Origin of the sequence: Paenibacillus silviterrae, assembly GCF_030167925.1 — a bacterium.
GTDB classification, from domain to species: Bacteria; Bacillota; Bacilli; order Paenibacillales; family NBRC-103111; genus Paenibacillus_G; species Paenibacillus_G silviterrae.
The window spans coordinates 3,344,948-3,402,618 of record NZ_JASKUT010000001.1 but is presented as its reverse complement, the minus strand read 5'-3'; the positions used below and the strand labels follow the sequence as shown (position 1 = coordinate 3,402,618).

Below are 57,671 nucleotides of genomic sequence, written 5' to 3'. Positions count from 1 at the left end.
CTCATACACAGATTAGCAAGAGTTGAGAGGATGCAGGTGCTGATTCTGGACGTGTTCAGACGATAGCAGAACTCATCCAAATAGACCTGCAAATGCTTGCGGCCTAAACCCATGAAAGTGCGATTGATCCAACGGCATGCTTGGGCTGCCAGCTGAAGCAGGGGAATAAAACGGGCAGAGCTATAGCGCTGCGCGACGAAAGTAACATCGGTAGTGGAACCGTCGATTTCACTTTTCGTGAAGGCTTGGATCGCTTTGCCGTTCACAACACGATCACGGATATACTGCTTGGGAATCAGCTTCATTTTTACATAATCGGGCTCCGCGGGAGTCTCCATCGAAGCTCCGGAACCGACGAAGAAGGGCTGTTCCGTAGGCGAGGCTTGAAAAGATGAGTTCTGTGGGCGGTTATAGACAGCGGTGTTCACCCGAACGGTACCGAGGAGAAGTGTTTCCGTGTCCGCACAGCCGATAGCATAACGAATTTTCTGCAGCATCAGCCATGCGGTTTTGTAAGTAACACGAATGATTTGATGCAGCCGGTTGGCAGAAGTTCCCCCCTCGGTGGAGACTAGGGCAAGGGCGGTAAACCACTTGGTCAGATCCGTCTTGCTTCCTTCAAAGATCGAGCCTGTAAGAAGCGAAGCCTGATAATGACATAAACGACATTCGTATAGGGGGAGTCGGCGTGTAGAAATGACGTAGAAATCCGAATATGCGCAGCGCGGACATACAAATCCGTCGGGCCATTTTATTTGAAATAAAAGGGTGACACAAGCATCCTCCGATCCCGATGGGTACATATGAGCTTCATTGAACAAAAAATCGGTTTCCATAACGCGAACGCCCCCTCCTTTTATTAGCATAATATCAAACATATGTTCTTATTACAAGTAAAAATTTCCAAAAATCTCAACTGAGTGATCGGGATAAGGTCCAAAAGCGATGGAAAAAGAGTACTCTCGCCCACTCCTGCAACTTTTTTCCAGATTCCCCGTTAACAAAAATAAACATACACGACAGGAGGAGAACCTATGAAAGTTATCTTTTGGCTGGCGGTGATCGGGCTTGGCATTGCTTTTACTGTTAGCAGCTTGAGCTCGGCTAAAGATCCGATGCCTGTCCAAGCAGTCACACCGAAGCTGGAAGCCCCCCCGAACCCGCCGACACGGTCCCGCACAACAGACGGACTTCATGAAATTAAAAATAAAATTACAGAGCATTCGGAAGAACTGAAGGAGCGGCATTCTGTTCAAATTCAGATGGCTGGGGTAGGCGAGGATCATATTATGGTGCATATTCGACGAATCGGTGATATCGAAGGGAACGTCTCCGAAGAGGAGCTCGCGCTGATCAACAAAACCTTGTTCGACATCGCCGGGAAGGAGTTTCCGTTGAAGCTCTCGGTTATGAAATGCTGTAAGGGCGAGCCGCAGGTTACGGGAACAATCAAGATGTTCGATCAGGAGCATCGGCGGATACTCGTCGTCAACGAGCAGAAGAAAAACGGAAATACCGATGATCCGGAGGCGTCTTGGGTAGCTCTTCAGCCTGACGGGAAGCTGATCGTAGCGGGGATTCCGATACAAACGGGGTTTAGCAAGGAACTTATAGGCAAGGAAGCAAAGGTATGGACTACAGGGCTGAAGCTCTCATCCTATCCCGGCCAAACATCGGCGTTGAAGGTGGTGGTAGAATAGGCCTCAAATAAGCTGTCACCGCTAGGAATCCTGCAATCGGATCGGCCTTTGAATTTCTGCATAATTTTCCTCAATGTCTCGCTTAATGGATTCCAGCAGATGCACGGCCTCACTTTGGATGTGGCGGTCCTCGATGCTCCGCAGCAGCGTTTGCAGGTGGTCTAATCTCCATTGGGTCACATATCTCACGGGAGTCGCCTCGCTTTGAATGTATTTGCTGTAGATACTAAAAAGATTCGGACGAACTCCCCAATTTGCTACCCTACGGCGACCCCCGCAAACCAGCATGAAGCGTCGAATGCTATAACAGCAATCTACGGCTTGTCCATATTTCAAGAAAGTGACGGTGGCTTCTATGAATCTGATGAACTGCAGCGGCTGCGGCAAGCTTCAGCTCGCATCCTTCACCTCCTTGTGCTCGGACTGTTTAAAACACCACATCGACGATTCCCATCGAATCCGTGCCTACCTGCAGCAGCATCCGTTAGCCACCGTGATGGAGTTGTCCCGAGATACCGGATTGCCGTTGAAAAAAATAAACGAGCTGGTAAAAAGATAAACACGCAGAGGCCCTCTCAAGAGAAGAAGGGCCTCTTTTTAATAAGTTGTTACGGCACAGCTGCGGCCATACAGCAGCCAAGCCGACGCAACGAGCGCCATAAACGCTGCGCAAGTGAAACTGACGGCACCGAGACCGAAGGTGCCGGCCAGGGCATAGGCGGCGAGCGGACCGGCCGCCGCCCCGATATCGACGACGGTCGTATACGTCGTCATATACGCTGCCGCGCTGCGGCCCGAGGCGGCGTCTGCGGCGAGCGCGTCGGTCAGCGTGGTGATGGCGGTGTTCGCCAGCATCACGCTGAGCAGGACCGCGAGCCACGCCGCAAGGGGCATGCCGAGCGGCAGCAGGGCGAAGCCGCCAGCGGCCAGCGCAAGCGCGGCGAGGTAGAGCGGCAGGCGGCCGCGCGGGCCGTCCGACAGTCTCCCGAACCAGGGAGACAGGAAGGGCGACCAGCCCCAGCGCAGCGCCTGCACGGCGCCCGCCACCGTGGCGGCGCCGACGGCGAGGCCGAGGAGCTCGGTGCCCTCCGGCAGATGGGAGGCAATGAGCGGGCTAAGCGTGGCAAGCAGCATGCCCATGAAGACAGCAGCCGTCAGGAAGCCGGACAGCAGCGGGAGCCATCCGGCGGGCGGGAGCTTCCACAACGGGGCGGAACGTGCGCTGCCGGGGACGGCTGCAGTAGTAGCCGGCACATGGCGCCATGCCAGAGGCAATCCGGCCGCAGTGATGATGCCGAGCATCAGTGCGACTTCCCGCGGCCCCAGCACCTCGGCGAGCATGCCGCCGGCCAGCATGCCGATAAGGCTGCCGACGCCGATGATGCCGTTATAGCTGCCAAGCAGCTTGCCGCGGGGGCCGTCTTGGCCTGCCGCTTCCAACACGGTAAGATAGCCGCCGATGCGGAGCATGGACCAGGCTGCGCCCCAGACCATGCGAGCAATCAGGAAAGGGACGAAGCCGCTGACCAACCCGTACCCAACGGTGGTCACAACGGCAGCCGCTGCGGCAATGACCACACCTGTCCGCTTAGGCACCCGGATATACAGCCATCCGACCAATGGATTCAGCGGCAACCGAATGAAGCGATTGATGGACAGCAGGACCCCTACCTGCCACAGCGCATCCAGTCCGAATTGATCCCAGTAAAGCGGCAGCACAATATATAACATAGCGTCGCCTAGCAGGCAAAGGGCTGTAACCCAAGAAAGACCTCGAACGGAAGGAAATCCGGAAGCTTGTTGCATAGGCGATAACTCCTTTTACTGCGATGTTATGCTTCATTGTATATAGAAAAAGGAAAATGAAAAGGGTAAAATAAAAACATTAAATTTCCCCTTTTATCAAGGACAGCGCCCGCAAGGAGGAGCCATGCAGCTTTGGGAGCATTATGTTGTACTGTACAAGAGCCTGTCCCCTACGATGGAAGCGCATATTTCGCTGCCCGAGCTTTCCGTCATTTTGAGCTGTACCGAGCGTAACGTAAAGCTGCTCTTGCGGGGGATGCGGGAGCAGGGCTGGATTGTTTGGTCGCCGGGGCGCGGACGGGGGCGAAGGTCGGTGCTGAAGCTTCTCGCCGACCCTGACAAGCTGCTTGCCGATCAGGCGGCAGCCCGTCTGGAGGCCGGGCAATGGTCGAGCCTATCATCATTGCTGCGGCAAGGAAAATTCGCTGCGCTGGGGCAGGCACCATTGCTCCGCCTGCTGGAGCGGTCGCTGCAGACATATACTTACAGTACAGGAGAAGCTGACGTTTTACGCTTTCCTACTTATCGAATCGTCGGCGGGTTGGACCCGGCCTACGTTACCCGCAGAACCGAGCTGCATATGGTACGGCAGCTGTTCGATACGTTGGTGAAATACCGCCGGGAGACGGGGGAATTCGAAGCGCAGCTTGCCCATCATTGGATTCCGGGCGAACGGCGCTGGAGCTTTTATCTGCAAAAGCGGGTGCGATTTCACGACGGAACCATCATGACCTCGAAGGATGTAGCGGGTACGCTGCTTCGATTAGGGGAAACCGGACCTTACAAGGACCTGTTTCGCTTCATTCGCGGCGTCGATATGCACGATGACTACTGTCTCAGCATCGATCTTCACGAACCGGTGCCCGGATTGCTGAGCTTGCTTGCTTCCACTGCAGCCTCCATCGTGCCGGCTAACCGAAGGCAGGATTATGCGGATATGCCGATCGGGACCGGGCCTTTTCGACTATCGGACCGAAATGAGAGACTCTTGGCTTTGGAGGCGCATCCCGATTATTTTCTGCGTCCGGCTCACCTGGATCAGGTAGAGATGTGGTGTTTTCCGGAGCTATACGACCTTCGGCAAAGCCGTTCAGAGTCGCTGGAAGAAATGAATTTTCAGCATTACCGGCATACGGAGCGCCAAGAGCCCTGGCAGGAGGTGGAGCGCACGGATCGGGGTTGCAAGTACATCGTCCTTAACCAAAGAAAAGCGGGTCCCCTTCAGCGGAGCTTGGAAAGGAAGAAGCTGGTTCTCTGTCTTACGGAGGAAGATATTGCTTTCGAAGCAGGAGGCAATCGGGGACCGCGGGCACGGCGGCTCATCTCCGAGTTCGATCATGACGCGGAAGCGGAATGTCCGCTAAGCCCCGATGAGGCGCCGTTGCCAAATGAGGCCATTCATCTTACTGCCGCTATATACTTCGGAGGAAGCCATGAAGCCGATGCGGAATGGCTGCAAGACAAGCTTAAGTCCAGAGGAATCCGGCTTAGCATTCGTCTTGTGCCCTTTGAGGAGCTTACTTCCGATGCTACGCTTGCTTGGGCTGACCTGCTGCTGCTTGAGCTGCCGGTCGACGAGGATGCGGAATGGACGCTTCAGGTGCATCTGATGTCGCCTGCCGCCTTGCTTCAGCGGGTGCTGAGTGACGCCATGAAAGTGGAGTTGCAGCAGCTGCTTGCACCGGTGCGTTCAGAATCCTCCAGAGAGAAGCGATTGGACGCATTGCTTGCCGGAGAAGGGCTCTTGCTGCGTACGAACATTTTGCTTCCCTGGTACCGCTGGCGACAATCGGCTTCTTTTCCGAAGGAGCTGCAGGGTGTCCGTATCAGCTCTTTCGGTTGGGTGGATTACAAGGAGCTATGGTTTCGTTCATAAGACTCGGGTTTTCCTTTTTGGGGAGAACCGGGTCTTTTTTTGTGTGGATAACTACGGTTGTGGATATGTTGATGAAATGGGCTAAAGATATACACAGACGGGCGCTTAGGGGGTGTGAATATTGTGTATAACACTGTGCATAACTATTCGTTCCGAGTGCTTATATTGTTTTCCGATCCCTTGGGCTTACGATCATCCGACGGCAGAGACGGCTTATCCCCACTTCCGTTAAACAGCGTTTCGGTCAGGAGCTTCAATTTGTCCATCAGCTTTCCGTAGCCAAACCCGACAAGGAAGGCAATGCCTACCTTGGCCGATAAGGAGCTGCCGGTTTGCAGCAGCATGATCCCGCTTTGAAACAGTATGATTGTCATCACCGCAGCAGCTGCGCATTTCATCGGACGAACCAGATACCAAACGACCCACCGCTCGGACATCGTTTCGTAAAATTCATGAAACAGCCGCATAGAGTACAAGGTTCCGCCGATGGCCCCGGAGAGTGCGTAATAGGAGTATGGCTCCACAGCCGCGAGCTCTACACCGAGCAGGGTAGTTAATTTTCCGCTGCGAACGAGACCGGCCAGCCAGAAGCAGCCGATGAGCCACAGGAGCTGATACAGCAGCAGTCCAAGCTTGAAGCCGTTTTGCTTGAGAAATAGCATCCCTTCTCACCTGCCTTCATTTAGGTAGTACATGTTATGTGGCAAGGAGGGCAAGAGTGAATGATTTGCTAGGCCGGTCGTTTGCGCTGTTGCTTCCGATGCCGTATGCTGTTCTTACAGAACATCGGGAGGCGGAATTTACATGATCGGTGAAAGGCTCGGGCAAGGGAATACGGCGGAAGTGTATGCGTGGGGAAAGGATCGGGTCATTAAGCTGTTTCGTCATTCCTCTTTCGATCCGTGGATGGAGAAGGAGCATCAGCTCAGCTTATATGTATCGCAGCTGGGGCTGCCGGTTCCAAGGGTGTTTGGAATCGAGGAAGTGAAGGGCAAGCGGGGCATTGTGTTCGAGCGCTTGGAGGGTCATACCCAGATCCGTCAGCTTGTCTCGCGGCCTTGGTCTGCACGGGCTGAGGGAAGAAGATTGGCCGAGTGGCATGCGGTCATTCATCAGGAGCAGGGGGAATCGTCCATGCCCAAAAGAAAGCTCTCGCTGCAGGAGGCGATTGAACATACATCCCTGCTAACCGCCGCAGAAAAGTCGGCGATCCTGGAGCGGCTTGCACAGCTTCCGGAGCAAGACGCTCTTTGCCACGGAGACTTTCACCCCGACAACCTGATGATGACCTCCCGCGGCCCTGTCATTCTGGATTGGATGACGGCCACGAGCGGACATCCATATTCGGATGCGGCAAGGACGGTGCTGTTGCTTACACACGCTGTGCTGCCGAGCTCTATGCCTAAGCTGGTCAAGCTGATGATCACCCGGCTTCGGGCAGCGCTATGCCAAGCTTATAAGGAGCGCTATATGGAAATGACCGGGGCCACGGAAGCGGAGCTGCAGGCATGGGAGCTCCCGCTTGCTGCGGCCCGGCTGGTAGAGAGTGTACCTGAGGAGGAGAAGCAGGTGCTTCTCGATGTAATCCGGCGGTCCTTGCAAAAGTAATCCTACTGGAAGAGGGGCGTGGACAAATAACGTTCCCCTGTGTCGGGGAGCAGGACGACGATGGTTTTTCCTTTATTCTCCGGCCGCCGCGCGATTTGAGCAGCTGCGTAAGCGGCGGCACCGGAGGAAATGCCGACGAGCAGTCCTTCGGTGCGGGTAAGCATGCGAGCGGTCTCGAAGGCGTCCTCGTTTTTCACCGTGTAAATTTCATCGACTACGCCGCGGTTGAAAATATCAGGCACGAAGCCGGCACCAATCCCTTGGATTTTATGCGGCGCCGGTTGCCCTCCGGAAAGCACTGGAGAGTCGAACGGTTCTACCGCGATTATCTGCACTGTAGGCTTGCGCTCCTTAAGCACCTCTCCGACTCCGGTAATGGTACCACCCGTGCCGACCCCACCGACAAAAATATCTACCGCTCCGTCGGTATCCTGCCAGATCTCCTCCGCAGTTGTCGCCCGGTGAATGCTTGGGTTGGCGGGGTTATGGAATTGCTGCGGAATGAAGGCATTCGGAATTTGTGAAGCCAGCTCCTGGGCCTTCTGAATCGCTCCGCGCATTCCTTCGGAGCCGGGAGTCAGTACCAGCTCCGCGCCGTAAGCCGTGAGAAGCTTTCTCCGCTCGACGCTGAAGGATTCCGGCAGCGTGATGATGAGACGGTAACCGAGGGCCGCTGCCGCAAAGGCTAGTGCAATACCGGTATTGCCGCTGGTCGGTTCAATGATCACCGAGTCCTTATGGATCAGTCCTCGTTCCTCCGCGTCCTTCAGCATAGCGAATCCAATGCGATCCTTTACGCTGCCCGCCGGGTTAAAGTATTCTAGCTTCGCCACCAGCTTCGCTCCAAGCTGCTGTATGCTTCCGTATTTTGCGAGCTCCAGCAGCGGTGTTCGGCCTATGAGCTCTGTTATATTCTTCGCAATGTTCCCCATCTTGTTCCTCCTTTAATAAAGTGCCCTTATTCGATCGGTATAGTATGTATTATACCCGCGTCGTTCCCGGTTGGAAATACAAAAGGACGAAGCAAGTCTCGGTGAGACGCTGGCTCCGCCCTTTTTTCAGATGAGGACAACCTCAATTACATCGTATGCGACTGCTTCTTCTTTAATGAATAGCACTTGCGGCAGACCGGCAAATAGCTTTCGTTGCCTCCGATCTGAATCTGAGCCCCTTCGAACACAGGAACGCCATCCTTACAGCGCATATTCATGATCGCTTTCTTATCGCAGTACCAGCAGATCGTCTTGATCTCCTCGATTTTGTCGGCCAGCGCCAGCAGGTGATAGCTGCCCTCGAAGAGCTCTCCCATGAAATCCGCACGCAGCCCGTAAGCAATGACCGGGATATTCAGCGTATCTACAATTTCCGCGAGCTGAAGAATCTGCTCCTTTTTTAGAAACTGCGCCTCATCGATTAGAATGCAGTTCGGCCGTTCCTTCAAAGCCATTTGAACCATATCCAGCCCGTCATCGATAATGATGCCTTCCTTCTGCATGCCGATCCGGGAGGCCACCGTTCCCGCGCCGTACCGGTCGTCGACTAGCGGAGTGAACAGCAGCACCTTCTTGCCTTGTTCCTCATAATTATGCGCCGTCCGAAGTACCTCAATGGATTTCCCGCTGTTCATCGTGCCATATCGGAAATAGAGCTTCGCCACCTGTCAAACGTCCTCTCGCCGTAAAATACGTGTTTTATCATAGCACAAGAAGTTCAGCAGGTACAGGCAATCTCGAGCCCACTATTTGGGAGCAGCCTCAGGCGCTTTTAGGATGGAATGGCGGGAAGTAAAATGGTGACCGTCGTTCCAAGGGAAGGCCGGCTTGCAAAATGCATACGACCCTCATGCTCGTTAATGATTTTTTGGCTGACCATCAGTCCGAGGCCGGAGCCCTTCTCTTTGGTCGTGTAGAACGGCTCGCCCAGTCGCCCCAGCAGCTCCTGCGGTATGCCGATCCCCTCATCCCGGAAGGTGAGCTCCAGCATACCCGGCTCCCTCTCGGAGGCCGCCGCACGTATCTGAATGCTTCCGCCAAGGGGCATCGCCTCGATCGCATTTTTCAAGATGTTGATGAACACTTGCTTGAGTTGATTCTCTTCGCAGCGGACCGGGGGCATATCTCCGGACGGTACCCAATCCAGCATCACATTGCTGATGTTGGCATGCGATTCGAGCAGGGAAACGACGTCCGTAAGGATCGGCTCCAGCGGCTTCACCTGAAAATGAACCGTCTGCGGCTTGGCCAGCATCAACAGCTCGCTGATGATCTGCTCGATCCGGTTCAGCTCCGAGATCATGATTTGCAGATATTGCTCCCGGTATACGGAGTCCGACTGCATGAACTGGATGAAGCCCTTGAGGGCGGTCAGCGGATTGCGAATTTCATGCGCGATGCCGGCGGCAAGCTGCCCTGCAATGGAAAGCTTCTCCGAATGCCTCAGCAGCTCCTCCGTTTTCTTTCGCTCACTGATGTCGCGGGAGACGATAAGCACCGCCTCTGCCTGTCCGTCCTGCCCGAGGATCGGCACCCCCTTTGATTCGACGACCATGCTTTCATGCTCCTTGCTGGGCAGGGTAAGCTCAATCTGTCTCGCTTCTCGGCTTTGCACAATGTCTTGAAACCATTGAAGGGCCTTGGTCTTCCACGGTTCCTTCAGCAGCTCGAAAGCATTGACGCCGCCGGACGACGGATTACGAGCAATGGCCCGATGCGAAGGCGAAGCAAACAACACTTTTCCCCGGACGTCCATAAGAGAAACGAAGTCCTTCGTATTTTCCGCAATCAAGCGATATCTTTCCTGACTTTCCCTAAGCTTTCGCTCCAAATGCTTCGCCATGGTGATATCGCGGCCAATGATACAGATCGAAACGACCTTCCGGTCGGCATTAATGATCGGGGAGAGCGTAAGACTGACGTCGATGAGCGTTCCGTCCTTGCGAAGGCGCCGGGTTTCCAGCGGAGGAATCTGCTCTCCGGAAAACACCTTGCGAAACAGATGCTCGGTCTCATCAACAAGCTCTGTGGGAATCGTCTTCGGGATGTTCCCGGCGAGCTCCTCCTCCCTATATCCGTACATGTCCCAAAAGGCCTGATTCGCACGGATGATCCGTAGTGTATCATCCAGGATGACGATCGAATCGGCAGCATTGTCGATCATGGAGTCCAGATGCAGCTTGGTGCTCAGCAGTTCCTGTTCCTGCTGCTTCTGTGTTGTAATGTCACGGAAAAATACAGTGAGCCCGTGCTTCGAGGGATAACAGCTAATATCGTACCAGCGTTCGTGCGGAGGGTAGTAATTTTGCAAATGGCGGGGCTCCTGCTCCTCCATAGACTGGTAGTACGCGCTATGCAGGTTGGTATCCACCGCTTCGGGAAAAAGGTCCCAGATCTCCCTGCCGAGCAACTGCTCCCGTTTGCGCCCAATCATTTGCTCCGCACCTTTATTCAAGTAGGTAAATTGCCACTGGCGATTCAGCATAATGAAGGCGTCCGGTATGGTTTCGAGAAGCGAGGAGATTTTAAGCGCCGATTCCTGCAGGGCCAGCTCGGCTTGCTTTTTCTCCGTCATGTCCATGGCTTGCACCAAAATGTAGCGCCCATTTCCTGTCTGTGAGCCCAGCATCGAAACGGTGATATGGGTCCAAACGGTATGGCCCGCCGCATGAGTAAGGCGGATGATAGCTTGATAGGGTTCGATCTGTCCCGCGAGAAATTGGCTCAGCTGATGCATGCACAGCAGCAGGTCGCCGGAGTGGATCAGTGACGGGAGCGATTGACCGCTCAAGTGGTCCGCCGTGAGCCCAAGCTGCCGGCAGATGGATTCGTTGGACAGCAGGATCTGAAGCTCCGTATTCAGCAGCAGCATTCCGGCAGGAGAGTAAACGAAGCTTTGGTATGCCAGCTCTGCCAACGGAGATGGCCGATGATCGACTGCGCCGAATAAGGCAAGCAGTTCAGCGGTTCCGATCGTTTGATTTCTATTTAACACGGCGGCATACCCCCAAGTTAGGTTGAGTAGATTTACAATTCGCTGTATTGGAAAAATTTCCTTTTTTCAAAACGTGACAATTGGATAAATTTTCTTTAAGGCTTATACTTAAACGGATGGGCAATCACCGGAATGGAGCTGAGGGAATGGGAACGATCAAATGGGCGTTGATAGGCGCGGGAGATGTAGCGGAACGACGTGTAGCGGGAGCTTTGCAGCAAGCGCAGGGAAGTACCTTGCTGGGGGCATACCGCCGAAGCCAAGAAAAGCTGAAGGAGTTTACGGACCGCTTCTCGGTGCCGAAGGCATATGGCAGCTATGATGAGGCGTTGGAGGACACGGAGGTGGATGCCGTTTATATCGCCACCCCTGTGGCCGGCCATGCGGAGCAGACGATCCAGGCGGCCCGGAGCGGGAAGCATGTGCTGTGCGAGAAGCCGATGGCGCTTACGGGCGTCCAGGCCCGCGAAATGGTGAACGCCTGCCGGGAACATGGCGTTCAATTAGGGATCGCTTATTATAGACGATACTATCCGAAAATGCAGCAAATTCGCCGCATTATCGCCGAGGGCGGTATTGGCGTCCCGGTGTACGCTAGGGCCCAGTTCAGTGGAAAAACCGACTACGCGGGGACGGATCGGGCGTGGCTCCTTCGGCCGGAGATCTCGGGCGGAGGACCGCTGATGGATGTAGGCAGCCATGTAATCGATCAGTTGATTTACTGCTTGGGCCAGCCTGTACAGGTAGCCGGTATGACCGGCAATGTGTGGCAGTCTCTCCCGGTCGAGGATCTTGCTTCGCTCCTGATCCGGTTCGAGTCCGGCTGTCAGGCTTCGGTGCATGCCAGTTTCAGCGCAGCGGTCGGCAATCAGTTGGAGGTGTTCGGAAGCGACGGGAAAATCACCATGCGCAGTATCGAGGATTCTTTCTTCGAATGGACGGACGGCAGCGGTCAGCTGCATACATTCGACCTGCCGAAGCATATGAATATGAACGTACCGATGATAGAGCAGTTTATCCGGTCCATTCAGGGGGAAGAGACGTATCTTTGCCCGGGAGAAGAAGGCATTCTGACCTCGCTCGTCATGGAGGCGGGCTACCGGTCGGCATTCGAAGGACGGCATATTTTCGTGGAGAAATGACATTCTTTTTCGTTGTCATAACCCAGAGCAGATGGTAATATAAAACATATTATCGAAAATGTTCATACAATTGTCACAACCAAGACATGCAGAGACTGGAATGTAAGATTCGAGGCGCTGGATGGGTGCGGCGTTTATCGATGCCATGCCGATTCCGCGCCTATTTGTGTTTTACAGCTGTTTACAGCTTTAAAGCGTCACAACCAAAACCACAAGAAAGAAAGGTAGCGCTTTCATGATGAAAAAAGGATTGCCTGTCAAGCAGGGCTTGTACGACCCGCAATTTGAGCACGACGCCTGCGGGATCGGTTTTGTCGCGAATATCAAGGGCCGCCCCTCCCATGAGATTGTATCCCAGGCGCTGAATGTGCTTTGTAACCTGGATCATCGCGGCGGTCAGGGCTGTGAGACGAATACGGGCGACGGTGCCGGCATTCTCATGCAGCTTCCTCATACTTTCTTGCGCACGGCCTGCCAGGAGGAGGGCATCCAGCTCCCTGAGCCCGGCAGCTACGGAGTGGGCATGGTATTTCTTCCTCAGGATCACGAGGCGCGCATCGCATGCGAGCGGGTGCTGGAGGAGAAGATTCGCGAATCCGGCCAGAGCTTCCTCGGGTGGAGAACGGTTCCCACCGATAACGCCTCCCTCGGGAATACGGCCAAGTCCGCCGAGCCTTATGTTCGCCAAGTGTTTATCGGCGCCTCCGAAGACGTCCAGGATGAGCTTGGCTTCGAACGTAAATTATACGTCATCCGCAAACGGACGGAGAATGCAATCCTCTCGGTGCAGGGCGGAGAATCGTTCTATTTCTCCAGCTTGTCCAGCCGGACCATCGTGTATAAGGGAATGCTGACCCCGGAGCAGGTCGACAGCTATTATGTCGAGCTCAGGAATCCGAAGCTTGAGTCGGCTATGGCGCTTGTTCATTCGCGCTTCTCTACCAATACGTTCCCGAGCTGGGAGCGCGCGCATCCGTACCGTTACATCATTCATAATGGGGAGATCAATACGCTCCGCGGCAATGTGAACTGGATGCATGCCCGGCAGGCGGTATGTGAAACGGATTTGTTCGGAGAGGACTTTCGGAGCATCCTCCCGGTGATTGACACGGATGGCTCGGACTCCCAGATGTTCGATAACTGCCTGGAGTTTCTCATGCTGGCGGGACGGTCACTGCCGCATGCGGCAATGATGATGATTCCGGAGCCATGGTCCAAGCATGAGTCCATGAGCGATGAGAAGAAGGCTTTCTACGAGTACCACAGCTGTTTAATGGAGCCTTGGGACGGTCCGGCGGCGATTTCCTTTACGGACGGTAAGGTCATCGGCGCGGTGCTGGATCGCAATGGACTACGTCCTGCAAGGTATTATGTTACCAGTGACGATCTCATTGTGCTTGCTTCCGAGGCCGGCGTGCTGAATATCGAGCCGGAGCGCATCGTGGCGAAGCAGCGGCTGCAGCCTGGGCGTATGCTCCTGGTCGATACGGTGGAAGGGCGCATCGTCTCCGACGAGGAAATCAAGGAGCGCATCGTGAAGGAGCACCCCTACCGGGACTGGCTCAACGAGCATTTGGTATCGCTGGAGGAGCTTCCGGAGGCGGCGGCCGCCGACGTGCCGCAGACCGATCACGAAACGGTGCTGCAGCGGCAGCAGGCGTTCGGCTACACGTTCGAAAATTTACGCAAAATTTTGGAGCCGATGGCCCGTACAGGGGTCGATCCGATCGGCTCGATGGGCTTCGACGCTCCGCTGGCCGTTCTGTCGGAGCGTCCGCAGCTGCTGTACAGCTACTTCAAGCAGCTGTTTGCGCAGGTGACGAATCCGCCGATCGACGCGAACTTTGAGGAGATCATCACGGCGCAGGGCACGACCGTCGGACCGGAGCGCAACCTGATCCAGCCGGAGCCGGAGAGCTGCCGGCAGATCCGTCTGGCTACGCCGGTGCTGACGAATGCGGAGCTGGCGAAGCTGCGCCATATTCAGCGCGAGGGCTTCAAAACGGTGACGCTGCCGATTGTGTTCCCGGCCGTAAAGGGGCCGGAGGGTCTGGAGCGGGCGATGGAAGGGCTGTACGCCGCTGCGGATGATGCCATTGCGGACGGCGCTACGCTGCTCATCTTAAGCGACCGCGCAGTAGACGAGGACCATGCCGCCATCCCGGCGCTGCTGGCCGTTTCGGGCTTGCATCATCATCTGATCCGCGAGGGGACGCGTACCCGGGTCGGGCTGCTGCTCGAATCGGGCGAGCCGCGCGAGGTGCATCATTTTGCGTTGCTGCTCGGGTATGGCGTCAGCGCGGTGAATCCGTATCTGGCACTGGAGACGCTGGAGGATCAGGTACGCAGCAACAAGCTGAAGGGGCTGACGGCGGAGAAGGCGGTTTACAATTATGTTAAGGCTGTAACCAAGGGCGTCGTGAAGGTGCTCGCGAAGATGGGGATCTCGACGATCCAGTCGTACCGCGGGGCGCAAATTTTTGAAGCGATCGGGCTGGATTCGTCCGTGATCGATAAATACTTCACGTGGACGTACACGCCCGTCGCCGGTATTAAGATTGATGCGATTGCGCAGGAGGCGCTGCTGCGCCATAAGCGGGCCTTCTCTCCGCAGGAGGGTCGCGACCGCGTGTTGGATACGGGAGGCGAGCTGCAGTGGCGGAAGGACGGCGAGGAGCATCTCTACCATCCCGAGACGATCCATGCGCTGCAGTCTGCCGTTCGGACGAACAACTATTCGCAGTATAAGAACTTCGTCAAGCTGATTCATCGGGAGAACGAGCGGTTCATGTCCCTTCGTTCGCTGTTATCCTTCAAGCCGGGCAGGGAGCCTGTGCCGATCGAGGAAGTGGAGCCGGTGGAATCGATTTTCAAGCGATTTAAAACCGGGGCGATGTCTTACGGCTCTATCAGCAAGGAAGCCCATGAAAGCCTCGCGATCGCGATGAACCGGATCGGGGGAAAGTCGAATACGGGCGAGGGCGGTGAGCATCCGGATCGTTTCGCGCCGGACGCTAACGGTGACTCCAGGCGCAGTGCGATCAAGCAGGTGGCCTCGGGGCGCTTCGGCGTGACGAGCAACTACTTGGTCAATGCCGATGAGATTCAGATCAAGATGGCGCAGGGCGCCAAGCCGGGAGAAGGCGGACAGCTGCCGGGCTCGAAGGTGTATCCGTGGGTTGCCGAGGTGCGCGGGGTTACGCCGGGGGTTGGCTTGATCTCGCCGCCGCCGCACCATGACATCTACTCGATCGAGGACTTGGCGGAGCTGATTCACGATCTGAAGAACGCGAACCCGAGGGCACGCATCAGTGTGAAGCTGGTGTCCGAGGTCGGCGTAGGCACGATTGCAGCTGGCGTGGCCAAGGGCAAGGCGGACGTCGTGCTTATCTCCGGCTATGACGGTGGTACCGGTGCCTCACCGCAGACGTCCATTCGCCACGCGGGCTTGCCGTGGGAGTTGGGGCTTGCCGAGACGCATCAGACGCTCGTGCTGAACAACCTCCGCAGCCGGATCACCGTGGAGACGGACGGCAAGCTGATGACCGGGCGGGATGTGGTTGTGGCCGCCCTGCTCGGCGCAGAAGAGTTCGGCTTCGCGACTACGCCGCTGATCGCCCTCGGCTGTATCATGATGAGGGTATGTCATCTGGATACGTGTCCTGTCGGCGTAGCGACGCAAAATCCGGAGCTTCGCAAGAAATTCGCTGGAGATCCTCAGCATGTGGTGAATTTCATGCACTTCGTGGCGCAGGATGCGCGCGAGCTGATGGCGGAGCTTGGCTTCCGCACCGTCGAGGAGATGATAGGCCGCACGGAGATTCTAGAGACGAACGCGGCCGTACAGCATTGGAAGGCGAAGGGCATCGATCTGGCGCCGCTGCTGCATCAGCCGGAGGTAGGTGAAGAGGTGGGCCGCTTCTGCTCAGAGCTTCAGGATCATGGACTCGATCGCTCGATCGACCGGAGGGAGCTGCTCACCATCTGCGAGCCTGCGCTTGAGCGCAAGGAGAGGGTCCATGCGATACTGCCGATTCGCAACGTGAACCGCGTCGTCGGCACCATCCTCGGCAGCGAGGTAACGCGCCGCTACGGTATGGAGGGCCTGCCGCATGACACGATCCGCCTGCACTTTGGCGGCTCGGCCGGCCAGAGCTTCGGAGCCTTTGTGCCCAAGGGCATAACGCTTTCGCTGGAGGGAGACGCGAACGACTATTTCGGCAAGGGGCTGTCCGGCGGCAAGCTGGCCGTGTTCCCGCCGGAGAAGGCGAGCTTCGTGCCGGAGGAGAACATCATCATCGGCAACGTGGCCTTCTATGGCGCGACCGATGGGGAAGCCTACATCCGCGGTATCGCGGGTGAGAGGTTCTGCGTGCGTAATTCCGGTGCGCGTGCCGTCGTGGAAGGCGTCGGCGACCATGGCTGCGAGTACATGACCGGCGGGCGCGTTGTTGTTCTGGGTCCCACGGGCCGCAATTTTGCGGCGGGGATGTCGGGAGGCATCGCGTATGTGCTTGACGAGCAGGGGACCTTCGCAGAGAAGTGCAATAAGGAGATGGTGCTGCTCGAGCCGGTCGAAGAGGTGTATGAAGCCGAGGAGCTGCGTATTATGATCCAGTATCATGCTACGTTTACCGGAAGCAGCGAGGCCCAGCGTGTCCTGCACGATTGGGAGCACTTGCTGTGGAAGTTCGTCAAGGTCATTCCGAAGGACTACAAGCGGATGTTCGAGGCGATCGAGCGAGTGAAGCGTTCCGGCTTAAGCCAGCAGGAAGCGATGCTCGTTGCATTTGAAGAGAACATGAAGGACATCTCCCGCGTCAGCGGCAACTAAAATAATAGGGTGTGTGGGAAAAAGGATAAGGCCATGCATTGAATTTGCGGAAACGCTGCGAGTCAGTATTTCTGCCTTCGGCCGCTCTTGAAATCGGGTTATTTGAATGGATAAAGTGGTATGAACCCGATTTCAAAGGCGGCACGTAAACTCTACGGTCAGACATACTGCTCTCCGCTAACGCGCCTTCCAAGTCAAGGGGCACCCCCTTTTTCCCACACAGCACGGAGGAAAGATAATGGGTAAACCAACCGGTTTTATGGAGTATAACCGAGAAGTACCGACAGAAGCCGCCCCTCTGCTGCGCATTAAGCACTGGAATGAATTCAGCACACCGCTCGACGAGGGGAAGCTTCAAACGCAAGGCGCCCGCTGTATGGATTGCGGCATCCCGTTCTGCCATACCGGCAAGCTGATCAGCGGCATGGCCGCCGGCTGCCCGGTAAACAACCTGATCCCGGAATGGAATGACCTGGTCTATAAGGGGCACTGGCGCGAGGCGCTCGACCGCCTGCATAAGACGAACAACTTCCCTGAGTTTACGGGACGCGTCTGCCCGGCACCGTGCGAGGGCTCCTGCACGGTCGGCTTGAACGGCTCGCCGGTAACGATCAAGAATATCGAGAAATCGATCATCGAGCGGGGCTTCTCCGAGGGCTGGGTTACCCCGCAGCCGCCGGAGAAGCGGACCGGCAAGAAGGTAGCCGTGATCGGCTCCGGCCCTTCCGGTCTTGCGGCGGCTGCCCAGCTGAACAAGGCGGGACATACGGTTACGGTCTATGAGCGTGCCGACCGTCCGGGTGGTCTGCTCATGTATGGAATCCCGAATATGAAGCTCGACAAGAAATACGTACAGCGCCGGGTCGAGCTCATGCAAGCGGAGGGCATTACCTTCGTGACGGGCACGGAGATCGGCAAGGATATTCCCGCATCTCAGCTGAAGGCGGAGTACGACGCGATCGTACTGTGCGGAGGCGCTACGAAGGGACGCGATCTGCCGATCGAGGGACGCGAGCTGAAGGGCGTCCATCTGGCGATGGAATTTCTCTCTAAGAACACGAAGAGTCTTTTGGATTCCGAGCATGGTGACGGGCAGTATATCAGCGCGGAAGGCAAGCATGTGGTCGTGATCGGGGGCGGCGACACGGGGACGGACTGTGTCGGCACGTCGATTCGTCATGGCTGCGCCAGCGTAACCCAATTCGAGATTATGCCGAAGCCGCCGGAAACCCGCCAGCCGAACAACCCTTGGCCGGAATGGCCGAAGGTGCTGAAGGTGGATTACGGCCAAGAGGAGGCGGCCGCGACACAGGGAGAGGATCCTCGGCGCTATTTGATCAATACCAAGCGGTTCGTCGGAGATGAGAACGGGCATGTGAAGGAGCTGCACACCGTGCTGATTGAATGGAAGAAGGACGATCAGGGACGCTTCGTCCCGGTCGAGGTACCTGGCAGCGAGCAGGTATATCCGGCTCAGCTCGTGCTTCTCGCGATGGGCTTCCTGGGACCGGAATCCACTGTATTGGATCAGCTCGGCGTGGAAAAGGACGAACGCTCCAACGCTAAGGCAGCCTACGGCAAATTCGCCACGAACGTGGAGGGGGTATTCGCCGCCGGAGATATGCGCCGTGGCCAAAGCCTTGTGGTATGGGCGATCAACGAAGGACGCGAAGCCGCCCGCGAGGTGGACCGCTACCTGATGGGCTCAAGCAATTTGCCTTAATTCTCTGCGATCCAAACACGGCCTCAGACTTGCGGAGTGCCGTGTTTTTTGCATCAGACTTTAGTGAATCTTTAACTTCTCTCATGCGGCCATCGGTTATAATGATGCATATCAAAGGTCCATGACGAATTGGCAGGGGAGGAGGCGGAGGATGCTGCATCAAAAAATTGTGACACCGGAGGAACGAATGGCCCTCTTAGGCCTTGATCCGGATTCTATAGCAAAGGAAGCCGCTCTAAGCACCCTGAACCGCCCGGAGGAAGAGCCGGAGCTGAGACAGGAGGTGCGTCGTCTGCAGCGGACGGTCCTTGATTTACTGGAGCGGATGGCAGCTTTGGAGCAGCAATTGGCTCAAATGGAAGCAGCTCCTGCCCGGGTTGCTTCCATTAACGAATCCGAGGCTCAGTCGGAACGACCGCTGCCAAACGGGGAGCTTCCCATATCGCGCATGGAACGCTTTGGCCGAAGGAAACCTCAGCCCGGCAAATGGTTCAGGTAATACCGTATAGATCCCATGCATAGGATGCTATAACACACAAGCCGTAAGGAGGTGCTCCCTTGGTATCAAGTGAAGAAAAGAACATGGCGCTGTTATCCCACTTACTCTGCTTTATTATCGGTATTTTTGCTCCGCTTATCATTTGGCTGATGAAGAAGGATCAATCCGCGTTCGTTGAAGACCATGCGAAGGAATCGCTGAATTTTCAGATTTCCATCATGATTTATTCGTTTATTTCGGCCATTTTGATTTTTGTGCTGGTCGGTATTGTCCTGCTCATTCTGATCGGTGTCGCAGCCTTAGTTCTTATTATCATTGCTACGATTAAAGCCGCCAACGGGGAAACATATCGTTATCCGTTAACGATTCGTTTGATCAAATAGGCTATCTAATAGCTAGCGTGAGCTGCCGCCGGGCGGCTCTTTTTTTACCCCGCCAACAATAAAATAGCCCATCGAAGGGATTGAGCTCCCTCATGGGCTATTTCTCCTTACCGGCGCTTGCAGCCGCAAGGCGTCCAAACTCCTCGGGCCCGGTAAGGCTTGGAGCAAATCGTCGTCGTTTTGCGAGGGAACCGGATGCTTTGAGTGATGACTGGGACCTCATCATTGACCATACGCTTCAGCAGCCGAATCGCCTGCCCATACTTCGCGTAATCGTAATCGCCGGTCTTCTTGTTCACAAAAGCGTAAGGCAGCTCCTCCGGCGTTATATAGGCAAACACACGTCCGTCCATCTCGGCCATAAAGACAAGAGGAGATTCCTCGTACCCTTCCTCCACCCATTGCTTCTTTGTCATGCGGTAGACCAGCACGGTGAAGATGTCCTCATACACCTTGCCCTTATACTTGAACTTAAAATGCAGCTCATATTCCGCGTCGCGGTCCGTTCGGGTTTTGCTGATGACACAATAGCTTCTCCACCAGCTTGGAATGCGCAGCGTAAAGCCGTACCGTGTATCGCGGTACGTGATTCGTTTCGGTGCTCTCACCTTCCTATCCCCTTTCCTGCGGTTCGATACTTTTACCATATTCAGGAGATGGAAGGATTATGGCTTAAACCAGATGTTTTTAAATTGAACCCAGTCGAGCGAATCCAGCGAAATGCCTTTGACAGAGGAGTGATACAAGGTTTTGAGCTTCTTAAAATAAAGCAGCCGCAGCAGCCGCTTCGCCTTAAGCTGGGACTCGATCGCTTGCAGCAGCTCCGTACGGCGCCCGCGCTCAGACTCACGAAGAGCCGCTGTCAGCAAACGGTCGATTTGGGCTCGGACAGAAGGCTCGACATGGCGCTGCATGCTTTTGAACAAATCGATGAGCCGCAGCTCTGCGTCGTTGTCCAGCATAATGGAGAAGAGGAGCAGATCGGCCTGCAGTCTCGCTTCGCCTTTGAACTCCTCGGCACTGAGCAGTCTCAGTTCTACAGCCAGCCCTGCCTCCTGCAGGAGGGCTTGCACTAGCAGGGCATCCCGTTCGTACTGAGGGATGGTGCATAGCGACAGCCGCTCCCCCGCATAGCCGGCCTGCTTCAGCAGTGCCCGGACCTCGGTCGGAGGTACCGATACGGCCTCTAAAGGTAAGTGCTGCTCCGAGTCAAGGAAGCTGTCGCCGGCATAGACGGCATCCCCCCCCAAGCGCTCAAGGAGCCGGGTCCGATCCAGGGCGGCCACAACGGCTTCGCGCAGCTCCGGCTGCGCCAAGGGGCCTTCTTTCAGCAAGTTGAAGGTAATAAACTTCGCCGTGGTTCCCTGCTGTTGAATTTGCTGCCAAGCACCGGTGGCTTCGTCGGGCAGCCGGTAGTTATGAAGGATCTGAAAGCTTTCTAGCGTCCGAAAGCGGTCCCGCTCCTCCAGCCCTTCCATATGCCACAGCTCTACACGATCCAAATGCGCACGTCCCTGGAAGTAGGCGGGGAACACGTCCAGCACGCACATGGAACGGTCATTCTTCACGAGCTTAAAGGGACCGGTGCCGACGGGAGAGAGCGCGAAGCGCTCCTTTAGCTCCTCGCATACGTCGGCAGGGAGGATGGAGGCGCGATTCGTGCCGGCATACTGCAGGAACAGCTCGTTGGGCTCCGTAAGACGAAACCGTACCGTAATCGGATCGATTGCCTCGACTGTCTCAATCTGGCGGAGCACCCAGCTGTACAAGGAGCCGGAAGCACGCTGTTTAAGCCGTTCGAACGTATAAACGACATCCTCTGCATCCAGCTCCCGGCCATGGTGAAACAGCACACCCTTGCGAAGGTGAAAGGTCCACGCCTTCCGCTCCGCATCGGCCTCCCAAGCATGGGCCAAATGCGGCTCGATCGATTGGGTTAGCCGATTGTATCGCACTAGCGGATCGAATAGCTGATGCACCAGATGGGCTTCCGTCGTAAAGTGAATCGTAGCCGGGTCCAGCGAGGTTAGCGGCTGGGTGAGAGGAAAGCGCAGCAGATCGAAGCGAACATTTCCCCGCACCTCGCTGCTGTAGCCGAAGTATCCGTTCAGCCAATGGTGGAAGCTTTCCTTCAGGGAGTCCGGGACATGAAACACCTTCATTTGCTCCAGCGCCCCTCGCAGATCCTTCCGCTCCACCAGATCCTTCGCCACATCCAGAATCAAGTCATCCGCCGGCTTGAGAAAAAGGAGCTTCGACCGCTGCCCTCTGCCGCGTCTTGCCTCCCAATCCACCCATCCGAGCTCCTGCATTTTTTTCAACAAGAGCTGTGTGTTCCGATGGGTGCAATCCAGCCCGACTGCAAGCTCATCAAGGGTGACCTCCAACGGCTGCTCTTCCCGAATATGTGGATACTGCTCCCGAAGCCGCAAGTAGTGCGAGGCCAGCTTCATCCAGATCACCTTCTTTCGCCTAAAATACGAAAATTGTTATTTAAAAGTTACACTTTTTGTTCCTGTTTTTCAAGCCTACAATAAGGACAGATCACCATAAGGCGGGAGGAACGATAGCCATGATGGAATTTCCGGTCGAGTCGCGTATGCCGCTGACTTTATCTTGGAGAGAACAGCTGCTTAAGGAGGCGCAGGCGGAGCTGAAGCAAGGCCGGGGGGCTCCCGAGCGGCAGTGGAAAACGATGATAGAGCTCGCGCGTTTGTTATACAGCTTGCAGGAGGGGCAGCCTGTGAGTGAAGTGCTTTTCTTGGATGACGCTGAAGTGATTCGGAGAGTGATCGCCAGCTCCTGCTTGTCCGACGAAGCGGGGATATGCCTTAGGGAGGCGCTTCGGTTTCCGGGCGAAAGGGAAGAGGCAGCCGCTAAAGCAGCCGAGGAATTGATTGAGGTCATCCGTGTTCTTAGCCCAAATGCCGATAGCTGGAATTGGCTTCAATAAGGAGGAGACGTTTCGTTGAATACGCAACCGAGTGTGGAACGTCAAGATGGGTGGCTGCTTGCGGCGGCACTGGTTTGCGGCGCTGTCCATCACATCGTTTTTTATGAAAATGCTTGGGGTATTTCCGTCCCTTTGTTTATTGGCCTTTTCTATGCAATGTTCTTCTGGGCATACCATGGGCGGGAGGGACGAACGCTTGGACCGTCGGCAATCGTTCTTGTTGCCGTTACCCTGCTCAGCTTAACCTACGGCTTATTTAGCAATACGCTGTTCCGTGTATTGAATACGCTGGCGGTGCCAGGTCTGGTTCTGCTACATACCGTATGGATGGTGCGAGGCAGTCGGTTTGAACCGACGAAGCTGCTCGGGCTGATGGCCGAGCAGGTGTTGTTCCAGACGGTCAGCAACGTGTCCGCTCCGATCAAGCTGCCGTTTCGGTCTATGACCTCGCGGATGTCCAGTCGGCGCTCCAAGGAGCTGGTCAAGGTGTTGACCGGTTTGCTGATTTCGATCCCCTTGCTGGCGCTGGTCGTTTCTTTACTTGCTTCCGCGGATACCATGTTCGACCGTTCCTTGTCGCGGCTGCCCGAGCTGCTGAAGGGTTTGGAGGCGGGGGAGCTTCTGTTACGCGGACTCTGGATTGTTCTTGTAGCCGTCCTGTTATTTGCTTATATGAAAGGGCTGCTCTACCCCAAGCCATTCGGCTCCGCTGCCCGTAAGGAGACGGAAGCGGGAGCGTGGGAGCCTGATCCTCCCGCCCTGCAGACTTCGTCAAAGACCCAGCCGCTTATCGACCCCACCATTGCTGCGACATTGCTTGTGGTGTTGAATGCCGTCTACTTGCTCTTTGCCTTCGTTCAATTCTCCTACTTCTTCGGAGGAGGAGCCTCCGCTCTGCCGGAGGGCGTTACATATGCCGAGTACGCCCGTAAGGGCTTCGGGGAGCTGGTCACCGTCACAGTCATCAACTTTTCGGTGCTCATGATCATGCTCTACGGGGTGAACCGCACCGGCATCAATGCCTACAGGCTGCTGCGCTTGCTGCTGGCAGTGCTCATCGGCTGCACGGGCGTGATGCTAAGCTCCGCCTATTTGCGGCTGTCGATGTACGAAGAGGCCTACGGCTACACCGTGACGAGGATTTTGGTGCATGCGTTTATGGTGTTCTTGCTGGTGCTGTTTGTTATCGCGCTTTATAAGCTTTGGAAGCCGAAGGTCTCGCTAATCAAGCCTTATTTGGCTGTTGCCCTGCTTGCCTACGTAGCGTTGAATTACTTGAACGTCGACGGAATCATCGCCCGCAGCAATATGGATCGATATGAAACGACGGGTCGCATCGATGTCAACTATTTGGGAAGCCTGAGCTACGAGGTAGTTCCATCGCTGGTGGAGCTGAAGCGCAAGCATCCCGAGGTGGGGGAAACGGACGAAGTGCTGAGGCGGATGCGAGAACGCTTGATGCGTACGGAGGACGACCCTTGGTTTTCCTTCAATTGGTCGGAATGGCAGGCCCGGAAGCTGCTTTCTGAGCAAGAGTAAAATTGGTAATTCTTTACTGGCGTTGACACGGGTCTGTTAGCATATTATGATCATTTTAAACAATGAGAATGATGGCAGGCGGAGGCGGTGTCCGGTGAAAAGCAAGGCTGACTTAATCCTGCATCCGGTACGGCTTAAGCTCATTCAAACGCTGGTCGGCGGCAGGCAGCTCACCGTAGGGCAAATGGCCGAGCGGCTGCCCGAGGTGCCTCAGGCAACGCTGTACCGGCATTTGAATCTGCTGCGCAAGGGCGGACTGCTGGTCGTTGTAGATCAGAAGCAAATTCGCGGGGCGGTCGAACGGGTCTATGCGCTTGCCGATCAGGGGGAGAGCCTTACCGAGGAGGATCTTAAGAAGGCGACGCCGCAGGATCATATGCAGTATTTTCTGCATTTCCTTGCAGGCTTAATTAATGATTTCGGTACGTATCTGGAAGGCGAATCGATCGACCCTCGCAAGGACGGACTGTCTTATCGCCAAGCGTCCTTCTTTGCCTCGGATGAGGAGCTGCTGGAATTTATCGCCGGCTTCAGGGAGTCGCTCTACCGTATGATGGACAACGAACCTACGGAGGCGCGACGCAAGCGCATATTAACTACGATTTTGCTTCCCGATAAGCAATAAGCTCGGACCGATTACAGGTAAAAGGACCTCAATCCACACGATTCGTGGAATAGAGGTCCTTTTTTTGCTACTCCAGCTTTCCTTCCACATAATCCCGGATGGCCCCGGGGATCTCCTTCAGCGAGGACAAGGTCAAGTAAGCGCCGGCCGGCTTGGCCGTTACCTCCACTTGGTTGAAGGACCACTCCTGCTGCGCCGGCATGAAGATCGCGTGGATGCCGTTCTCCAGTGCAGGCATGATGTCGGTGCGCAGGGAATTTCCGATCATCCAGGTGCTGCTGCGATCGAAGCCGTGTGAACGGATCAAGCCGCCGAGAAATTCGGTCGTCTTGTGCCGCGTTACATGTATGCGGTCGCCAAAAAACCGCGCCAAATCGGCTTCGGTTACTTTGCGCATTTGAATGGCCGGGTCTCCGCCGGTATATAGATGCAGCACATGCCCTGCTGCCTGAAGCTCAAGCAGCGTTTCCTCCATGTGAGGGTAAGGCTCGATATCGTGACCGTATACCGAATCCCCGAGCTCCTTCAAGGAATGAACCTCATCTTCGCGCCAAGGACGTCCGAGCAGATGACAGTAATATTCATAAGTATCGATAAACGACTTGGGAAAATGGGAGGGAGAGAACCCGCTGACCAGCACCTGCTGCAGATCCAGCTCGGCCTGCTTCTTCTTCACTTCCTCAATCGATAAGTGATATCCGTGAAACCACATCTCCATCTGGTCGGCGAACTGATCCATGACCATATCAAAAAATTTATTACAATACAGCAGTGTATCGTCCAAATCAAATAAAATCGTCTGCGGCTTCATCATCGTGGTTCGGCTCCTGCTACCTATAGAATAACAGCCCCTAAACGGCTGTCATGCTATTATACCACGACACAGGACAGCGCCGCATCCTCCTTCTCTTTTGCCTCCTGCAGCGGCAGCGCTTCTTTGCCGCCATACATGTCGCTTTTGCCTTGAAATACAGCCCCTTGCTCAATAATCAGCGAGCCGGCCAAGATGGTGCCGGAGAGCTTGCCGGTCGCCGTGATCCGGACGGTTCCTTCGGCACGCACAATGCCTTCTACACGTCCGGCAATGATCACATGGGCGGCATGCAGATCGGAACGCACATATCCCCGTTCTCCGACTACGACCTCTCCCTCCGAGCGCAGCCGACCGCGTATCTCGCCTTCCACCCGAAGATCTGCCGGTGCATACAGGTCGCCTTCAATTACACTGCCTTCTCCGATCAAGGTGACGGCACTGCCGCTGACCGCCAGAGGAGGCTTCATCTTTTTGAACATTGCCATGATTTCTTTACCACCTTCATGATATGTTAAGGTTTGCACTAGCTCTTCGCAGCATTGGCTGGCAAATAAGGCTTCGGATCCGTAGCCTTTCCGCCTTGAATCACCTCATAATGCAGATGCGGTCCGGTACTGCGCCCGGTAGTGCCCAGCCTTCCTATGGTTTGGCCTTTTACAACCTTATCGCCCTGCTTCACATCTAAGCTGTTCAAATGCATATACCAGGTGCGAAGTCCGGAACCATGCTCTAGGATGACGTGGTTCCCGTGCAGCTTGTCGTAGCTTGCCGTATGTACCGTGCCGCTGCCGGAGGCATAGACCGGATCGTTCATTTTGCCGGCGATGTCGATCCCCCGGTGAAAGCTGAGCTTATGATGAATCGGATCCTTACGATATCCGTAATTGGAGGTCACAATCCGTGACACGGTAGGCCATAAGCTTGGAGTATGCTGCAGGCGCTCCCGCTTTTCCATTAGAATGCGTCTTGATTCTGCGAAGCGGGCTTCCAGCTCGGCCATTTCGGCGCCCAGGGCCGCATAGGAGGCTTCCGTGGCGGAAGCCAGTGCTTTCGTCTCTTGCGTCGTAACGGAAACGGCGGGGCCGCCCATGCCGGCTAGGGACGTGCCGCCGGCGTCGGCCTGCCCTTGGGAGATCGCTGCCCCTGCTCCCGGGGACAGCTCTTTCAGCTCATCTTCCAGCTGCTTCATTTGTTCGACCTTGCTGCGAACCTCCTCGGCTTGCTTGGACAACGAGAAGATATCGTTTTTCAATTGCTCGATCGTGGCGTTTTTGCTGTCCAAATCCTTTTCCAGCTGCTCATTTTGTCCGGATAACTCCGCATTCCACCAATATGCCGTGGCGGCGGTATGAGCATAATGAAAATAGACGAATAAGGAGGCTATCACCAGGATAGCTGCCGTAATCACGGTACCCCAGATGGCCGCCCGGCTCAGCTTGACACGAACGACACTGCCGTTCACCTCAGGAATGATGACGAACGTCAGCTTGCTTTGAAACCACTTGTAATTCATGATAACTCCTTTCGATTTTGTTGCACTTTCATGGATTAGCTCCCAGCCGTCAAATCGGGGTTTGCTCGAAGAACATTTTGCTCCTTTGCCGCCTGGATCTCCATATGCGTTGTTCCCAGCAGGAGCACCAGACTGACTCCATAGCCGATCCCGCAGAGAGTCCCAACGAGAGCATATTGCCTGCCGAGCAGGATACCTACGGCGACCAGCCCCATCATTAGAGCCAGCAGCATATTCCCGATTCGGCTCCAGGTACGGTATGACCTTTGTCCGATAGCAGAGCCCAGCATCCCGCTTTGTTTCGGGCGGTTCACCGGCCCGGTACCATGCCCCAATTCCGATTGCTTTCCGGGACTCCTCTTAGGGAAGCGTCCAGCGGCAAGCAGGATGGCGATCAGAAGAAGCGGCTGGTAGCTTAAACATATAAGCGCAGAGCTGTAGTTGCCGAAGCTGAACACCTCCGTAGTGCTTTTAAACGAAAGCAATGAGGTGACCAGCAGGAAAAGAGCGAATGGTGTATTGATTACGGTATAATCCCTCGACTTTAGCAACCCTGCGACACCATTCAAAAACGACAAGTAGATCAAGCATATTTTGCAGACAAGTATCGGAAAAAAGATCATCAGCACCGGCAAGTCCACCCGGTCCAGAAAATCCGTTAGATGGATATGCTGCACTAGACTGTAGTTGGGATAAACCATGTTGCCGGGGATGACCGGGCCGAGCACCATCACCTCCAGGACCAACAGGAGCGTCAGCAGAAAGGTGGAGATAACCGTACCGTGACGAACCGCCGCACGGATTTGGCGGGCGTTCCAGAGGGTGTGCAGAAAGGCGCCCATAACGAAAATGTCTCCGTACCATCCGAAGGTCAAATAATTCATCCTCAAATGATCCGCAGCCGGAGACGCCAAAATCGGCTGCAGTAAATTGACCGATATTTCATTGCTGAGAAACAGTGGCAGCAGCACGAATTGCCCGAACAGTATGGGCAGAAAAAAGTCGTTCACCCGGGCTATGATCTCCACGCTGGTTCGGCCATAAAACATCAGCAGCAGCAGCAGTACAAGAATAATCATCTCGTCCGGTGTATTCGGAAGGAGAATCGTTCCGACGAATTTTCCCAAGGATCGGAGATCCCGCACCAAAATGAGCCAAAGGTGAAAGAGCAGCACAAGGTTGACCAGGGTGCCGACAATCTTTCCGAAGATCGCTTTGGTGATTTCAAATATGTGCATGCCCGGAAACCGCTGCGCAAGAAATCCAAAGCAAAAGGCTACCAAAAACAAATAAGCCGTTGGAAGCAGATAGGCAAACCAGGCGTCCATATCGGCAACGCGTACAAGCTCATGCTGTATGGTCAGCAGTCCGCCGCCCGTAATCAGCGCTGCCGTCAGCCAGGCAAACTGGCGGTGGTTGATGATCTGCAAGTCGTTCAAGTGCATGGCACCTGCCTTTCAATGGTGTACCTGCTACGACGGGTGGATATACTGAAACACCCATGGGGAGACGTGATCAATAAAAAAACCTGTCGGCATCGGCACATCGATATCGAGTACAATACAAGCAAATAAAGCGAGGGTAACGACGTAAACGAGCAGATGCATCCGGCGCATCGATTTTTTCAGCGTCCGGATGCGTTGAAGGTCCATCAAGGCGGTCACCAGAAGCAAAGCGCCGAATACGTAAATGAAAATCGAATTCATTGTTTTTGCGTTCCCCCCTTGACGATATTCTGATGAATCAGCCCGTTCTCCGCGATGACCGTCTTGACGTTAATATCAAATTCAGCGTCCTGAAGGGGGGCAGGCCATGTTTTGGCGTAGCTTTGCTCCCAGAGCGCAGGGTACGAACGGAACAGTGCATTGCCGAGCTGGGCCGGATCGGACTGCTGCTTGATGGACTTGCTTAAGGCATCCTGGATCGAGTTCTTAATATGCTCGGCCAAGGCGTTCTCAACCTTCTTGGTCGGGCTTGTTTGGCTTAAATCATAAGAGGACCAGTTTTCCATCATCTTGGCCCGAACGAGAACCTCGAGCTGGTATTTCAGTTTGCCCTCCTGGATCTTTACGTTCATATTGGATTCCGTATTGTAAATCCGGAGTGATATGGCGGCTTGATCCTCAAGCTTAAGCGTAATTGGGGCGACGATGCGCTGATTCATCAGCCAGGCCAGGCCGCTGGCGACATCGGATTCCAGGGTTCCTACCATTTTGTCTCCCTTAAACATGGCAAACCCCAGTACGTTGACTTCCTTCGACGTCTTCTCACTTTTCTCGGATTCCTTGACCTCCATATACGCCGCAATTGGATCGGATCCGGGAGCAGCCAAGGCTACGCCCACGTTCTTCATGCTGATATTCATAATGTAAGGCCCCTTGGCCAGCTCCCTGATCGCCTCCGACGGGAAACGCTCGAACTTGGGGGTAGCCAGCAGCATTTTGTGAGCCGGGCCTTTCGTTACAACCATGTATCCGCTTAGGCGGCTTTCCGGCGTTCGCGGAAGCGTGTCGTAGAGATCCTTGATTCCCTTGCGGGCAAAATCCTCACTCACCAGGAAGACACGTCGATGGGCCAGAAACATGCGGCGGGGCATCCGCTGCTGAAGCTTGCCCTGGGCCTCACGAATAGTAACTCCGGTCTCGGAGTCGATGTAATAGCTCTTCTCCCCTCCGGTACCTCCTCCTCCTCCGGTGGCTCCTCCCATTTGACCCGGCAAGGGGACAAGCACGGAGAACCGGACCTTGCCGTCCTGCTCCAGATCAACGGACGAGGCCAGAATAAAGGCCATATCGTTGATTTCCGTTCGATCCCAGCAGCCGGGAAGCAGCATTACGCACATAACGAGCAGAGGCAAACTCTTGAGCCTTCGCCAATTCATCGTTATCATTGCTCATCCCCCTCCCGCTTGCGGTGATGTTCAATCGTTTTTCCTTTTTGGCCGCCATCCTGCAGGATTTCCTGAGAGAGATCCCCGTCCATGCGCTGCTCGTCCATGACAGGCATGAAGGCCGGGCGACGCTTCATGGACCACCATGGCGAACGAATGACGATATCCTTCATATCCCTCGAAGATAAAGGTCCGAGAGGGGACAGGTAGGGAACCCCGAACGAGCGCAGGCTGGCCAAATGTCCCATAATGAGCATGACCGCAATCAAAATGCCGTACATTCCGAACACGGAAGCGGCGAAGATGATCGGAAATCGAAGCATCCTTACGGCGATGGCTCCATTGAAACGAGGGATGGTGAAGGAGGCAATCCCTGTAATGGATACTACGATAACGACAGGCGCGGACACGATTCCCGCCTCCACGGCGGCTTGTCCCACGACGAGGGCACCAAGGATACTTACCGCGGAGCCGATCGTCTTCGGCAGCCGGATACCGGCCTCGCGCAGAGCCTCGAACGTAATTTCCATAATCAAGGCTTCCACTACGGCGGGGAAAGGAATGGACTCACGTGCCGCGGCCACGGATAAGAGCAGCTGCGTCGGCAGCAAATCCTGATGAAACGTCGATATCGCCACATATAGCCCCGGTGTCAGCAAGGAGAGCGCAAAAAACAAATATCGCAGCCAGCGCAAAAGCGTAGCAATCTGAAAACGTTCGTAGTAGTCCTCGCTGGCCTGCATAATCTCCATAAAGACAAAGGGAACAAGCAAAACAAACGGAGTACCGTCGATGACAATGCCTACACGACCCTGAAGAAGGGCCGCAGCCACCATATCGGGTCTTTCCGTATATTGAATTTGCGGGAACGGCGACCACGCGGAATCCTGAATAAATTCTTCAATGTAGCCCGATTCCAGCACAGCATCGATATCAATCTTCTCTAGACGTTTGACGACCTCCTGGACGACTTGGGGATCGGCGATCGAGTCCAGATAAGTAACCACAACATTTGTATTACTCTCTCGCCCGATCGTCATCGGCTTCATCTTCAGCCGCGGCGTCTTCAGCTTGCGCCGGATCATCGAGGTATTTGTACGCAGGCTTTCGACGAATCCTTCCCGGGGCCCCCGAATAACGGATTCCGTCTCGGGCTCGGCAATGGAGCGCTTCTCAGCTCCCCGAAGCCCCATGACGATGGCCTGTGTGCTTCCGCCGACAATCAGGCCCGTATCCCCGCTAAGCACGGCGAGCAGCAAGTCCGCGTAATTATCTGCCTTTTTCGTTTGCGATACAGGCAGTGTGGCGGACAGGATCCGGTCGGTAAGATGCTCGCCGCCCTCCAGAATCATGAGCGCCTGCATCATGTCATTCACTTGGCCGCCGTTCACGAGTCCGTCAATATTGAAGAGAATCGCGCGGATTTCCGGCTCGATCAGGAACTCGCGAAGCACAAAGTCGGAGCAATCGGCAAACAGCTTAGTTAGGTAATCCTTGTTTTCCTCAAGGGTAGGGAAGACCGAAACGGATTGGAGGTCCTGAATAAACCGGTAGTCGTGCTTCTCCATCGCCTCTTCTTTTTGCTGTTGTCCTTTTTTCTTGCCTTTTCTCGGAATGATCACAGCTTCGGTACTCCTTTTCTGCCGTTATAAAAGAGTTCCGAACTATTTTTCTCAAAATTTGAAAATTTATTTAGCAAAATTTATATATCGCTCTGTTCCTGCGCCGAACGACCGTACAGACGAATAGGGAAACTCCTCCCGGTAAAGGCTAAAAGGTGCAAAGCCGAATCGCCAAAACTTTTCAAAAGCAGGGGGTCGGTACGGTGCTATGGATCATAATCGTACTTTTGTTATTCATTTCACAAATTCTCACTGTGTTGATCGGGGAGTTCAGGCATCCGTCGAAGACAGTAGCCTGGATGGTCATTCTTTTTATGTTTCCACTTATTGGTTTTCTTATGTATTACTTTCTTGCCAAGGAATACTCCCAACGCCGCAAGGTACGCCGCAAGGGGATCCGTTATGTGACCGATATTCGTTATTTGGGCAAAAAGCATTCCGCTTCCGAGCATCCGCTGGAGGAGGGGAAGCTGGGGGCCTGGCGGGATGAGCCGCGGCTGTTTGCCTTGCTCAGCAATATTCCCGGATCGTTGATTACGCAGCTCAACGAAGTTAGGGTGCTGACGAATGCGCAGCAGGCTTATCCCGTCATGCTCGAGGCATTGGAGCAGGCAACGCATCATATTCATTTTCAGTATTACACATACCGGCATGATCGAATCGGCTTGCAATTCCACGAGGTTCTGCTCCGCAAAGCAAAAGAGGGTGTGAAGGTACGCTGTATCTTTGACGGGATCGGAAGCTACAAGCTGAACCATCAGTACATAAAGCAGCTGAAGGAGGCGGGCGCCGAGATTTATATGTTTCTCCCGGCTCTTGTCGCATTCTTCGATAAGCGCATGAACTACCGGAATCACCGCAAAATTATTGTGGTGGACGGACTGAAGGGCTTCCTTGGAGGCATCAATATTGGAGACGAATATTTGGGGGCCAATCCCCGGTTGGGATTTTGGCGGGATACGCATCTGGAGCTTCGCGGCGATGCCGTTTACTCCTTACAGCAGACGTTTCTGACAGACTGGGCGTTCGTGACGGGCCATCAAGTGGCGGATCCGCTGCTGTATCCGGAGCATACCTGCGAGGAACGCAAAGCGGTCCAGCTGATCGCAAGCGGCCCCGACGCTTATTGGGATGCGATCCTGGAAATGTTTTTCGGCGCGATTACGACGGCCAAAAAGCGGATTTACATTACTTCGCCGTATTTTATTCCGGATGAAAGCATCGTCATGGCTCTCAAATCGGCTGCGATCAGCGGTGTGGACGTTCGCATCATTTACCCCGATAAGGCGGATTCGAGACTTGTCAACTATGCCTCGCTCTCCTTCCTGGAAGAGCTGATGCAGGCGGGGGTGAGGTTCTACAGCTACCAGAAAGGGTTTATTCACGCCAAAATCATGATCATCGATCATCTCTTGGCTACGGTGGGTACGGCGAATATGGACATGCGAAGCTTTTTCAGCAATTTCGAATTGAATGCGGTGCTTTTCGATCAGGAGTCGATTCATCGGCTTGAGCAGGACTTTTATCAGGATATGAAGGACAGCTTTGAAGTGAAACCCGACATATTCGAGAAACGTCCCAAATGGCAAAAACGCAAGGAAGCGATTGCCCGATTGTTATCGCCGTTATTTTAAAGCACATGACAAAAGGAGGTGATTGGTTGTGGTGAAACGTGGCAAAGAGGCAAGACGCAAGCACGAGCCTTCGATCGCGCCGGGGATGAGCACGCATGATCCGTTAGAGGAGGAAGCATCCGCTTCGGAGGTGCAGGCAGGCGAGTCCACCCCGGTGACCCGTCTGTACTGGGACAGGACACCGCGGGATTAGGCACTTAGGGAATATGAGATAACACGTGATCCAGATTTTGCGGGGGCGTTTGCTGAATAAGGTCTCCCTTACGCTGCAAGCGTTCCCCGATATTGAGCAAATGAAAATCGCGGGGATCGGGGCGAAGGCGAACCTCCTCCCAGGTGAGCGGCGTAGAAACCGAAGCGCTTTCTCTTGCTCTTGGCGTGTAAGGAGCGGACAGCGTCTTGCCGTACCAATGCTGAAGATAATCGATATAAATGAGCGATCCGCGGTTTTTCTTCAGCCGTTCGATGGTGAACAGCTTCGGATGCATCTGAACCGCATAGCTTGCCACGAAATGCCCGATACGACGCAGCTGCTCAAAGGTGTAGCCCTTCTCTCGTGCAATCGGCACATAAATCTGAACGCCCGTGGCACCCGAGGTTTTCGGTACCGAACGTATGTTCAGCTTATCGAGAATATCTCCGATGATTTCGGCGGCCTGCATAATGCGGGGCTCCGGGTCGATACTGGGATCGATGTCAATCAGCCATTCCTCCGGCAGCTGGGATCCGATCCGGTGAAAAGACGGATGAAATTCAAGGCAGGCCAGGTTGCCAAGCCAAACCAACGTGGGCAGTGAGTCCAGGTGTACATAATTGATGCTCTCCAGCATCGCCGTCCGCACGAAATCCGGCGTAGGCTCGGGGGTGTTTTTTTGATAAAACGACTTTTCGTTCCACCCGTTCGGGAACCGGATCGTCGTCAAATAGCGGTCTCGGCAATAGGTAAGCAGATAGGGAGCCAAAGCGATGAGCCGTTCAAGATAGATCGCCTTCGTAATGCCTTTTTCCGGCCAAAGCAGCTTGTCCGGATTCGTGATCGTGACCTCGTGACCCTCGATTAAGACGGTCGCTTTATTCTGTTTGCCGCGGGTAGCGGTTGCCATACAGACTTACTCCTCCCATTCGATATGGACAAGCTTCGGATGCCTTAACTGTCCGGCGGAGGTTACCTCGAGCCCGGTAACCGTTCCCTTGAGCGGCTTCGACAGCCAAAGAATTTGCTCCCTCCGAAGCTCATAAGGCAGCTGAGTCCGATTTAACGGCGCTTCCGCTCGTTCCTGCTCACGTCCGAAAGTAAGGAGCCGAGTCTTCATCGAGGTATCCAAACCCAAGGAAACTCTTCCGAACAGGGCACCGTTCTTCACCATGATCAGACTCGCCACCCTTCCTTCCCGAATGATAAAGCCGATGAAGTCCACCTCATGAACCTCCGCCGTCTTCTTCTTAAACCAGTCCTTGTGGTGCTTTCCTTCCCGGTAGGGACTGCTGAGCCGTTTGGAGATGATCCCTTCCCAGCCGTTCGCATCGACCCAGTCCCAAAGCGCATCCCCATCCGAGATCAAATCCGTGACAAATAGCTGGGGGTGCTTGTCTGGAAATAGCTCCAGCAGCTTGGCATGGCGCTCGTGATAGGGCCTGTCCCGCCAATCCTCCCCGCCATAATGAAGCAGATCGAACAACACGTAGATAAAGTGGCTTGTCTCACGACCTTTTATCCGTGCAGTGGCGCTGCGGGTGCGTTCGCGTTGGAGTATTTGGGAGAAATCCGGCCTCTGCTTCACCGTATCGAAGATGACGGCTTCTCCGTCAAGCAGCAGCGGCTGATGCCTCAAGGCATGCTCCGTAAGCAGCTTCACGGCTTCCGGATAAATATTCGTCTTATCCCCCATATAACGGGAAAATAGCCGGATCCGGTTCTGCTGAAGCTCGGCTAGCAGGCGAACGCCGTCCCATTTCAGCTGAAAGCCCCATTCTGCCCCCGTGGGTATCTTGGATTCGCGAATAGGGGCCATTGGCTCCTTGGGCAATTCGATATCGCTCATGTAAGAGCAGCTTCCTTCTCCTTATCCTTCTTCTTGCCGCCTTTGGCCCTTGGCTTCTTCTCGGCAGCGGGAGCGTCGGTAGGTACGGGAGCGGAAGGCTTGGCTTGATTCAGACTGGCTTGCAGTGCGGACATCAGGTCAATCACATTCGTGCGCTGGGCCTCCGGAGCAACGCGAATCTCTTGACCGGATACCTTCTGTTCAATGGCGTTCAGTACGGCTTCGCGATAATCATCCTTGTATTTTTCCGGTTCGAACGGAACGGACAGCTGGGCGATCAGCATCTTGGCCATCTCCAGCTCCTTGTCGTTCACATTGTGCTGCTCAGGAAGGTTCGGCACCTGCTGAACGGAACGAATTTCGTCCGGATAAAAAATCGTCTCCATGGCGATACAGTTATCGATGATTCGGATGGCAGCCAAGCTGCTTTTGGATCGGATTGATATTTTCGCGATCCCGATTTTTCCTGTTTGGCGCATGGCCTCCAGAAGCAGGCTGTATGCATTGGCACCTGTTTCACCGGGGGAGAGGTAATACGTCTTGTGAAAATAAATCGGATCGATGTCTTCGAGGTTGACGAAGTCGAGAATTTTAATTTCCTTCGTCACTTCGCCGTTCAGCTTCTCCAGCTCATCCTTCTCGAACAGAACGAACGAGCCTGGCTCGTACTCATAGCCTTTGGAAATTTCCTGCCACTCCACCTCCCGCTCGCAATGGAGACATTTGCGGACAAAGTTCAGCGGGGTATTGCACTCCTTGTGAATCATGCGCATGGGGATATCCTTATCCTCCGTCGCGGTAAACATTTTGACGGGCACGTGAACCAGACCGAAGCTGATTGCACCCTTCCATACCGTGTGCATAGGAACCCTCCTGTACCTGCGTTTGTTTTACCATTTAGTATGCTCATCTATTCGAAGCCCTAACCTGAATGCACGACGAAAAGATGGGAAAAGCTAGGATACGAACGAATAAGGGAGGGATTCCTATGGCAGAAGCGAATACGTCCGGCGGCTTCGGAGCGAACGATTCGGCACACGAGGGGCGCGATTCCAGCTTTATGGACGAGGATCGTATGGTCAACGAGGGACTCGGAGGGGGCCAGGTGTCTCCGCAGAACGGTCTTATCGAAGACACGACCACAAATACTATGGATGAACAGGAATCGGTATTGGATGGAGGTGACAGCTAATGCAGGTGGAGCGCGCACAAGAGATTTTGAGCTCGAACGATCGGGTCGACGTCAAGCTGAACGGTGAATCCATATGGATCGACACTGTATTTTACCATGACAAAACCGCAAGAATTCACTCCTTGAATGGTCCTCAGGATACACGGGTCGTTTCGGTGGATGAGCTTCAAGAAATGCAATAAGCATCCATCCTTGAAAAAAGCTTCTCAGCAAAGCTGCAGCCGAACGCTGCGGACTTGAGCCGGGGAGCTTTTTTGTTGCGGGTAGGGGGCTGGAGGGCTATAATAAGTTTCAATACTGAGGGAAAGGCGGTTTGCTCTTGAGCTCTATGGATGAATTTGCCTTGATCCGGCGTCTGACCTCGGACAGACAAGCTCCCTCTCTGCTGGATTCGGCTGGCGTAATGACAGGAATCGGCGATGATGCGGCTGTAGCGAAGACAACCCTGGGGAAGGAGCTCGTCCTGACCTGCGATACGATGACCGAGGATGTGCATTTTTTGCCGATCACGATGCGGGATTCGGATATCGGCTATAAAGCGATGGCTTCCGCCATTAGCGATATTGCGGCAATGGGAGGAACGGCGAGGCTCGCCATGGTGTCCGTAAGCATCCCTCCTAGGTGGACACTGAATCGCATGGAACAGGTGTATGAAGGACTGTATGCCTGTGCGAATCGGTGGAATGTCGCCGTTGTGGGCGGTGATACCACGTCCTCTACGGGAGGACTAACCTTATCCGTATCGGTGATTGGCGAGGTCGATGCAGGGAGAGCCTTACTGCGTTCCGGGGCGAAACGCGGCGACGTGGTAGTAGTAACCGGACCGCTTGGCTTATCCGCTGCCGGACTTGACTATTTACTCAAGCAGCAGCTTCGTTCCGACGGGTGGCCGGCTTTCGATGACCGGATCCTGCCTTTGGTGACGGCTCACTGCCGACCGGATCCCCGGTTGGAAGCAGGCGAATTGCTGCTAAGGAGCGGAAGATGCCATGCGTTGAACGATGTCAGCGACGGTCTTGCCAGCGAAGCCTGGGAGCTTGCTGAGGCCTCGGGAGTTGGTATCGATCTTCTGGAGGAGCGGATCCGGGTGACGGACGAGCTCTACAGCTATGCCGCCGGGGTGGGGAAGGATGCGCTTGATTATATTTTATACGGCGGTGAAGACTATCAATTGATAGGAACCGTTGAAGCCGCTTATGCGCCGGAGCTGCAGGTAGCGTTCCGCGAAGCGGGTTTGACGCTGGATGTGGTCGGCTACGTGACCGCGGAGGATACCGGAGTGAGGCTGATCCGTGAGGACGGTACCGTCCAATCCTTGGATAAGAAGGGATATAATCATTTTACAAAGGGATGAACCGATCGTATGATGAAAGAAACGTACCAATACACCGCAGAAGGGCTGGCGGATACGGAGGCGCTGGCGGAACGCTTGGCCTCGTTGTTTATCGCGGGCACGGTCATTACGCTGGACGGAGACTTGGGGGCGGGGAAGACGACCTTCTCTCAATCGGTGGCACGGGCGATCGGCGTAACCGATGTGGTGAACAGCCCCACCTTTACCATTATTAAGGAATACGAAGGGGAACGGTTCCCTTTTTATCATATGGATGTGTATCGGCTTTCCATGGAAGAAGCGGATGACCTCGGCCTTGACGATTACTTCTACGGTGACGGCATCACCCTTGTGGAGTGGGCGTCCTTGATTGAAGATTTATTGCCGCCGGACAGGCTTGAAATTACAATTGAGCATTTGGGTGACAGCGGACGGCGAATTCGGCTGCAGCCCTATGGTGGGCCTTACGAGGCTTGGTGCCTCGAATTGAAGAAGAACGGATTGATTGTATGAGTACACTTGCTGAGAATCAATGGATGCTGGCCGTCGACACCTCAACGAATTCGATGTCGGTGGCTTTGACGCGTGGGGATGTGCTGGTCGGAGAGATCACCTCGGCTGCCGAACGCAACCACTCGCTTTATTTGGTTCCTACCATTCAACGGTTGCTGAAGGAAGCGGGAGTGCGGCCGAAGGAGCTCGCAGCGTTTGCCGTAGGGGTCGGCCCCGGCTCCTATACCGGGGTAAGAATTGGCGTCACGGTAGCGAAGACGTTTGCCTGGACACATAAGCTTGCTTTAATCGGAGTATCTACGATGGAGGCTATGGCGCTAGGCGGTGCGGTGAAGGCTTGGGGCGGCGGTACGCCGGAGGCGGATGGACTTGTGGAAGGCGTTACCCTTGGCGGGAAGAGCTCCTTAGGCAGCGACGATCGGGTGCGGTGGGTCGTTCCGATGCTGGATGCGCGGCGGGGCCAAGTGTTTACCGGTTTGTACGAGGTGCGGGGATCCAAGTGGAAGTGCTTGATTCCCGACGGGATCCGGCTGATGTCCGCTTGGGTGGATGAGCTGCTGAGCGTACTTAAGGAACAGGGCGCCGCTTCGTTCGCAGGCGTTGCCTTTACCGGTGAGCTGGAGCTCCATTTGGAGGAGGTTCGGAGGTTCGCGGGCGACTGTGACACGGCTGTGCTGGAGGTGCCGCATAAGCTGCTGGCCAGGCATATAGCGGAGCTGGGTTTGGATCGCTGGCGGGAAGGGCTGGTCCATGAAGTTCATACGTTGGTCCCGAACTATACCCAGCTGCCTGAGGCGGAAGCGAAGCTGCTGGCTAAGAAATCATAGGGGAGTGGAAGCGGATGGAGACGGATCGGACGTTGTCTTCCTTAAGCGCGGAGCATGTCGCCTTTCGCCCTATGCGCGAGGAGGATATCCCCGTCATCTGTGAGATCGAGGTGGAGTCCTTTGCGACTCCCTGGACCTCCGGTGCTTTTCACAATGAGCTGAACAACAATCAATTCGCCCAATATCTCGTAATGGAAGTGGAAGGACGAATTGCGGGGTACGGCGGGATGTGGCTCATTATGGAGGAAGCCCATATCACGAATATTGCGGTAAGGGAAGCTTACCGGGGGCGAAAGCTCGGGGAGCGGCTGCTTCGGGAAATGATGCGCAATGCCCGTCTGTTCGGGGCGCTGCGAATGACCCTTGAGGTTCGGCCTTCCAATACGGTAGCGCAAAATTTATATGAGAAGCTTGGGTTTTATTCCGTCGGTATTCGCCGCGGTTATTATACGGATAATAAAGAAGATGCCATCATCATGTGGGTGGATCTGCCGGATGTAAACCGTTTGGCCGCCCAAGAATAGAAAGGTTCGGACTTACGTGGATAATAAAGCGAAGCTTATCTTGGCTGTAGAGACCAGCTGCGACGAGACGTCGGTCGCTATCGTTCGCGACGGCAAGGACATTCTGGCAAATGTCGTCTCGAGCCAGATCGAAACGCATCAACGATTTGGCGGGGTAGTGCCGGAGGTGGCCTCCCGCCAGCATGTGGAGACCATTACTTGGATTATTGAAGAAGCTTTGACCGAAGCGGGAGTGCAGGCAGCGGATTTGGATGCGATCGCCGTAACGCAAGGGCCCGGACTGGTCGGCTCGCTGCTTGTAGGGATGGTCGCCGCCAAAGCTCTGGCTGCGGCATTGGAGCTTCCCTTAATCGGAGTGCATCATATTGCAGGACATATTTATGCCAATCAGCTCGTTCATGAGCTGGAATATCCTTTTACCGCGCTCGTGGTGTCCGGGGGACATACCGAGCTGGTGTTTGTCGAGTCCGAAGGGCGCTTTCGCATCATCGGACAGACAAGAGACGACGCCGCCGGAGAGGCCTACGACAAGGTGGCGCGAGCGCTGAAGCTGCCGTACCCCGGCGGACCGCATATCGACCGGCTTGCGCATGAGGCCGAGGAAGCGGTGACGCTTCCTCGGGCGTGGCTGGAGCCGGACTCCTACGACTTCAGCTTCAGCGGGCTGAAGTCGGCGGTGCTGGCCGCGCTGAACCAGGCCAGCATGAAGGGCATCGCGCTAGAGCCTGCGGCGGTCGCGCGGGGCTTCCAGGACTCGGTCATCGACGTCCTGGTGGAGAAATCGCTGCGCGCCGTGAAGGCGTACGGCGCGCGGCAATTGTTGTTGGCCGGCGGTGTGGCGGCCAACAAGGGCTTGCGCGAGGCACTGGGCGCCCGCTGTGCGGACGCCGGCGTGCCTCTGCTGGTGCCGCCGCTCAGTCTGTGTACAGACAATGCGGCTATGATCGCGGCGGCGGCGTTCCTTAAGCTCCGCCGCGGACAGTTCTCGGCCTTTGATATGAAGGCCGAGCCGCTGCTTAAGCTGGAGGGCTGGTCCGTGTAAGAAATTAAAGCCGTTCTTCTTTTATATTAAGGGGAACGGCTTTTTTAATGAGATAATATGGACGGAAAGTTAGGGTTGCATTCTCTTTTTATTTTTGATATATTACTCCTTGTCGCTTTTGAAGCGGCCGGACAAGCTTGGTTGTCAGGCGAACTTGTTGAAAGTTGGAAAGAAAATTAAGCTTGCAATGGCCCGTAAGATGTGATAGATTATAAAGGTCGCTTTTGAGCCGGTCAATTAAACCGCTCGGAGCACTAGGATTTAATTGCCCTTTGAAAACTGAACAACGAGAGAGTGAAAATAAAACGAATCTTCGGATTCGTGCTAGCTTTGAATGAGCAAGTCGAACTTTACTTTATTGGAGAGTTTGATCCTGGCTCAGGACGAACGCTGGCGGCGTGCCTAATACATGCAAGTCGAGCGAGGGTCTTCGGACCCTAGCGGCGGACGGGTGAGTAACACGTAGGCAACCTGCCTGTAAGACTGGGATAACTACCGGAAACGGTAGCTAAGACCGGATAGATGGCTTCTTCGCATGGAGGAGCTTGGAAACACGGCGCAAGCTGTGGCTTACAGATGGGCCTGCGGCGCATTAGCTAGTTGGTGAGGTAACGGCTCACCAAGGCGACGATGCGTAGCCGACCTGAGAGGGTGATCGGCCACACTGGGACTGAGACACGGCCCAGACTCCTACGGGAGGCAGCAGTAGGGAATCTTCCGCAATGGACGAAAGTCTGACGGAGCAACGCCGCGTGAGTGATGAAGGTTTTCGGATCGTAAAGCTCTGTTGCCAGGGAAGAACGTTCCGGGGAGTAACTGCCCTGGAAATGACGGTACCTGAGAAGAAAGCCCCGGCTAACTACGTGCCAGCAGCCGCGGTAATACGTAGGGGGCAAGCGTTGTCCGGAATTATTGGGCGTAAAGCGCGCGCAGGCGGTCTGTTAAGTTTGGTGTTTAAGCCCAGGGCTCAACCCTGGTTCGCACTGAAAACTGGGAGACTTGAGTGCAGGAGAGGAAAGTGGAATTCCACGTGTAGCGGTGAAATGCGTAGAGATGTGGAGGAACACCAGTGGCGAAGGCGACTTTCTGGACTGTAACTGACGCTGAGGCGCGAAAGCGTGGGGAGCAAACAGGATTAGATACCCTGGTAGTCCACGCCGTAAACGATGAGTGCTAGGTGTTAGGGGTTTCGATACCCTTGGTGCCGAAGTAAACACAGTAAGCACTCCGCCTGGGGAGTACGCTCGCAAGAGTGAAACTCAAAGGAATTGACGGGGACCCGCACAAGCAGTGGAGTATGTGGTTTAATTCGAAGCAACGCGAAGAACCTTACCAGGTCTTGACATCCCTCTGAATACGGTAGAGATATCGTAGGCCTTCGGGACAGAGGAGACAGGTGGTGCATGGTTGTCGTCAGCTCGTGTCGTGAGATGTTGGGTTAAGTCCCGCAACGAGCGCAACCCTTGATTTCAGTTGCCAGCATTCAGTTGGGCACTCTGAAGTGACTGCCGGTGACAAACCGGAGGAAGGTGGGGATGACGTCAAATCATCATGCCCCTTATGACCTGGGCTACACACGTACTACAATGGCCGGTACAACGGGCAGCGAAGGAGCGATCCGGAGCAAATCCTTAGAAGCCGGTCTCAGTTCGGATTGCAGGCTGCAACTCGCCTGCATGAAGTCGGAATTGCTAGTAATCGCGGATCAGCATGCCGCGGTGAATACGTTCCCGGGTCTTGTACACACCGCCCGTCACACCACGAGAGTTTACAACACCCGAAGTCGGTGGGGTAACCGCAAGGGGCCAGCCGCCGAAGGTGGGGTAGATGATTGGGGTGAAGTCGTAACAAGGTAGCCGTATCGGAAGGTGCGGCTGGATCACCTCCTTTCTATGGAGTCCATGATGGCTGCAGGCCATCGGACATAATAGCTGACAACTGACATCGTTCCACGATGTAACAGTTGCAGCGAACTCACTCTCCTCGTTGTTCAGTTTTGAAAGGTGCAATGCCTTTCTATACATAGGATGTTTTGCTTCGCTGAAGGCTGAAGGAATAACGGACTTTTAGGACGTTATTCAGTTGAAACAGCAGCGAGAAGCTGGAATAACGGTTTTTCAGACCGCTATTTCGGCGAAAACTAGGCAAAACCGCTCCACAATCGCGTTACAGCAGAAAATAACGGTTCGAAAGTCCGTTATCTGCCTCTGACCGATTCCAAAACCGCAAATAACGTTCTCAAAGTCCGTTATTGTGCGAGCGCCTTTGGTAATCTTGATGCTTGCATCAAAGATTGCGGACGTGCTAAGGTAACCTTCCTGCCGCGGTAATGCGAGCAGCGAAGAACAATCCTTGTTCCTTGAAAACTGGATATCGAAACAAAGCAAAATGTCGAAACATCTATTACGATGTGATGATTGAGCGCATGCGAAATCATCAATCTTTTAGCTGCTAGTGAGAATGTCTTGAGTTTGGAGTGACTTTGTGCGTAGCACAACGGAACGGAGAACCAAGATCATTCGAACGATTGGTTAAGCTAATAAGAGCACACGGAGGATGCCTAGGCACCAGGAGCCGAAGAAGGACGTGGCGAACGACGAAATGCCTCGGGGAGCCGTAAGCAGGCTTTGATCCGGGGATGTCCGAATGGGGGAACCCGCGTGAGGTAATACTCACGTACCACACAGTGAATACATAGCTGTGTAGGAGGCAGACGAGGGGAACTGAAACATCTAAGTACCCTCAGGAAAAGAAAACAAAAGTGATTCCGTCAGTAGCGGCGAGCGAAAGCGGAACAGCCCAAACCAAGGGGCTTGCCCCTTGGGGTTGTAGGACGTCAATGTGAGTGCAGGTTGGTAGGCGAACAGGTCTGGAAAGGCCGGCCAAAGTGGGTAACAGCCCCGTAACCGAAAGCAACCGAGACTCTAGACGGATCCTGAGTACGGCGGGACACGTGAAACCCCGTCGGAATCCGGCAGGACCATCTGCCAAGGCTAAATACTCCCTGGTGACCGATAGTGAAGCAGTACCGTGAGGGAAAGGTGAAAAGAACCGCGGGAGCGGAGTGAAAAAGAACCTGAAACCGTGTGCTTACAAGAAGTCAGAGCTCGTTAAAGAGTGATGGCGTGCCTTTTGTAGAATGAACCGGCGAGTTACGTTTACGCGCAAGGTTAAGGTGAGAAGCCGGAGCCGCAGCGAAAGCGAGTCTGAATAGGGCGAATAAGTACGTAGACGTAGACCCGAAACCGTGTGATCTACCCCTGTCCAGGGTGAAGGTGCGGTAACACGCACTGGAGGCCCGAACCCACGAATGTTGAAAAATTCGGGATGCAGGTGGGGGTAGCGGAGAAATTCCAATCGAACTCGGAGATAGCTGGTTCTCCCCGAAATAGCTTTAGGGCTAGCCTCGGGTGATGAGTCGCGGAGGTAAAGCACTGATTGGGTGCGGGGCCCGCCAAGGGTTACCAAGTCCAGTCAAACTCTGAATGCCGCAGACTTTAACCCGGGAGTCAGACAGTGAGTGCTAAGATCCATTGTCAAGAGGGAAACAGCCCAGATCATCAGCTAAGGTCCCCAAGTGTGTGTTAAGTGGGAAAGGATGTGGAGTTGCAAAGACAACCAGGATGTTGGCTTAGAAGCAGCCACCATTGAAAGAGTGCGTAATAGCTCACTGGTCGAGTGACTCTGCGCCGAAAATGTAACGGGGCTAAACACACCACCGAAGCTATGAGTCCAAATTTTGGGCAGTAGGGGAGCGTTGTAACAGCAGTGAAGGTTGATCGTGAGGACAGCTGGAGCGGTTACAAGTGAGAATGCCGGTATGAGTAACGAAAAGACAAGTGAGAATCTTGTCCGCCGTAAGCCTAAGGGTTCCTGAGGAAGGTTCGTCCGCTCAGGGTAAGTCGGGACCTAAGGCGAGGCCGAAAGGCGTAGTCGAAGGACAACAGGTTGAAATTCCTGTACCACCGTGAACCGTTATGAGCAATGGGGTGACGCAGAAGGATAGTGACGCGGACTGATGGATGTCCGTCCAAGCAGCGAGGCTGGTTAGTAGGCAAATCCGCTAACCGTTAAGGCTGGGCTGTGATGGGGAGCGAAATTCAAGTAGCGAAGGTCATGAGTTCAAGCTGCCAAGAAAAGCCTCTAGCCAGGGAGAAGGTGCCCGTACCGCAAACCGACACAGGTAGGCGAGCAGAGCATGCTAAGGCGCTCGGAAGAACTCTCGTTAAGGAACTCGGCAAAATGACCCCGTAACTTCGGGAGAAGGGGTGCCTCGGTAGGGTGAATAGCCCGAGGGGGCCGCAGTGAAAAGGCCCAAGCGACTGTTTAGCAAAAACACAGGTCTGTGCGAAGCCGCAAGGCGAAGTATACGGGCTGACGCCTGCCCGGTGCTGGAAGGTTAAGGGGAGCGGTTAGGAGCAATCCGAAGCTGTGAACCGAAGCCCCAGTAAACGGCGGCCGTAACTATAACGGTCCTAAGGTAGCGAAATTCCTTGTCAGGTAAATTCTGACCCGCACGAATGGCGTAACGACTTGGGCGCTGTCTCGACGAGAGATCCGGTGAAATTTTAATACCTGTGAAGATGCAGGTTACCCGCGACAAGACGGAAAGACCCCATGGAGCTTTACTGCAGCTTGATATTGGACTTTGGTACGATCTGTACAGGATAGGTGGGAGCCTAGGAAGCCGGAGCGCCAGCTTCGGTGGAGGCGCCGTTGGGATACCACCCTGATCGTATCGGAGTTCTAACCTGGCACCCTGATCGGGTGCGGGGACAGTGTCAGGTAGGCAGTTTGACTGGGGCGGTCGCCTCCTAAAGAGTAACGGAGGCGCCCCAAGGTTCCCTCAGAATGGTTGGAAATCATTCGAAGAGTGCAAAGGCATAAGGGAGCTTGACTGCGAGACAAACAGGTAGGTCGAGCAGGACGAAAGTCGGCTTAGTGATCCGGTGGTACCGAATGGAAGGGCCATCGCTCAACGGATAAAAGCTACCCTGGGGATAACAGGCTTATCTCCCCCAAGAGTCCACATCGACGGGGAGGTTTGGCACCTCGATGTCGGCTCATCGCATCCTGGGGCTGAAGTAGGTCCCAAGGGTTGGGCTGTTCGCCCATTAAAGCGGTACGCGAGCTGGGTTCAGAACGTCGTGAGACAGTTCGGTCCCTATCTGTCGCGGGCGTAGGAAATTTGAGAGGAGCTGTCCTTAGTACGAGAGGACCGGGATGGACGTACCGCTGGTGTACCAGTTGTCTCGCCAGAGGCACGGCTGGATAGCCAAGTACGGAAGGGATAAGCGCTGAAAGCATCTAAGCGTGAAGCCCCCCTCAAGATGAGATTTCCCAGTATGTAAGACCCCTTGTAGACGACGAGGTAGATAGGTTCGGGGTGGAAGCGCGGCAACGTGTGGAGCTGACGAATACTAATCGGTCGAGGGCTTATCCTATAAAGCATATGACATTTGCTGAAGTCTCGAATCCAGTTTTCAAGGCGCAAGTCGCTTTGAACAACAACCTAGATGTTTCTTGGCAGAAGCATCACGTTTGGTGATGATGGCGGAAGGGAACCACGCGTACCCATACCGAACACGACCGTTAAGCCTTCCAGCGTCGATGGTACTTGGACCGAAGGGTCCTGGGAGAGTAGAACGTCGCCAAGCAAAGAGTCCTTTGGGACACCGAAGGACTCTTTATTATGCCTTACCCGAATGACTCCGGATGGAAGAATTCGGACTTGCAAAGAGAATGACAACATGATATATTATGACTCCGCCGCTTGAGAGAGCGCAGCGGAACGCAACAAACATCGTGGATCTGACCTCGCAGGACTACCTCTTGGATGGAAAAACAAAAAGTTGCAAAACATAATGAAATGTGCTACATTCCTTAAGCAGTGAAATTGCCCTTTGAAAACTGAACAACGAGAGAGTGAAAATAAAACGAATCTTCGGATTCGTGCTAGCTTTGAACATGAGCAAGTCGAACTTTACTTTATTGGAGAGTTTGATCCTGGCTCAGGACGAACGCTGGCGGCGTGCCTAATACATGCAAGTCGAGCGAGGGTCTTCGGACCCTAGCGGCGGACGGGTGAGTAACACGTAGGCAACCTGCCTGTAAGACTGGGATAACTACCGGAAACGGTAGCTAAGACCGGATAGATGGCTCCTTCGCATGGAGGAGCTTGGAAACACGGCGCAAGCTGTGGCTTACAGATGGGCCTGCGGCGCATTAGCTAGTTGGTGAGGTAACGGCTCACCAAGGCGACGATGCGTAGCCGACCTGAGAGGGTGATCGGCCACACTGGGACTGAGACACGGCCCAGACTCCTACGGGAGGCAGCAGTAGGGAATCTTCCGCAATGGACGAAAGTCTGACGGAGCAACGCCGCGTGAGTGATGAAGGTTTTCGGATCGTAAAGCTCTGTTGCCAGGGAAGAACGTTCCGGGGAGTAACTGCCCTGGAAATGACGGTACCTGAGAAGAAAGCCCCGGCTAACTACGTGCCAGCAGCCGCGGTAATACGTAGGGGGCAAGCGTTGTCCGGAATTATTGGGCGTAAAGCGCGCGCAGGCGGTCTGTTAAGTTTGGTGTTTAAGCCCAGGGCTCAACCCTGGTTCGCACTGAAAACTGGGAGACTTGAGTGCAGGAGAGGAAAGTGGAATTCCACGTGTAGCGGTGAAATGCGTAGAGATGTGGAGGAACACCAGTGGCGAAGGCGACTTTCTGGACTGTAACTGACGCTGAGGCGCGAAAGCGTGGGGAGCAAACAGGATTAGATACCCTGGTAGTCCACGCCGTAAACGATGAGTGCTAGGTGTTAGGGGTTTCGATACCCTTGGTGCCGAAGTAAACACAGTAAGCACTCCGCCTGGGGAGTACGCTCGCAAGAGTGAAACTCAAAGGAATTGACGGGGACCCGCACAAGCAGTGGAGTATGTGGTTTAATTCGAAGCAACGCGAAGAACCTTACCAGGTCTTGACATCCCTCTGAATACGGTAGAGATATCGTAGGCCTTCGGGACAGAGGAGACAGGTGGTGCATGGTTGTCGTCAGCTCGTGTCGTGAGATGTTGGGTTAAGTCCCGCAACGAGCGCAACCCTTGATTTCAGTTGCCAGCATTGAGTTGGGCACTCTGAAGTGACTGCCGGTGACAAACCGGAGGAAGGTGGGGATGACGTCAAATCATCATGCCCCTTATGACCTGGGCTACACACGTACTACAATGGCCGGTACAACGGGCAGCGAAGGAGCGATCCGGAGCAAATCCTTAGAAGCCGGTCTCAGTTCGGATTGCAGGCTGCAACTCGCCTGCATGAAGTCGGAATTGCTAGTAATCGCGGATCAGCATGCCGCGGTGAATACGTTCCCGGGTCTTGTACACACCGCCCGTCACACCACGAGAGTTTACAACACCCGAAGTCGGTGGGGTAACCGCAAGGAGCCAGCCGCCGAAGGTGGGGTAGATGATTGGGGTGAAGTCGTAACAAGGTAGCCGTATCGGAAGGTGCGGCTGGATCACCTCCTTTCTATGGAGTCCATGATGGCTGCAGGCCATCGGACATAATAGCTGACAACTGACATCGTCCCGCGATGTAACAGTTGCAGCGAACTCACTCTCCTCGTTGTTCAGTTTTGAAAGGTGCAATGCCTTTCAAGTAAATCGTTTGGTGATGATGGCGGAAGGGAACCACGCGTACCCATACCGAACACGACCGTTAAGCCTTCCAGCGTCAATGGTACTTGGACCGAAGGGTCCTGGGAGAGTAGAACGTCGCCAAGCGATTCCACTTTGGTGGATCATATAGTAAGGGCCCTTAGCTCAGCTGGTTAGAGCGCACCCCTGATAAGGGTGAGGTCGGTGGTTCGAGTCCACTAGGGCCCACCATATTAAATTAATATTATTTGGGGCCATAGCTCAGCTGGGAGAGCGCCTGCCTTGCAAGCAGGAGGTCAGCGGTTCGATCCCGCTTGGCTCCACCATAACCTACCACTTGATACCTCGGTAGCAGCGTGGTAAGATGATTTTCCGCTTGTTCCTTGAAAACTGGATATCGAAACAAAGCAAAATGTCGAAGATCATCCGATCTTACAATAGCTACTAGCGAAATATGCTGTTTAGGAGTGACTTTGTGCGAAGCACAACGGAACGAAGAAATAGCATATGAAGCGACAGGTTAAGCTAATAAGAGCACACGGAGGATGCCTAGGCACCAGGAGCCGAAGAAGGACGTGGCGAACGACGAAATGCCTCGGGGAGCCGTAAGCAGGCTTTGATCCGGGGATGTCCGAATGGGGAAACCCGCGTGAGGTAATACTCACGTACCACACAGTGAATACATAGCTGTGTAGGAGGCAGACGAGGGGAACTGAAACATCTAAGTACCCTCAGGAAAAGAAAACAAAAGTGATTCCGTCAGTAGCGGCGAGCGAAAGCGGAACAGCCCAAACCAAGGGGCTTGCCCCTTGGGGTTGTAGGACGTCAATGTGAGTGCAGGTTGGTAGGCGAACAGGTCTGGAAAGGCCGGCCAAAGTGGGTAACAGCCCCGTAACCGAAAGCAACCGAGACTCTAGACGGATCCTGAGTACGGCGGGACACGTGAAACCCCGTCGGAATCCGGCAGGACCATCTGCCAAGGCTAAATACTCCCTGGTGACCGATAGTGAAGCAGTACCGTGAGGGAAAGGTGAAAAGAACCGCGGGAGCGGAGTGAAAAAGAACCTGAAACCGTGTGCTTACAAGAAGTCAGAGCTCGTTAAAGAGTGATGGCGTGCCTTTTGTAGAATGAACCGGCGAGTTACGTTTACGCGCAAGGTTAAGGTGAGAAGCCGGAGCCGCAGCGAAAGCGAGTCTGAATAGGGCGAATAAGTACGTAGACGTAGACCCGAAACCGTGTGATCTACCCCTGTCCAGGGTGAAGGTGCGGTAACACGCACTGGAGGCCCGAACCCACGAATGTTGAAAAATTCGGGGATGAGGTGGGGGTAGCGGAGAAATTCCAATCGAACTCGGAGATAGCTGGTTCTCCCCGAAATAGCTTTAGGGCTAGCCTCGGGTGATGAGTCGCGGAGGTAAAGCACTGATTGGGTGCGGGGCCCGCCAAGGGTTACCAAGTCCAGTCAAACTCTGAATGCCGCAGACTTTAACCCGGGAGTCAGACAGTGAGTGCTAAGATCCATTGTCAAGAGGGAAACAGCCCAGATCATCAGCTAAGGTCCCCAAGTGTGTGTTAAGTGGGAAAGGATGTGGAGTTGCAAAGACAACCAGGATGTTGGCTTAGAAGCAGCCACCATTGAAAGAGTGCGTAATAGCTCACTGGTCGAGTGACTCTGCGCCGAAAATGTAACGGGGCTAAACACACCACCGAAGCTATGAGTCCATTTATGGGCAGTAGGGGAGCGTTGTAACAGCAGTGAAGGTTGATCGTGAGGACAGCTGGAGCGGTTACAAGTGAGAATGCCGGTATGAGTAACGAAAAGACAAGTGAGAATCTTGTCCGCCGTAAGCCTAAGGGTTCCTGAGGAAGGTTCGTCCGCTCAGGGTAAGTCGGGACCTAAGGCGAGGCCGAAAGGCGTAGTCGAAGGACAACAGGTTGAAATTCCTGTACCACCGTGAACCGTTATGAGCAATGGGGTGACGCAGAAGGATAGTGACGCGGACTGATGGATGTCCGTCCAAGCAGCGAGGCTGGTTAGTAGGCAAATCCGCTAATCGTAAGGCTGGGCTGTGATGGGGAGCGAAATTATAGTAGCGAAGGTCATGAGTTCAAGCTGCCAAGAAAAGCCTCTAGCCAGGGAGAAGGTGCCCGTACCGCAAACCGACACAGGTAGGCGAGCAGAGCATGCTAAGGCGCTCGGAAGAACTCTCGTTAAGGAACTCGGCAAAATGACCCCGTAACTTCGGGAGAAGGGGTGCCTCGGTAGGGTGAATAGCCCGAGGGGGCCGCAGTGAAAAGGCCCAAGCGACTGTTTAGCAAAAACACAGGTCTGTGCGAAGCCGCAAGGCGAAGTATACGGGCTGACGCCTGCCCGGTGCTGGAAGGTTAAGGGGAGCGGTTAGGGGTTAAACCCGAAGCTGTGAACCGAAGCCCCAGTAAACGGCGGCCGTAACTATAACGGTCCTAAGGTAGCGAAATTCCTTGTCAGGTAAATTCTGACCCGCACGAATGGCGTAACGACTTGGGCGCTGTCTCGACGAGAGATCCGGTGAAATTTTAATACCTGTGAAGATGCAGGTTACCCGCGACAAGACGGAAAGACCCCATGGAGCTTTACTGCAGCTTGATATTGGACTTTGGTACGATCTGTACAGGATAGGTGGGAGCCTAGGAAGCCGGAGCGCCAGCTTCGGTGGAGGCGCCGTTGGGATACCACCCTGATCGTATCGGAGTTCTAACCTGGCACCATTAGCTGGTGTAGGGACAGTGTCAGGTAGGCAGTTTGACTGGGGCGGTCGCCTCCTAAAGAGTAACGGAGGCGCCCCAAGGTTCCCTCAGAATGGTTGGAAATCATTCGAAGAGTGCAAAGGCATAAGGGAGCTTGACTGCGAGACATACAGGTCGAGCAGGGACGAAAGTCGGGCTTAGTGATCCGGTGGTACCGAATGGAAGGGCCATCGCTCAACGGATAAAAGCTACCCTGGGGATAACAGGCTTATCTCCCCCAAGAGTCCACATCGACGGGGAGGTTTGGCACCTCGATGTCGGCTCATCGCATCCTGGGGCTGAAGTAGGTCCCAAGGGTTGGGCTGTTCGCCCATTAAAGCGGTACGCGAGCTGGGTTCAGAACGTCGTGAGACAGTTCGGTCCCTATCTGTCGCGGGCGTAGGAAATTTGAGAGGAGCTGTCCTTAGTACGAGAGGACCGGGATGGACGTACCGCTGGTGTACCAGTTGTCTCGCCAGAGGCACGGCTGGATAGCCAAGTACGGAAGGGATAAGCGCTGAAAGCATCTAAGCGTGAAGCCCCCCTCAAGATGAGATTTCCCAATTTAGTAAGACCCCTTGTAGACGACGAGGTAGATAGGTTCGGGGTGGAAGCGCGGCAACGTGTGGAGCTGACGAATACTAATCGGTCGAGGGCTTATCCAAAATGCTGCATCGGCAGCACAGCTAACGACATTTGCTGAAGTTTCGAATCCAGTTTTCAAGGCACAAGCCTTGATGGATATTTTCTAACGAAAAATCCGGTTTGGTGATGATGGCGGAAGGGAACCACGCGTACCCATACCGAACACGACCGTTAAGCCTTCCAGCGTCGATGGTACTTGGACCGAAGGGTCCTGGGAGAGTAGAACGTCGCCAAGCAAAGAGTCCTTTGGGACACCGGAGGACTCTTTATTATGCCTTACCCGAATGACTCCGGATGGGAGAATTCGGACTTGCAAAGAGAATGACAACATGATATATTATGACTCCGCCGCTTGAGAGAGCGCAGCGGAACGCAACAAACATCGTGGATCTGACCTCGCAGGACTACCTCTTGGATGGAAAAACAAAAAGTTGCAAAGCATAATGAAATGTGCTACATTCCTTAAGCAGTGAAATTGCCCTTTGAAAACTGAACAACGAGAGAGTGAAATACAACGAATCTTCGGATTCGTGCTAGCTTTGAACATGAGCAAGTCAAACTACTTTAATGGAGAGTTTGATCCTGGCTCAGGACGAACGCTGGCGGCGTGCCTAATACATGCAAGTCGAGCGAGGGTCTTCGGACCCTAGCGGCGGACGGGTGAGTAACACGTAGGCAACCTGCCTGTAAGACTGGGATAACTACCGGAAACGGTAGCTAAGACCGGATAGATGGCTTCTCCGCATGGAGGAGCTTGGAAACACGGCGCAAGCTGTGGCTTACAGATGGGCCTGCGGCGCATTAGCTAGTTGGTGAGGTAACGGCTCACCAAGGCGACGATGCGTAGCCGACCTGAGAGGGTGATCGGCCACACTGGGACTGAGACACGGCCCAGACTCCTACGGGAGGCAGCAGTAGGGAATCTTCCGCAATGGACGAAAGTCTGACGGAGCAACGCCGCGTGAGTGATGAAGGTTTTCGGATCGTAAAGCTCTGTTGCCAGGGAAGAACGTTCCGGGGAGTAACTGCCCTGGAAATGACGGTACCTGAGAAGAAAGCCCCGGCTAACTACGTGCCAGCAGCCGCGGTAATACGTAGGGGGCAAGCGTTGTCCGGAATTATTGGGCGTAAAGCGCGCGCAGGCGGTCTTTTAAGTTTGGTGTTTAAGCCCAGGGCTCAACCCTGGTTCGCACTGAAAACTGGGAGACTTGAGTGCAGGAGAGGAAAGTGGAATTCCACGTGTAGCGGTGAAATGCGTAGAGATGTGGAGGAACACCAGTGGCGAAGGCGACTTTCTGGACTGTAACTGACGCTGAGGCGCGAAAGCGTGGGGAGCAAACAGGATTAGATACCCTGGTAGTCCACGCCGTAAACGATGAGTGCTAGGTGTTAGGGGTTTCGATACCCTTGGTGCCGAAGTAAACACAGTAAGCACTCCGCCTGGGGAGTACGCTCGCAAGAGTGAAACTCAAAGGAATTGACGGGGACCCGCACAAGCAGTGGAGTATGTGGTTTAATTCGAAGCAACGCGAAGAACCTTACCAGGTCTTGACATCCCTCTGAATACGGTAGAGATATCGTAGGCCTTCGGGACAGAGGAGACAGGTGGTGCATGGTTGTCGTCAGCTCGTGTCGTGAGATGTTGGGTTAAGTCCCGCAACGAGCGCAACCCTTGATTTCAGTTGCCAGCATTCAGTTGGGCACTCTGAAGTGACTGCCGGTGACAAACCGGAGGAAGGTGGGGATGACGTCAAATCATCATGCCCCTTATGACCTGGGCTACACACGTACTACAATGGCCGGTACAACGGGCAGCGAAGGAGCGATCCGGAGCAAATCCTTAGAAGCCGGTCTCAGTTCGGATTGCAGGCTGCAACTCGCCTGCATGAAGTCGGAATTGCTAGTAATCGCGGATCAGCATGCCGCGGTGAATACGTTCCCGGGTCTTGTACACACCGCCCGTCACACCACGAGAGTTTACAACACCCGAAGTCGGTGGGGTAACCGCAAGGGGCCAGCCGCCGAAGGTGGGGTAGATGATTGGGGTGAAGTCGTAACAAGGTAGCCGTATCGGAAGGTGCGGCTGGATCACCTCCTTTCTATGGAGTCCATGATGGCTGCAGGCCATCGGACATAATAGCTGACAACTGACATCGTTCCACGATGTAACAGTTGCAGCGAACTCACTCTCCTCGTTGTTCAGTTTTGAAAGGTGCAATGCCTTTCTATACATAGGATGTTTTGCTTCGCTGAAGGCTGAAGGAATAACGGACTTTTAGGACGTTATTCAGTTGAAACAGCAGCGAGAAGCTGGAATAACGGTTTTTCAGACCGCTATTTCGGCGAAAACTAGGCAAAACCGCTCCACAATCGCGTTACAGCAGAAAATAACGGTTCGAAAGTCCGTTATCTGCCTCTGACCGATTCCAAAACCGCAAATAACGTTCTCAAAGTCCGTTATTGTGCGAGCGCCTTTGGTAATCTTGATGCTTGCATCAAAGATTGCGGACGTGCTAAGGTAACCTTCCTGCCGCGGTAATGCGAGCAGCGAAGAACAATCCTTGTTCCTTGAAAACTGGATATCGAAACAAAGCAAAATGTCGAAACATCTATTACGATGTGATGATTGAGCGCATGCGAAATCATCAATCTTTTAGCTGCTAGTGAGAATGTCTTGAGTTTGGAGTGACTTTGTGCGTAGCACAACGGAACGGAGAACCAAGATCATTCGAACGATTGGTTAAGCTAATAAGAGCACACGGAGGATGCCTAGGCACCAGGAGCCGAAGAAGGACGTGGCGAACGACGAAATGCCTCGGGGAGCCGTAAGCAGGCTTTGATCCGGGGATGTCCGAATGGGGAAACCCGCGTGAGGTAATACTCACGTACCACACAGTGAATACATAGCTGTGTAGGAGGCAGACGAGGGGAACTGAAACATCTAAGTACCCTCAGGAAAAGAAAACAAAAGTGATTCCGTCAGTAGCGGCGAGCGAAAGCGGAACAGCCCAAACCAAGGGGCTTGCCCCTTGGGGTTGTAGGACGTCAATGTGAGTGCAGGTTGGTAGGCGAACAGGTCTGGAAAGGCCGGCCAAAGTGGGTAACAGCCCCGTAACCGAAAGCAACCGAGACTCTAGACGGATCCTGAGTACGGCGGGACACGTGAAACCCCGTCGGAATCCGGCAGGACCATCTGCCAAGGCTAAATACTCCCTGGTGACCGATAGTGAAGCAGTACCGTGAGGGAAAGGTGAAAAGAACCGCGGGAGCGGAGTGAAAAAGAACCTGAAACCGTGTGCTTACAAGAAGTCAGAGCTCGTTAAAGAGTGATGGCGTGCCTTTTGTAGAATGAACCGGCGAGTTACGTTTACGCGCAAGGTTAAGGTGAGAAGCCGGAGCCGCAGCGAAAGCGAGTCTGAATAGGGCGAATAAGTACGTAGACGTAGACCCGAAACCGTGTGATCTACCCCTGTCCAGGGTGAAGGTGCGGTAACACGCACTGGAGGCCCGAACCCACGAATGTTGAAAAATTCGGGGATGAGGTGGGGGTAGCGGAGAAATTCCAATCGAACTCGGAGATAGCTGGTTCTCCCCGAAATAGCTTTAGGGCTAGCCTCGGGTGATGAGTCGCGGAGGTAAAGCACTGATTGGGTGCGGGGCCCGCCAAGGGTTACCAAGTCCAGTCAAACTCTGAATGCCGCAGACTTTAACCCGGGAGTCAGACAGTGAGTGCTAAGATCCATTGTCAAGAGGGGAAACAGCCCAGATCATCAGCTAAGGTCCCCAAGTGTGTGTTAAGTGGGAAAGGATGTGGAGTTGCAAAGACAACCAGGATGTTGGCTTAGAAGCAGCCACCATTGAAAGAGTGCGTAATAGCTCACTGGTCGAGTGACTCTGCGCCGAAAATGTAACGGGGCTAAACACACCACCGAAGCTATGAGTCCAATTTTGGGCAGTAGGGGAGCGTTGTAACAGCAGTGAAGGTTGATCGTGAGGACAGCTGGAGCGGTTACAAGTGAGAATGCCGGTATGAGTAACGAAAAGACAAGTGAGAATCTTGTCCGCCGTAAGCCTAAGGGTTCCTGAGGAAGGTTCGTCCGCTCAGGGTAAGTCGGGACCTAAGGCGAGGCCGAAAGGCGTAGTCGAAGGACAACAGGTTGAAATTCCTGTACCACCGTGAACCGTTATGAGCAATGGGGTGACGCAGAAGGATAGTGACGCGGACTGATGGATGTCCGTCCAAGCAGCGAGGCTGGTTAGTAGGCAAATCCGCTAATCGTAAGGCTGGGCTGTGATGGGGAGCGAAATTATAGTAGCGAAGGTCATGAGTTCAAGCTGCCAAGAAAAGCCTCTAGCCAGGGAGAAGGTGCCCGTACCGCAAACCGACACAGGTAGGCGAGCAGAGCATGCTAAGGCGCTCGGAAGAACTCTCGTTAAGGAACTCGGCAAAATGACCCCGTAACTTCGGGAGAAGGGGGTGCCTCGTGTAGGGTGAATAGCCCGAGGGGGCCGCAGTGAAAAGGCCCAAGCGACTGTTTAGCAAAAACACAGGTCTGTGCGAAGCCGCAAGGCGAAGTATACGGGCTGACGCCTGCCCGGTGCTGGAAGGTTAAGGGGAGCGGTTAGGGGTTAAACCCGAAGCTGTGAACCGAAGCCCCAGTAAACGGCGGCCGTAACTATAACGGTCCTAAGGTAGCGAAATTCCTTGTCAGGTAAATTCTGACCCGCACGAATGGCGTAACGACTTGGGCGCTGTCTCGACGAGAGATCGGTGAAATTTTAATACCTGTGAAGATGCAGGTTACCCGCGACAAGACGGAAAGACCCCATGGAGCTTTACTGCAGCTTGATATTGGACTTTGGTACGATCTGTACAGGATAGGTGGGAGCCTAGGAAGCCGGAGCGCCAGCTTCGGTGGAGGCGCCGTTGGGATACCACCCTGATCGTATCGGAGTTCTAACCTGGCACCATTAGCTGGTGTGGGGACAGTGTCAGGTAGGCAGTTTGACTGGGGCGGTCGCCTCCTAAAGAGTAACGGAGGCGCCCCAAGGTTCCCTCAGAATGGTTGGAAATCATTCGAAGAGTGCAAAGGCATAAGGGAGCTTGACTGCGAGACAAACAGGTCGAGCAGGGACGAAAGTCGGGCTTAGTGATCCGGTGGTACCGAATGGAAGGGCCATCGCTCAACGGATAAAAGCTACCCTGGGGATAACAGGCTTATCTCCCCCAAGAGTCCACATCGACGGGGAGGTTTGGCACCTCGATGTCGGCTCATCGCATCCTGGGGCTGAAGTAGGTCCCAAGGGTTGGGCTGTTCGCCCATTAAAGCGGTACGCGAGCTGGGTTCAGAACGTCGTGAGACAGTTCGGTCCCTATCTGTCGCGGGCGTAGGAAATTTGAGAGGAGCTGTCCTTAGTACGAGAGGACCGGGATGGACGTACCGCTGGTGTACCAGTTGTCTCGCCAGAGGCACGGCTGGATAGCCAAGTACGGAAGGGATAAGCGCTGAAAGCATCTAAGCGTGAAGCCCCCCTCAAGATGAGATTTCCCAATTCGTAAGACCCCTTGTAGACGACGAGGTAGATAGGTTCGGGGTGGAAGCGCGGCAACGTGTGGAGCTGACGAATACTAATCGGTCGAGGGCTTATCCTACATTAGACAAATTGCTAGCGAAGACATCTCGTTTGGGAGCGACTTTGTGCGAAGCACAACGGAGTGATAAAATGAGATTGTCGGAGCGTTGTTTCGAATCCAGTTTTCAAGGTGCAAGCCGCTTTGAAACGTTATTCCCTGATAGCTCAGTTGGTAGAGCACTCGACTGTTAATCGAGTTGTCACAGGTTCGAGTCCTGTTCGGGGAGCCACTTATAAGGCCCGTTGGTCAAGGGGTTAAGACACCTCCCTTTCACGGAGGTAACAGGGGTTCGAATCCCCTACGGGTCATAGCAATACCTGGAGGCTTAGCTCAGCTGGGAGAGCATCTGCCT

The 57,671-nt window shown here is 54.4% G+C and carries 41 protein-coding genes, 5 tRNA genes and 9 rRNA genes (2 of these 55 running past the window's edge); 36 read left to right on the top strand and 19 right to left on the bottom strand.

Translation table 11 applies throughout. The features are described 5' to 3' along the window. A protein-coding gene (locus QMO62_RS15510) for a transposase (RefSeq protein WP_284642278.1) crosses the window boundary here: on the bottom strand, positions 1-836 show its 5' portion. Its footprint begins 46 nt before the window's first position; only the first 836 of its 882 coding nucleotides appear in the window; it begins with the start codon at positions 834-836; its stop codon lies off the left edge, out of view. 198 nt (positions 837-1,034) lie between these two features. On the opposite strand from QMO62_RS15510, the gene QMO62_RS15505 reads away from it, so the two are divergent. Then, complete coding sequence (locus QMO62_RS15505; protein WP_284642276.1) at positions 1,035-1,700, top strand: hypothetical protein; 666 nt, start codon at positions 1,035-1,037, stop codon at positions 1,698-1,700. A gap of 21 nt (positions 1,701-1,721) precedes the next feature. Here QMO62_RS15505 and QMO62_RS15500 read toward each other — a convergent pair whose 3' ends face one another. Beyond that, on the bottom strand, positions 1,722-2,036 hold the full coding sequence (locus QMO62_RS15500; protein ID WP_284642273.1) for a hypothetical protein: 315 nt from the start codon (positions 2,034-2,036) through the stop codon (positions 1,722-1,724). 19 nt (positions 2,037-2,055) lie between these two features. Between QMO62_RS15500 and QMO62_RS15495 the strand changes: the two genes are divergently transcribed. Further along, positions 2,056-2,259, top strand: a complete 204-nt coding sequence (locus QMO62_RS15495; protein WP_284642271.1) for a hypothetical protein — start codon at positions 2,056-2,058, stop codon at positions 2,257-2,259. A 38-nt stretch (positions 2,260-2,297) separates the two neighbouring features. Here the strand turns inward: QMO62_RS15495 and QMO62_RS15490 are convergent, their stop codons facing one another. Then, complete coding sequence (locus QMO62_RS15490; RefSeq protein ID WP_284642267.1) at positions 2,298-3,506, bottom strand: MFS transporter; 1,209 nt, start codon at positions 3,504-3,506, stop codon at positions 2,298-2,300. Between the two features lie 124 nt (positions 3,507-3,630). Here QMO62_RS15490 and QMO62_RS15485 point away from each other — a divergent pair, with 124 nt between their 5' ends. After that, positions 3,631-5,382 carry an ABC transporter substrate-binding protein gene (locus tag QMO62_RS15485; RefSeq protein ID WP_284642265.1) on the top strand — a complete coding sequence of 584 codons (1,752 nt, stop codon included), beginning with the start codon at positions 3,631-3,633 and terminating at the stop codon, positions 5,380-5,382. Between the two features lie 143 nt (positions 5,383-5,525). Here the strand turns inward: QMO62_RS15485 and QMO62_RS15480 are convergent, their stop codons facing one another. Further along, a complete protein-coding gene (locus QMO62_RS15480) occupies positions 5,526-6,044 on the bottom strand; it encodes a hypothetical protein (RefSeq protein ID WP_284642263.1) in 519 nt (172 codons plus the stop codon). A gap of 142 nt (positions 6,045-6,186) precedes the next feature. Between QMO62_RS15480 and QMO62_RS15475 the strand changes: the two genes are divergently transcribed. Next, a complete protein-coding gene (locus QMO62_RS15475) occupies positions 6,187-6,990 on the top strand; it encodes a phosphotransferase family protein (protein ID WP_284642262.1) in 804 nt (267 codons plus the stop codon). Positions 6,991-6,992: 2 nt separating this feature from the next. Here QMO62_RS15475 and cysK read toward each other — a convergent pair whose 3' ends face one another. From cysK to QMO62_RS15460, 3 genes are all read right to left on the bottom strand, one after another. Continuing rightward, on the bottom strand, positions 6,993-7,922 hold the full coding sequence (cysK, locus tag QMO62_RS15470; RefSeq protein ID WP_284642260.1) for a cysteine synthase A: 930 nt from the start codon (positions 7,920-7,922) through the stop codon (positions 6,993-6,995). Between the two features lie 146 nt (positions 7,923-8,068). Continuing rightward, positions 8,069-8,647 carry a thymidine kinase gene (locus QMO62_RS15465; RefSeq protein ID WP_284642258.1) on the bottom strand — a complete coding sequence of 193 codons (579 nt, stop codon included), beginning with the start codon at positions 8,645-8,647 and terminating at the stop codon, positions 8,069-8,071. A 107-nt stretch (positions 8,648-8,754) separates the two neighbouring features. Next, positions 8,755-10,977, bottom strand: coding sequence for a PAS domain-containing sensor histidine kinase (locus QMO62_RS15460; protein ID WP_284642257.1), 2,223 nt, complete (start codon positions 10,975-10,977; stop codon positions 8,755-8,757). Between the two features lie 146 nt (positions 10,978-11,123). On the opposite strand from QMO62_RS15460, the gene QMO62_RS15455 reads away from it, so the two are divergent. From QMO62_RS15455 to QMO62_RS15435, 5 genes are all read left to right on the top strand, one after another. Next, positions 11,124-12,119, top strand: a complete 996-nt coding sequence (locus QMO62_RS15455; protein ID WP_284642255.1) for a Gfo/Idh/MocA family protein — start codon at positions 11,124-11,126, stop codon at positions 12,117-12,119. 235 nt (positions 12,120-12,354) lie between these two features. After that, positions 12,355-16,953, top strand: a complete 4,599-nt coding sequence (gene gltB, locus QMO62_RS15450) for a glutamate synthase large subunit (RefSeq protein WP_284642253.1) — start codon at positions 12,355-12,357, stop codon at positions 16,951-16,953. A gap of 238 nt (positions 16,954-17,191) precedes the next feature. Next, the gene (locus QMO62_RS15445) at positions 17,192-18,676 is read left to right on the top strand and encodes a glutamate synthase subunit beta (protein WP_284642252.1); all 1,485 of its coding nucleotides are present in this window, start codon (positions 17,192-17,194) and stop codon (positions 18,674-18,676) included. 151 nt (positions 18,677-18,827) lie between these two features. Continuing rightward, positions 18,828-19,175 (top strand): hypothetical protein, encoded by a 348-nt coding sequence (locus QMO62_RS15440; RefSeq protein ID WP_284642250.1) that lies wholly within the window; start codon positions 18,828-18,830, stop codon positions 19,173-19,175. Positions 19,176-19,234: 59 nt separating this feature from the next. Beyond that, on the top strand, positions 19,235-19,558 hold the full coding sequence (locus tag QMO62_RS15435) for a DUF4870 domain-containing protein (RefSeq protein WP_284642248.1): 324 nt from the start codon (positions 19,235-19,237) through the stop codon (positions 19,556-19,558). Between the two features lie 107 nt (positions 19,559-19,665). On the opposite strand, the gene QMO62_RS15430 is transcribed toward QMO62_RS15435, so the two are convergent. Both QMO62_RS15430 and QMO62_RS15425 read right to left on the bottom strand, forming a co-directional pair. Next, on the bottom strand, positions 19,666-20,166 hold the full coding sequence (locus QMO62_RS15430; protein WP_284642246.1) for a hypothetical protein: 501 nt from the start codon (positions 20,164-20,166) through the stop codon (positions 19,666-19,668). Positions 20,167-20,223: 57 nt separating this feature from the next. Next, positions 20,224-22,011: an ABC transporter substrate-binding protein gene (locus tag QMO62_RS15425; protein WP_284642244.1), complete on the bottom strand. Its 1,788-nt coding sequence runs from the start codon at positions 22,009-22,011 to the stop codon at positions 20,224-20,226. A 119-nt stretch (positions 22,012-22,130) separates the two neighbouring features. On the opposite strand from QMO62_RS15425, the gene QMO62_RS15420 reads away from it, so the two are divergent. The 3 genes from QMO62_RS15420 to QMO62_RS15410 all read left to right on the top strand — a co-directional run bounded on the left by QMO62_RS15420 (position 22,131) and on the right by QMO62_RS15410 (position 24,675). Then, positions 22,131-22,511: a hypothetical protein gene (locus tag QMO62_RS15420; RefSeq protein WP_284642242.1), complete on the top strand. Its 381-nt coding sequence runs from the start codon at positions 22,131-22,133 to the stop codon at positions 22,509-22,511. Positions 22,512-22,526: 15 nt separating this feature from the next. Then, positions 22,527-24,050, top strand: coding sequence for a DUF4153 domain-containing protein (locus QMO62_RS15415; RefSeq protein ID WP_284642240.1), 1,524 nt, complete (start codon positions 22,527-22,529; stop codon positions 24,048-24,050). A gap of 94 nt (positions 24,051-24,144) precedes the next feature. Continuing rightward, on the top strand, positions 24,145-24,675 hold the full coding sequence (locus QMO62_RS15410) for a helix-turn-helix domain-containing protein (RefSeq protein ID WP_284642238.1): 531 nt from the start codon (positions 24,145-24,147) through the stop codon (positions 24,673-24,675). Positions 24,676-24,742: 67 nt separating this feature from the next. Here the strand turns inward: QMO62_RS15410 and QMO62_RS15405 are convergent, their stop codons facing one another. The 7 genes from QMO62_RS15405 to QMO62_RS15375 are packed head-to-tail and all read right to left on the bottom strand — an operon-like array spanning position 24,743 to position 31,460. Beyond that, positions 24,743-25,486: an HAD family hydrolase gene (locus QMO62_RS15405; protein WP_284644955.1), complete on the bottom strand. Its 744-nt coding sequence runs from the start codon at positions 25,484-25,486 to the stop codon at positions 24,743-24,745. A gap of 59 nt (positions 25,487-25,545) precedes the next feature. Next, positions 25,546-25,974: a bactofilin family protein gene (locus QMO62_RS15400; RefSeq protein ID WP_284642237.1), complete on the bottom strand. Its 429-nt coding sequence runs from the start codon at positions 25,972-25,974 to the stop codon at positions 25,546-25,548. 38 nt (positions 25,975-26,012) lie between these two features. Beyond that, positions 26,013-27,002: a M23 family metallopeptidase gene (locus QMO62_RS15395; RefSeq protein ID WP_284642235.1), complete on the bottom strand. Its 990-nt coding sequence runs from the start codon at positions 27,000-27,002 to the stop codon at positions 26,013-26,015. Between the two features lie 35 nt (positions 27,003-27,037). Next, positions 27,038-28,441, bottom strand: a complete 1,404-nt coding sequence (locus QMO62_RS15390) for a GerAB/ArcD/ProY family transporter (RefSeq protein ID WP_372516678.1) — start codon at positions 28,439-28,441, stop codon at positions 27,038-27,040. A gap of 33 nt (positions 28,442-28,474) precedes the next feature. Then, positions 28,475-28,708 (bottom strand): hypothetical protein, encoded by a 234-nt coding sequence (locus QMO62_RS15385; protein WP_284642230.1) that lies wholly within the window; start codon positions 28,706-28,708, stop codon positions 28,475-28,477. Next, positions 28,705-29,892, bottom strand: coding sequence for a Ger(x)C family spore germination protein (locus QMO62_RS15380; protein WP_284642227.1), 1,188 nt, complete (start codon positions 29,890-29,892; stop codon positions 28,705-28,707). Before QMO62_RS15380 ends, QMO62_RS15385 begins: the two co-directional genes overlap by 4 nt. Continuing rightward, a complete protein-coding gene (locus QMO62_RS15375) occupies positions 29,889-31,460 on the bottom strand; it encodes a spore germination protein (RefSeq protein WP_372516721.1) in 1,572 nt (523 codons plus the stop codon). The genes QMO62_RS15380 and QMO62_RS15375 overlap by 4 nt, the downstream gene beginning before the upstream one ends. Positions 31,461-31,717: 257 nt before the next feature. Between QMO62_RS15375 and cls the strand changes: the two genes are divergently transcribed. Together cls and QMO62_RS15365 are read left to right on the top strand one after the other, a co-directional pair. Next, on the top strand, positions 31,718-33,148 hold the full coding sequence (gene cls / locus QMO62_RS15370; protein ID WP_284642223.1) for a cardiolipin synthase: 1,431 nt from the start codon (positions 31,718-31,720) through the stop codon (positions 33,146-33,148). A 28-nt stretch (positions 33,149-33,176) separates the two neighbouring features. Further along, on the top strand, positions 33,177-33,341 hold the full coding sequence (locus tag QMO62_RS15365) for a hypothetical protein (protein ID WP_284642221.1): 165 nt from the start codon (positions 33,177-33,179) through the stop codon (positions 33,339-33,341). A gap of 4 nt (positions 33,342-33,345) precedes the next feature. Here QMO62_RS15365 and ligD read toward each other — a convergent pair whose 3' ends face one another. Genes ligD through ku form a run of 3 tightly spaced genes read right to left on the bottom strand, consistent with a single transcriptional unit; the run spans position 33,346 to position 36,053 of the window. Continuing rightward, the gene (ligD, locus tag QMO62_RS15360; RefSeq protein ID WP_284642219.1) at positions 33,346-34,251 is read right to left on the bottom strand and encodes a non-homologous end-joining DNA ligase; all 906 of its coding nucleotides are present in this window, start codon (positions 34,249-34,251) and stop codon (positions 33,346-33,348) included. A gap of 6 nt (positions 34,252-34,257) precedes the next feature. After that, on the bottom strand, positions 34,258-35,190 hold the full coding sequence (locus QMO62_RS15355; RefSeq protein ID WP_284642217.1) for an ATP-dependent DNA ligase: 933 nt from the start codon (positions 35,188-35,190) through the stop codon (positions 34,258-34,260). After that, positions 35,187-36,053, bottom strand: coding sequence for a non-homologous end joining protein Ku (gene ku / locus QMO62_RS15350; protein ID WP_284642215.1), 867 nt, complete (start codon positions 36,051-36,053; stop codon positions 35,187-35,189). The genes QMO62_RS15355 and ku overlap by 4 nt, the downstream gene beginning before the upstream one ends. A gap of 125 nt (positions 36,054-36,178) precedes the next feature. On the opposite strand from ku, the gene QMO62_RS15345 reads away from it, so the two are divergent. The 22 genes from QMO62_RS15345 to QMO62_RS15240 all read left to right on the top strand — a co-directional run. Then, positions 36,179-36,382, top strand: coding sequence for a hypothetical protein (locus QMO62_RS15345; RefSeq protein WP_284642213.1), 204 nt, complete (start codon positions 36,179-36,181; stop codon positions 36,380-36,382). Next, on the top strand, positions 36,382-36,564 hold the full coding sequence (locus tag QMO62_RS15340; protein WP_284642211.1) for an H-type small acid-soluble spore protein: 183 nt from the start codon (positions 36,382-36,384) through the stop codon (positions 36,562-36,564). The genes QMO62_RS15345 and QMO62_RS15340 overlap by 1 nt, the downstream gene beginning before the upstream one ends. 146 nt (positions 36,565-36,710) lie before the next feature. After that, positions 36,711-37,736 (top strand): thiamine-phosphate kinase, encoded by a 1,026-nt coding sequence (gene thiL / locus QMO62_RS15335; protein ID WP_284644954.1) that lies wholly within the window; start codon positions 36,711-36,713, stop codon positions 37,734-37,736. Between the two features lie 9 nt (positions 37,737-37,745). Then, on the top strand, positions 37,746-38,228 hold the full coding sequence (gene tsaE / locus QMO62_RS15330) for a tRNA (adenosine(37)-N6)-threonylcarbamoyltransferase complex ATPase subunit type 1 TsaE (RefSeq protein WP_284642209.1): 483 nt from the start codon (positions 37,746-37,748) through the stop codon (positions 38,226-38,228). Continuing rightward, a complete protein-coding gene (gene tsaB, locus QMO62_RS15325) occupies positions 38,225-39,055 on the top strand; it encodes a tRNA (adenosine(37)-N6)-threonylcarbamoyltransferase complex dimerization subunit type 1 TsaB (protein ID WP_284642208.1) in 831 nt (276 codons plus the stop codon). Before tsaE ends, tsaB begins: the two co-directional genes overlap by 4 nt. A 14-nt stretch (positions 39,056-39,069) precedes the next feature. Then, positions 39,070-39,579 carry a ribosomal protein S18-alanine N-acetyltransferase gene (gene rimI, locus QMO62_RS15320; protein ID WP_284642206.1) on the top strand — a complete coding sequence of 170 codons (510 nt, stop codon included), beginning with the start codon at positions 39,070-39,072 and terminating at the stop codon, positions 39,577-39,579. A 16-nt stretch (positions 39,580-39,595) separates the two neighbouring features. Further along, positions 39,596-40,621, top strand: coding sequence for a tRNA (adenosine(37)-N6)-threonylcarbamoyltransferase complex transferase subunit TsaD (tsaD, locus tag QMO62_RS15315; protein ID WP_284642204.1), 1,026 nt, complete (start codon positions 39,596-39,598; stop codon positions 40,619-40,621). Positions 40,622-40,678: 57 nt separating this feature from the next. Continuing rightward, on the top strand, positions 40,679-40,801 hold the full coding sequence (locus QMO62_RS15310; protein ID WP_284642202.1) for a hypothetical protein: 123 nt from the start codon (positions 40,679-40,681) through the stop codon (positions 40,799-40,801). Between the two features lie 175 nt (positions 40,802-40,976). After that, positions 40,977-42,511, top strand: a 16S ribosomal RNA gene (locus QMO62_RS15305). A gap of 639 nt (positions 42,512-43,150) precedes the next feature. Further along, positions 43,151-46,065 (top strand): 23S ribosomal RNA (locus QMO62_RS15300). A gap of 96 nt (positions 46,066-46,161) precedes the next feature. Beyond that, positions 46,162-46,278: ribosomal RNA gene (gene rrf / locus QMO62_RS15295) — 5S ribosomal RNA — on the top strand. 331 nt (positions 46,279-46,609) lie between these two features. Then, a 16S ribosomal RNA gene (locus QMO62_RS15290) occupies positions 46,610-48,144 on the top strand. A 137-nt stretch (positions 48,145-48,281) separates the two neighbouring features. After that, positions 48,282-48,398: ribosomal RNA gene (rrf, locus tag QMO62_RS15285) — 5S ribosomal RNA — on the top strand. Positions 48,399-48,426: 28 nt separating this feature from the next. Further along, a tRNA-Ile gene (locus QMO62_RS15280) sits at positions 48,427-48,503 on the top strand. A 19-nt stretch (positions 48,504-48,522) separates the two neighbouring features. Beyond that, a tRNA-Ala gene (locus QMO62_RS15275) sits at positions 48,523-48,598 on the top strand. Between the two features lie 192 nt (positions 48,599-48,790). Next, a 23S ribosomal RNA gene (locus QMO62_RS15270) occupies positions 48,791-51,704 on the top strand. Positions 51,705-51,803: 99 nt separating this feature from the next. Then, positions 51,804-51,920, top strand: a 5S ribosomal RNA gene (rrf, locus tag QMO62_RS15265). 328 nt (positions 51,921-52,248) lie between these two features. Then, positions 52,249-53,783, top strand: a 16S ribosomal RNA gene (locus tag QMO62_RS15260). Positions 53,784-54,422: 639 nt separating this feature from the next. Beyond that, positions 54,423-57,337, top strand: a 23S ribosomal RNA gene (locus tag QMO62_RS15255). The 16S, 23S and 5S rRNA genes sit together here with 5 tRNA genes alongside, the layout of an rRNA operon. Before the next feature lie 135 nt (positions 57,338-57,472). After that, a tRNA-Asn gene (locus QMO62_RS15250) sits at positions 57,473-57,548 on the top strand. Positions 57,549-57,555: 7 nt separating this feature from the next. Beyond that, positions 57,556-57,627 (top strand) — tRNA-Glu (locus tag QMO62_RS15245). Between the two features lie 11 nt (positions 57,628-57,638). Further along, a tRNA-Val gene (locus QMO62_RS15240) sits at positions 57,639-57,671 on the top strand; it runs 43 nt beyond the window's last position.

Coding starts and splice junctions, on each gene's coding strand:
- QMO62_RS15355 (WP_284642217.1), bottom strand. CDS start 35,190: ATGAGCGATATCGAATTGCCCAAGGAGCCAATGGCCCCTATTCGCGAA.
- tsaB (WP_284642208.1), top strand. CDS start 38,225: ATGAGTACACTTGCTGAGAATCAATGGATGCTGGCCGTCGACACCTCA.
- QMO62_RS15490 (WP_284642267.1), bottom strand. CDS start 3,506: ATGCAACAAGCTTCCGGATTTCCTTCCGTTCGAGGTCTTTCTTGGGTT.
- QMO62_RS15395 (WP_284642235.1), bottom strand. CDS start 27,002: ATGAATTACAAGTGGTTTCAAAGCAAGCTGACGTTCGTCATCATTCCT.
- tsaE (WP_284642209.1), top strand. CDS start 37,746: ATGATGAAAGAAACGTACCAATACACCGCAGAAGGGCTGGCGGATACG.
- QMO62_RS15440 (WP_284642250.1), top strand. CDS start 18,828: ATGCTGCATCAAAAAATTGTGACACCGGAGGAACGAATGGCCCTCTTA.
- QMO62_RS15345 (WP_284642213.1), top strand. CDS start 36,179: ATGGCAGAAGCGAATACGTCCGGCGGCTTCGGAGCGAACGATTCGGCA.
- QMO62_RS15385 (WP_284642230.1), bottom strand. CDS start 28,708: ATGAATTCGATTTTCATTTACGTATTCGGCGCTTTGCTTCTGGTGACC.
- ku (WP_284642215.1), bottom strand. CDS start 36,053: ATGCACACGGTATGGAAGGGTGCAATCAGCTTCGGTCTGGTTCACGTG.
- QMO62_RS15480 (WP_284642263.1), bottom strand. CDS start 6,044: ATGCTATTTCTCAAGCAAAACGGCTTCAAGCTTGGACTGCTGCTGTAT.
- QMO62_RS15495 (WP_284642271.1), top strand. CDS start 2,056: ATGAATCTGATGAACTGCAGCGGCTGCGGCAAGCTTCAGCTCGCATCC.
- QMO62_RS15375 (WP_372516721.1), bottom strand. CDS start 31,460: ATGGAGAAGCACGACTACCGGTTTATTCAGGACCTCCAATCCGTTTCG.
- ligD (WP_284642219.1), bottom strand. CDS start 34,251: ATGGCAACCGCTACCCGCGGCAAACAGAATAAAGCGACCGTCTTAATC.
- gltB (WP_284642253.1), top strand. CDS start 12,355: ATGATGAAAAAAGGATTGCCTGTCAAGCAGGGCTTGTACGACCCGCAA.
- QMO62_RS15485 (WP_284642265.1), top strand. CDS start 3,631: ATGCAGCTTTGGGAGCATTATGTTGTACTGTACAAGAGCCTGTCCCCT.
- QMO62_RS15380 (WP_284642227.1), bottom strand. CDS start 29,892: ATGATAACGATGAATTGGCGAAGGCTCAAGAGTTTGCCTCTGCTCGTT.
- QMO62_RS15475 (WP_284642262.1), top strand. CDS start 6,187: ATGATCGGTGAAAGGCTCGGGCAAGGGAATACGGCGGAAGTGTATGCG.
- QMO62_RS15310 (WP_284642202.1), top strand. CDS start 40,679: ATGGACGGAAAGTTAGGGTTGCATTCTCTTTTTATTTTTGATATATTA.
- QMO62_RS15455 (WP_284642255.1), top strand. CDS start 11,124: ATGGGAACGATCAAATGGGCGTTGATAGGCGCGGGAGATGTAGCGGAA.
- QMO62_RS15405 (WP_284644955.1), bottom strand. CDS start 25,486: ATGAAGCCGCAGACGATTTTATTTGATTTGGACGATACACTGCTGTAT.
- rimI (WP_284642206.1), top strand. CDS start 39,070: ATGGAGACGGATCGGACGTTGTCTTCCTTAAGCGCGGAGCATGTCGCC.
- QMO62_RS15400 (WP_284642237.1), bottom strand. CDS start 25,974: ATGGCAATGTTCAAAAAGATGAAGCCTCCTCTGGCGGTCAGCGGCAGT.
- QMO62_RS15425 (WP_284642244.1), bottom strand. CDS start 22,011: ATGAAGCTGGCCTCGCACTACTTGCGGCTTCGGGAGCAGTATCCACAT.
- QMO62_RS15445 (WP_284642252.1), top strand. CDS start 17,192: ATGGGTAAACCAACCGGTTTTATGGAGTATAACCGAGAAGTACCGACA.
- QMO62_RS15505 (WP_284642276.1), top strand. CDS start 1,035: ATGAAAGTTATCTTTTGGCTGGCGGTGATCGGGCTTGGCATTGCTTTT.
- QMO62_RS15420 (WP_284642242.1), top strand. CDS start 22,131: ATGATGGAATTTCCGGTCGAGTCGCGTATGCCGCTGACTTTATCTTGG.
- cysK (WP_284642260.1), bottom strand. CDS start 7,922: ATGGGGAACATTGCGAAGAATATAACAGAGCTCATAGGCCGAACACCG.
- QMO62_RS15340 (WP_284642211.1), top strand. CDS start 36,382: ATGCAGGTGGAGCGCGCACAAGAGATTTTGAGCTCGAACGATCGGGTC.
- thiL (WP_284644954.1), top strand. CDS start 36,711: ATGGATGAATTTGCCTTGATCCGGCGTCTGACCTCGGACAGACAAGCT.